This is a genomic window from Microbacterium sp. NPDC097977, assembly GCF_040302605.1.
GTDB lineage: Bacteria > Actinomycetota > Actinomycetes > Actinomycetales > Microbacteriaceae > Microbacterium.
The window spans coordinates 1-57,671 of sequence record NZ_JBEOUR010000007.1; the positions used below are offsets into that span (position 1 = coordinate 1).

The window sequence follows — 57,671 nt, forward strand, 5'->3', positions numbered from 1 at the left end:
GCCCCGTCCATGTGGACGGGGCCCTCTTGCATGCGGGTGGGACCCGGTCAGTCCGGGACGATCATGGGGTGGAAGCCCGCGCGGCGCAGCGTGTCGAGCGTGAGCTCGGAATGCTCCGCGCCGCGGGTCTCGACGCTGAGCTCGAGGATGACGTCGCTGATCTGCAGGCCGTGTCCGTGCCGGGTGTGCATGGCTTCGATGACGTTCGCCCCCGCCTCGGCGATGAGCTCGGACACACGTGCGAGCTGACCGGGGCGGTCGGGAAGCGGGATCCGGATCGTCAGGTAGCGTCCGGACGCCGCCAGACCGTGGGAGACGACTCGCTGGAGCAGGAGCGGATCGATGTTGCCTCCGGACAGCACGGCCATCGTCGTCCCGGTCGCCGACACCTTGCCCGCGAGGATCGCCGCGACGCCGGCCGCGCCCGCGGGCTCGGCGACCACCTTGGACTGCTCCAGGATGATGAGGATCGCTCGGGCGAGGTCGTCGTCCGAGACCGTCACGACCTCGTCGACGAGATCCTTGATGATGTCGAAGGGCACCGCTCCCGGCCGGGCGACGAGGATGCCGTCGGCGATCGTGGGCCGCGTCTCGATGTCGACGGGCTGTCCGGCCAGCAGCGAGGGCGGGACGGCGGCCGCGTTCTCGGCCTGCACGCCGATGATCCGCACCTCTCGTCCGAGTTCGGCGGCCCTGGCCTTCACCGCCGCGGCCACACCGGCGATGAGACCGCCGCCGCCGATGCTGAGCACGATCGTGTCGACCTCGGGTGCGTCGTCGAGCAGCTCGAGTCCGAGCGTGCCCTGGCCGATGACGATGTCGCGGTGATCGAACGGGTGGATGAGCACCGCTCCGGTGCGTTCCGAGAACTCCGCGGCGAGACGCAGGGAGGTCGCGACGGTCTCGCCCTCGAGAACGACCTCGGCGCCGTAGCCGCGCGTCGCGAGCAGCTTGGGCACCGGGACCCCCAGCGGCATGAAGATCGTGGCCGGGATGCCCAGGGCCTGCGCGGCGAGGGCGACGCCCTGCGCGTGGTTGCCGGCGGATGCGGCGACGACCCCGCGCGAGCGCTCGTCCTCGCTCAGGCGCGACAGCCGATAGGCGGCTCCGCGGATCTTGAACGATCCGGTGCGCTGGAGGTTCTCCATCTTGAGCAGTACGGGGGCACCGAGTATGTCCGACAGCGCCCTCGACGGCAGGGTCGGCGTGTGCGTGATCACCTCAGCCAGACTCCGAGCGGCCTCCTCGAACTCGGTCAGGCTGGGGACTGCGTTCATCGATTCCTCCGTGTCCGCTCGCGCGGGACTGTGCTCCAGATCAGGTCGGCGTCGGGTTGGTCCCCCGTGCGCCAGGCGCCGCTGCTCACGGTCACCGCCGCCACATTGACGAACGCGGCGAGCGGCACGGCGAAGAGTGCGCCGGGGATGCCGCCGACCATCGCTCCGCCGGCGACGACGAGCACCACGGCGAGCGGGTGCACCTTCACGGCCGAGCCCATCAGGATCGGCTGCAGGATGTGGCCTTCGAGCTGCTGCACCCCGAGCACGACCGCCAGCATCGCCAGTGCGATCAGCGGACCGTTGTAGACGAGGGCGAGCAGTACCGCGATCGCGCCGGTGACGACGGCACCGACGATCGGGATGAAGGATCCGAGGAAGACCAGGACGGCGACCGGGATCGCCAGCGGCACGCCGAGGAGAGCCGCACCGACCCCGATGCCGACGGCGTCGATCGCCGCCACGAGCAGCTGGGTGCGCGCGTAGTTGATGATGGTCGCGAAGCCGTTGCTGGCCGCGGCGTCGGCCGCCGGCCGGGCCGCGCGCGGGAACAGGCGCAGCGTCCACCGCCAGATGCCGCGTCCGTCGGCGAGCAGGCAGATGAGGATGAACAGCGACAGCACGGCGCCCGTCACCACATGGGCCGCGGTGGTGCCGACGGCGAGGGCCCCGTTCAGGAGCGCCTGGGTCTGCTCGTTGATGATCTGCAGGCCCTGGTCGATGTAGCTCTGGATCTGGGCCTCGCTCAGGTGCAGCGGCCCGTTGAGGAGGAACTGCCGGAACTCCTCGATGGCCTGCGAGCTGCGCTGCTGCACGTCGGGCAGCTGCTCGCGCACCTGCCAGATCACGAGCCACAGCAGCAGCGAGACGATCGCGATCGTGCCGATGAGCGAGACCGCGACGGCGAGCCATCGCGGGAACCGGTGCCGCAGCATCCACTGCAGCGCCGGCCACAGCAGAGCCGTGATCAGGATGCCCACCATGAGCGGGATGACCAGGAGCTTGAGCTCGATGACGAGCCAGATGATGCCGGCGACGGCCGCGGCGATCAGCAGCAGACGCCAGGCGTAGGCCGCGGTGACACGCAGCCCGATCGGCACCGCGGCATCGGCGTCGGTGGTGACCGTGCGCTGCGTGGACACCGCGCGCGGACGGAAGAGATCCCTCAGCCGTGGACGCTGCTCTTCGCTCATCGTCCGATTCTACGGCGCTGTCGCTGCGGGCCACGACGCCCGCCCGGATGTCGGCGCACGGCGTTACGCTGACCACGTGACCGACTCCCTCAGCGCCGCCCAGGCCCGCCGCATCGCGCTGGGTGCGCAGGGGTTCTCCCGGGCGCGCCCGACCACGGTCTCGGCCGCGCACCTGCATCGCACCATGTCCCGGCTCGGCGTGCTGCAGATCGATTCGGTCAACGTCTTCGCGCGGTCGCACTACATGCCGATGTTCTCGCGCCTGGGGGCGTACGACCCCGCGGTGTTCGACCGGGTCTTCCACTCGCGCACGACGCACTACGTGGAGTATCTGGCGCACGAGGCCACCTTCATCCCGATCGAGGACTGGCCGCTGTGGCGATTCCGGATGGAGAGCTTCCGCGAGCGCTGGGCGGCCCCCGACTCCTGGACGAGCACGAACGCGCGCACCCTCGACTGGGTGCGCGACGAGCTGCGAGCGCGGGGTCCGCTGCGCCCCGCCGATCTTCGCGACGACGTGCCGAGGGAGCGCGGCGGCTGGTGGGACTGGGATGACGTCAAGCTGGCCCTCGAGCACCTCTGGCGCACCGGCGACGTGGCGATCAGCGGTCGAAAGGGCTTCGAGCGACGCTACGCGCTCGCTGAGCAGGTGATCCCCGATGCGCTCCGGGATCAGCACGTCACGCGCGACGATGCGATCCGCGAGCTGACCCGCCGGGCCGCCCGTCACTCAGGGGTGGCGACGCAGTCCGATCTCGCGGACTACCACCGGATCCGCGATCGCGCGGCCGTCGCCCGCTCGATCGCCGACCTCGTCGACACGGGCGAGCTGTTGCCGGTCACCGTGCGCGGGTGGGAGCGCAGCGGTCGTCCCCTGCAGGCCTGGCGGCATCGCGACGCGTCTCTGCCTCGTGCGATCGACGCCGCCGCGCTGCTGACGCCGTTCGACCCCGTGGTGTGGTTCCGCGACCGGGCGTTGCGAGCGTTCGAGCTCGACTATCGCATCGAGATCTATGTGCCCGCAGACAGGCGCCGCTACGGGTACTATTCCCTGCCGGTGCTCGTGGGGGACCGCATCGTCGCCAGGGTCGATCTCAAGGCCGATCGCGCGACGTCGACGCTGCAGGTGCAGTCCGCCTGGTGGGAGCCCCAGGCCCGGCCTCACGACGATGCCGACCGGATCGCAGCAGAGCTGCGGCTCGCGGCATCGTGGCAGGGCCTCGAGCACGTGTCGGTCTCGAGGTGGGGCTCCGCGGCCGACGCGGTCCATGCCGCCCTCACCGCCCGCCCCGACGCCTCGGTGCGGCGCCATGTGCACCCCAGAGAGAGCACCCCGTGACCCGACGCGCCGCCTGGTCGCTCGGCGCCGTCGCACTGGCCCTGCTGCTGGCCGGCATCGCCGTCTGGTGGTGGCAGTCGTCGCTCGAGGATCCCGCTCCCCTGGCATCTCGCTCTCCGACATCGGTCGCCACCGACGCTGACGTGCAGCAGCTCGCGCAGCAGCAGCTCGACGATCATCTCGGGAGCTGCATCGCGGATGCCGTCGGCGCAGTGCTCCCCGAGGGCTGCGGCCTGCGCGTTCCGTGGGGCACCGAGTTCGCCGCGGTCGATCGTGTGCGCATGCGGATCGACCGGCTGCCCACGCTAGAGCTGACCGAGGAGGGATTCGTCGCCGAGGACGGCGTTCTCGTGGTCACGGTCACCGGCACGGGGCAGAACGGATCGGCGAGGACCGAGACCTACCGCAGCGACTCGTGGACCGTGCGCGGCGACGTCACACGCGACGGCACGAACGTCGCACTCGACGTCTGGTGACCGAGGTCGACCGTCGCGTCAGAACTGCACGCGCGGCGGCTCAGAGATGGCTCCGCTGTCGGCCACCTCGAAGAACTCGCGCTCGGTGAAGCCCAGTCCCCGGGCGAAGAGATTGTTGGGGAAGACCTTGATCTTCGTGTTCAGCTCGCGGACCCCGCCGTTGTAGAAGCGACGCGCTGCCTGGATCTTGTCTTCGGTGTCGACGAGTGCCTGCTGCACCTGGAGGAAGTTCTGGCTGGCCTGCAGCTGCGGGTACGCCTCGGCGACCGCGAAGAGGCTGCGCAGAGCCTGCTGGAGGTGTCCTTCTGCGATCCCCGCTTCGCCGGGCCCGGCGGCCGACAGCGTCTCGGCTCGCGCCCTCGTGACGTTCTCGAAGACCGCCTTCTCATGCGATGCGTAGCCCTTGACCGTCTCGATGAGGTTGGGTATCAGGTCGGCCCGGCGCTTGAGCTGCACGGTGATTCCGCTCCAGGCTTCGTCCACGCGGATGTTGAGCTGCACGAGCGAGTTGTACGTCGCCCACAGGTAGATCCCGATGAGCAGAATCACACCGACGACGATCAGTACCGGCACGAGCCATTCCATCAGAAGCCCACCCTTCCTCGTGTTTTTCTCATCCTATCGGCGCAGTCTGCGCGTCGACTGGGTGCGGTGCCGTCGTCGACTCCGTGGATCGCTCTCACGCGCCCAGCACGCGATCGAGGTAGCGGTTGGTGAACCTGCGGTCGGGATCGAGACGGTCGCGCAGCGCGGTGAAGTCGTCGAAGCGCGGATAGCGCTCCCGCAGCCCGTCGGCCGTCAGCGTGTGGAGCTTGCCCCAGTGCGGCCGGCCCCCGTGATCGAGCATGATCTGCTCCACAGCCTCGAAGTACTCGGTGGGATCCACCCTCCAGTACCGATGCACGGCGATGTACCCGCTCGCCCTGCCGTACGCGGTCGACAGCCAGCGGTCGTCCTCGGCGGCGAAGCGCACCTCGATCGGGAACTCGATCCGCCATCCGCGCTCGTCGATCAGGGCTCGCACAGCGCGGAAGGCCGCGACGGTGTTCTCGGCGGGCAGCGCGTACTCCATCTCGCGGAACCGCACCGTGCGACTCTGCGTGAGCACGCGGTGCGACAGGTCGGTGTAGCGGCGGTCGCCCGTGAGGGTCACCGCGAGACGGTTGAAGGGTGGGGTGACGGCAGGGGCGAACTGTCCGGCCGCACACACGGCGCGGTAGACGCCGTTCGACAGCAGCGTCTCGTCGATCCAGCGTCCCACCGGCGGGAGCGGCCGACGCCTCGTCGACTCGGGGAGACGCGTCTGCCTCTTCGTGAGTGCCACGTCGGTGTGCGGGAACCAGTAGAACTCGAAATGATCAGAGGCCGCGACGCGCTCCGACACCGTGTCGAGCACCTCGTCCAGCGGCACCGGCTCGTCGACCGCGTCGAGGACGAACGCGGGCACGCACTGCAGCGTCACCTCGACGATGATCCCGAGCGCGCCGAGACCCAGGGCGACCGCGGGCAGCAGCTCCGCATTCCGGTGCTCATCGATGCGCAGGAGCTCGCCGGCCGCCGTCACGAGGGAGACGCCGACGACCTGGGCCGCAAGGCCGCCGAAGCGCGCTCCGGTGCCGTGCGTGCCGGTCGAGATCGCTCCCGAGACCGACTGACGGTCGATGTCGCCGAGGTTCTCCATCGCCAGCCCGAACGGTGCGAGGAGGGCGGGGATGCGGTGCAGCCGGGTGCCGGCGAGCAGGGTGACGCGACCGCTCGCGGCATCAGCCGACACCAGCCCCTGCATGTCGTCGAGTTCGAGCAGCACCCCCGGCGCCACCGCGATGCCGGTGAAGCTGTGACCGGCTCCGACCGCCTTGATCGAGAGGCCGTGTGCGGCCGCCGCGACCACCGCGCGCTGCACGCCCTCGGGCGTCCGAGGACGCTCGACGCGCGACGGCGTGACCTTCACCGACCGCCCCCAGTTCTGCCAGGTGCCGCCGATCCGCGTCACAGGAACGCCTTTCCCTCGCCGCGGTACGTGGGCAGTTCGTCGATGACCTCGTCGCCCGACACGAGGTGGTACCGGTCGGTGCGCTCGGCGGGCTCGCCGCTCTTCGCGTGCCGGAACCACACCCGGTCCCCCACGCCGAGACGTTCGGCGGCGCGACCCTGCAGCGGCGTCTGCACTTCGCCGGCCGCTTCACGCGGGAGGGTGCGCAGACCCTGCGGCCACACGGGCAGCGGCTGCCGCGACGCGACAGCCGGACCGGACGCGATCCATCCCCCGCCCAGGACCGTCGCGATGTCCGCGGCGGGACGCCTGACGACATCGAATGCGAAGGCGGATGCCGGAGCGGGACGGAACGACCGGTAGCCGTCGAAGAGATGACCGCCGAGCAGGCCGCTGCCGGCGCTCGCCTCGGTCAGCGACTCGTCGCTGCCCGAGAACTCGAGCGAGCCCGTGCCGCCGCCGTTGAGGAGCTCCAGCGCGGCGACCTCGGCCACCGCCGCGACGATCGCCGCGCGGCGCTCGCGCAGTTCCGTCCGTGAGCGCGCCTGCACCAGGCGGATCAGCGGCGCGTCGGGCCCCGCGTCGTCGCCCTGGCCGGCGATCTGCGCGTCGTACATCTGCAGACCGACGAGACGGAATCCGGGCCGGGCGACCACGCGCCGCGCGAAGGCCGCGACCTCGCCCGCCGTGAACAGCGCCGAGCGCCGCACCCCGATGTGCCCCAGCAGCGCGGACCGCCAGGACGCATCGACGTCGATCGCCACTCTGATCTCGGGCCGCGAACCGGGAGCCGCCACGCTGTCGATGACGTCGAGGTGGGCGGGGTCGTCGACCATGAGGGTGATCCGGCGCGCGGCATCCTCGTCGGCGAAGAGCTGAGCGAGCCCGGCGCGGTCGACCGTCGGATAGCCGAGCATGATGTCGTCGTGATCGGCGGCGAGCCAGAGCGCCTCGGCGAGCGTGAAGGCGAGGATGCCGTGGTAACCGGGCAGGGCGAGGACGGCGTCCAGCACCGCGCGCACGCGCACGGACTTCGAGGCGACACGGATGGGAAGGCCCCCCGAACGCGCGAGCAGATCCATCGCGTTGAAACGCAGCGCCTCGCGATCGATCACCGCGACCGGCGCGGGCAGGTGTCCTGTCGCGGCGGACAGCCTCGGCCAGTAGCGCGCGGGATCGTCCCACTCGGGGGCGACGGGGTGTCGAGCCTCGATCGGGCTCAGTTCGGCGGTGAGGTCGAGCACTCCCCCACCATACGGCGTGAGGGACCGGGATTCACCCCTCACGGCACCGGGTTTCGGCGCGGGGCACGCCTCTGCTCCCCGATAGGCTGACCAGGGTCACGCCCCCGTAGCCCAATGGCAGAGGCAGGCGACTTAAAATCGCTTCAGTCTGGGTTCGAGTCCCAGCGGGGGCACCCCCGGCATCAGCCCCGTCAGTCCGCCATGCCGTCGATGGCGGCGGCATCCGCCCTCGCGGACCGCGACCGCGGGGTGCGCGCCTCGCGCACCCTCCGGATCACCAGCACGAGCAGCGCCACCGCGATGGCCGTGTAGACGGCGTAGTCGAGGTAGCCGAGATAGTGCTCCAGCCTCTCGTGCTGGGTCCCCAGCGCCGCTCCCACACCGATGAGCATCGCGTTCCACGCCCCGCTGCCGATGATCGTGTAGGCGCTGAACCTGACCAGGCCCATGCGCGACGCCCCCGCGGGGATCGAGATGAGCGAGCGCACGCCCGGGACCATCCGCCCGACCAGGACGGTCCACCCGCCGCTGCGCGCGAACCAGTGGGCACCGCGCTCGAGGTCGGTCCTGCTGACCAGGCGCGTGGCGGCGAGCAGGCGCACCGCGCGCTCCATCCCGATGGCCCTGCCCAGGGCGTACAGAAGCAGGGCGCCGATCCATGACGCGAGCGTGCTCCAGAAGATCAGCCACCCGAGGTGGAGGTCCCCGCTCTGGCTGAGGTAGCCGGCGAACGGCAGGATGACCTCGCTCGGTATCGGGGGGATGAGCACCTCGATGAAAACGAGGACGCCGACGCCGACGTCTCCCAGGGCGGTGAGGATGTCGGCCGCGAACCCGGTCAGACCGGTGAAGCCGTGATCGGCGGTGTTCGCGATGGCAGTGGCGGGGCTCATGACGGGCTCGTCTCTGTCTGTGGCTGTGCGCCCATGCTAGGCGAGGCCGATGCGGCGACCCTGAGCGTTCGGTGCGCAGCTCATCGGCCGAAGAGATCGCGGATGCCGGGGATGCCGAGGTCTCCCAGACGCTCGCCCCACCCGCTCGCGGTCTCGCCCAGGCCCGAGACCGTCTCCCCCGCGGATCCGAGCAGCCCCTCGGCCGCGCCGCCGATCCCTTCGACGTCCACTCCGCCGGCGAGCCCCTCCAGGTCGACGCCCTGCATGAGCGATTCGACGTCGAGCCCCTGCGCCAGCGCGTCGAAGTCGACACCGAGACCCGCGGCCTGCTCGAGCAGCGGGCCGGCCACCGAGCTCAGCACCGCTCCCCCGGCGACGGCTCCGAGGACGCCGACCGCCGCGCCACCGACCGCCGCGCCGCCGACCGCCATGCCGCCGACCCGGCCTGCCCCGCCGCCGGCGCCGCCGCGCACTCGGGAGAGCAGCGACCGCATCCGCCCCGGAGCCGCCGCCTCGGTGCGCCCTGCGGCTCTGGCGAGGTCGTGGGACGATGCCGAGGACGGGCGCTCGCCCGGGGCGAGCTCGGCCTGCATGCGCTCCTGCACCTGCGCGCGCTGCGCCGGTGTGAGGCGATCGAATGCCTCGCGATGCATCTGCTCGATGCGGTGCGGATCGGCGGTCTGCAGGAGATAGTCATAGCGGGCGATCGCCGCACGATCGGCGTCCGAGACCGACGAGGACCCGCGCGCGCCGCGCGGTGCCGGAGCTGCGTATCCTCGCGGCGCCGGAGGCGCATACCCCTGGGCAGCCGGAGGCGCATACCCCTGGGGAGCCGGATGGGCGGACGGCCGGGCCGGAGACCCCGGCGCGGCCTGACCTCCCCGGTCGGCGGAGACGTGCGACTCGATCGCTTTCGCGGCGAGACCGATCAGACGGGAGAACTTTGCCATGGTCGTGGTTCCTTCGGTGGCGAGGGGACAGCCACGGAGTCTCGACGCGGTGAGGCGATGAGGGGATGCCATGGCCGTCCGTGGATACGGACGCCAGGTCTCCTCCACCCCGAGGGGCCGGTGGGCCGGGGCACGACTTCATGCCCGTAATGACGACTCCACCGCAGACGGGAGTACTCCCCTTGCTGATCTCGACGGTAGCGGGGTCACCTATGAATCGTGTGCGAATGCACCACCGGGCGGGAGACGACGAACGGCCCCGGCGCGGAGTCGCGCGGGGCCGTTCGTGCAGACGGATCGACTACTTGGCGGCGGCCTTCTCGGTCACCTCGGCGTGCTCGGCCGGGTCGGTCGTGGCAGGAGCCGGAGCCTTCTCGGCCGGAGCCTTCTTCGCTGCGGCCTTCTTCGCGGCGGGAGCCTTCGCTGCAGGAGCCTTCTCGGCGGCCTTCGGCTCGGCGGCCTTCGCCGCAGGAGCGGCGGGGGCGTCGGCCGCGGGGCGCGGGCGTGCCGCGAACTCCTCGAAGACGTACCGGGGGTTCTGCACGGTCTCGAGGTTCACGAGGTCGCGGCCGAGCCACAGGTTGTTCCACCAGCCCCAGACCACGCGGAACTTGCGCTCCCACGTGGGCATCGCGAGGCCGTGGTAGCCACGGTGCGCGACCCAGGCGACGAAGCCCTTGAGCGCGATCTTGCCGGACTGGAAGACACCGTTGTAGAGGCCGAGACCCGCGACGGCTCCGAGGTTCTTGTGGAAGTACTCCTTGGGATCCTCACCGCGCAGCACGGCGACGAGGTTCTTCGCGAGCAGCTTCGCCTGACGCACGGCGTGCTGGGCGTTGGGGACGCAGAAGCCGCCGACGCCACCACCCGAGAGGTCGGGGACGGCCGACACGTCACCGGCGGCCCAGGCTCCGGGGACGAACGCCTCGGGGGTGCCCACGCGGAGGTCGGCGCGGGTCTGGATGCGACCACGCTCCTCGACCGGCAGGTCACCGCCGCGGACGACGGTCGGGTTTGCCATGACACCGGCGGTCCAGACGATGACATCGGTCGGGATGACCTCACCGGTGGAGAGCTCGACGTTGCCGTCGACGGCACTGGTGAGCTGGGTGTCGAGGTGCACGTTGGCGCCGCGCTTCGCGAGGTCCTTGAGCACCCACTCGCTCGTCTGCAGCGAGACCTCGGGCATGATGCGCCCCATCGCCTCGATCAGGTGGAAGTGCGTGTCCTCGAAGCGCAGCTGCGGGTACTTGCTCACCAGCGACGAGGCGAGCGAGCGCAGCTCGGCGAACACCTCGATGCCGGCGAAGCCGCCGCCGACGACCACGACGGTCAGCAGACGGTCGCGCTCGGGGCCGGCGGGCAGCGAGGACGCCTTGTCGAAGTTCGACATGACGCGGTCGCGGATGGCGACAGCCTCTTCGATGGTCTTCAGCCCGATCGCGTTGTCGGCGATTCCCGGGATCGGGAACGTGCGGGAGACGGCACCCGCCGTGACGACGATCTGGTCGTACGCGAACTCGTACGGCTCACCCAGCGGAGGGGTGATCGTGGCGACCTTGTCGGCGTGGTTGATGTTCGTCACCTTGGCGGTGAGCACGTTCGTGCGCTTCAGGTGGCGACGGTGGGCGACCACCGAGTGGCGGGCCTCGATCGAGCCGGCGGCCACCTCGGGAAGGAAGGGCTGGTACGTCATGTACGGCAGCGGGTCGACCATGGTGACGTCTGCTTCGCCCTTGCGAAGGTGCTTCTCCAGCTTCCACGCCGTGTAGAAGCCGGCGTAGCCTCCACCGACGATCAGAATCTTGGGCACAGTGCTGTTCTGAGGCACAGGGGGACAACTCCTCGGGAGTCAGGAATGTGGCGTGCGAATGCGCGCCGAGCGGATACGCCGGGCAGCTGCGGTGACGCCAAGCGCTATCAGGATACCAGGGACTGTGAGCGCGATGAGCGGCAGGGTACCGTAGCGCAGCGATTCAGCGCTGGGAAGCAGCGGTGAACCCGCCTCTGTCGGCGCATCGGCATCGGGCAGCGGCGGCACCGTCACCGGCGTCGCGGTGGGCACCGGCTGAGGAACGGTCTCGGCCCGGCGATACAGACGGACCCACTCGGCGAGGTCGCCCATGGGGTTCTCGGCGACCGACGGCAGATCGGCGTTCAGGGCCGCCTCCGCGTCGATGAGACCGTAGCCGTACAGGGGATCCGGAGTCTTCGACATCCCCTCGACGGGGATGGCCGTCTTTATGATCCTGTTGATCACGTTGGCCGCATCGAGATCGGGGTGCGCCGACCGGATCAGCGCCGCGATCCCCGCCACGATCGGCGCCGCGCCGCTGGTGCCCCGCCACGAGACCACCGTGCCGTCGGCCGAGACGCCGAGCAGCCCTTCGCTCGGAGCGGCGATGCCGATCGTGATGCCCTGGGTCGACGCCTCGAGGCTGGCGGTCCCGGTCTGATCGACTCCGCCGACGGTGAGCACGCCCGGGATCGTGGCCGGGGCGCCGATGATGTCGGTGCCGCTCCCCCGGTTGCCGGCCGCGACGACCACCACCACATCGTGCTCGAAGGCGTAGAGGAACGCGTCGTCCCAGCTCTTGTCCCAGTCGAGCGTGTTGGTGGTGAAGGAGAGGTTGATGATGTCGGCGCCGTTGTCGACCGCCCAGCGCATCGCCTTGGCGACCTGCTCGGTGAAGGGCACCGCCGCGGCCGCGCCGAAGCCGACCGAGATCGACAGCAGATCGGCCTCGGGGGCGACGCCGATCATCCCCTTGCCGTCGGCGGCACCGCGTCCTGCCGCGAGCGAGGCCACCCATGAACCGTGGTTGCCGTCGATCGCGCCGACGGGGGTGCGGCCGTCCGGCGAGCCGGTGCCCGACACGTCGGTACCGTCGGTGACCGCGCCGTCGAACACCCCCGGGACCTTGCCGATCCCGGTGTCGATGACCGCGATCGTCACGCCGTCGCCGCGAGTGGTCTGCCACGCGTCACGGATGCGGGCGCCGTCGAGCCAGTACTCGGACGCGCGCACCGGATCGGCGGGGTCGTCCGGCACCGGAGGCGGGGTGGCCGCCGCGCCGAGGAGGAGGACGGATGCCACGATCGTCGCGAGCACGACGCCGCTGCGCAGCATCCGACGCGCCGTCATGCGGATGATGCCTCGGCGCCGCGCAGGGCGGCGCCGGGCTCGTCGCACCGGCACCGATCGGGTGACCAGCTGGAGCGTTCGAGCGCCGCGTCACCGATCGGGTTCACGCCGGGACCCGCCGCGAGGGCGTGTCCGGCCAGAGCATGCAGGCATTTGACACGCGTGGGCATGCCACCGGCCGAGATGCCGGAGATCTCGTCGACCTCGCCGAAACCGTTCCGGTCGCGCAGGTACGACCGGTGCGCCTCCAGGTAGGCGGCCGCGACATCCTCGTCATCCGCGAGCAGGGCGGCGAGCTCGGGCATGACCTGCGTCGCCTCGAGCGTCGACATCGCCGCCGTCGCCGCCGGATGCGTCAGGTAGTAGAACGTGGGGAAGGGCGAGCCGTCCGGCAGCCGAGGCGTCGTCGCGACGACCGTCGGGTTGCCGCACACGCAGCGCGCGGCGATGCCCACCACGCCGCGAGCGGTCCTGCCGAGCTGGGCCGAGACCACGGCGAGCTCGGCGGCGGTGGGCGTGGGGAAAGGCGGCGTGGTCACCCGACCAGCGTACGGGAGACGCCAGGGAGCTCGCTCGGAGCCGTGCCGGACGCGCCGCCTGCCCGACGACGGGCGGCCGGGATCAGCGGGTGACCGCCGCCGTGTCGCTCAGGCCGGCGGAGGTGAGCGTGCGCAGCAGCTGCGGCATCCAGTCCGACGGCGTCTCTTCGAGGGTGTCGCTGACGGGACCCTGCTCCTGCGGCAACGCGGCGGGGTCGAGATCGTCGTCGATCAGATAGACGACCTCACCCGGCTTGACGTAGTAGAGGCGCTCGCGCGCCTGGGTGGTGATGTACGCCGGGTCGTTCCAGCGGTCGCGCTCCTTCTGCAGAGCGGTGATCTGATCCTCGGAGACCTGGATGGACTGCTCGAGCGCGGCGATCTTCTGACGCTGATCGATGAACGTCCCCAGCGTCGGCACCAGCACCCATGCTCCCAGCACGACGAGCGAGAGCATGATGACCGAGAACGCGGACAGGCGGATGCCGGAGGCCCACTCCCGCACGTCGACGCTGCGCGCCGTCGTGTCGCGTGCGGCCGACCCGCGCGGCGATCCGGACCGGGTCGCGCGGGGCGCGGAGCTCTTCGCCGCCCCGGCTCGGGACGACCCCGGAGACGCCGAAGGAGGAGCCGGTCGTCGTGCCACGGCTCCTCCTCCGTCGATGCCGCGCAGGCGGCGTGCCTCTGTCTGTGCTGCGTTCAGCCCTGGTAGCGGGGGAACGCCGAACGGCCGGCGAAGACCGCCGCGTCGCCCAGCTCCTCTTCGATGCGCAGAAGCTGATTGTACTTCGCGACGCGCTCGCTGCGAGCAGGCGCACCCGCCTTGATCTGACCCGCGTTCGTGGCGACGACGAGGTCGGCGATCGTGGTGTCCTCGGTCTCACCGGAGCGGTGCGAGAGCATCGCGGTGTAGCCGGAGCGCTGCGCGAGGCTGACCGCGTCGAACGTCTCGGTGAGCGTTCCGATCTGGTTCACCTTGACGAGCAGCGAGTTGGCGACGCCGCGCTTGATGCCGTCGGCGAGACGCGTCGGGTTGGTGACGAACAGGTCGTCGCCGACGAGCTGGACCTGCGAGCCGAGAGCATCGGTGAGCAGCTTCCAGTTGTCCCAGTCGTCTTCGGCCAGAGCATCCTCGATCGTCACGATCGGGAAGTCTGCGACGAGGCCCCGGTAGTACTCGATCAGCTCGGGGCCGCTCCAGTCCTTGTTGTCGAGACGGTAGACGCCGTCCGAGAAGAACTCGGTGGCGGCGACGTCGAGGCCCAGCGCGATGTCGGTGCCCGGCGTGAAGCCGGCCTTCTCGATCGCCTTGACGAGGAAGTCGAGACCCTCGCGGTTGCTGGGCAGGTCGGGGGCGAAGCCGCCCTCGTCGCCGAGTCCGGTCGCGTAGCCGGCGGCCTTCAGCTCGCCGCGCAGCACGTGGTAGGTCTCGACGCCCCAGCGGAGCGCCTCGGAGTAGGTCTCGGCGCCGATCGGCGCGAGGAAGAACTCCTGCATGTCGATGCCGTTGTCGGCATGCTCGCCGCCGTTGATGACGTTGAACAGCGGGACGGGCAGGACGTGCGCGTTGGGTCCGCCGAGGTAGCGGAACAGCGGCAGGTCGGCCGAGTCGGCCGCGGCCTTGGCGACGGCCAGGCTGACGCCGAGGATCGCGTTCGCGCCGGTGCGCTGCTTGTTCTCGGTGCCGTCGGTGTCGATCAGGATCTCGTCGACGATGCGCTGCTCGCTCGCCTCGACACCCTCGAGGGCCGGGCCCAGCTCGTCGATGATGGCATCGACGGCCTTGAGGACGCCCTTCCCGCCGTACCGGCTCTTGTCGCCGTCACGCAGTTCGTACGCCTCGAATGCGCCGGTGGATGCCCCCGACGGGACGGCCGCGCGCTGGACGACACCGTCATCCAGAAGCACCTCCACCTCGACGGTCGGGTTCCCGCGCGAGTCGAGAATCTCGCGTGCGCCTACAGCCTCGATCAGTGCCACTGATGTGCTCCTTGCTCAGAGAAAACGTTGTGTGGAGCGTCGTCGATCCTCGGCCAGTCTAGCCCGCCGCCGCGTCGGCGCCGGGGTCCGAGTCGGAGGGCGACACCACGACGGCGAGCGCGAAGCCGTCCCATCCCTTGACCCCGACGGTCTGCAGGGCGGTGGCGTCGAAGCGGGGGTCCTCTCCCAGCATCCGCAGTCCGTCCCTGGTGCCGATCACCTTCGGATCGGTCGTGTCGTCACGGATGATCTCGCCCTCGCGCCCGATGTTGTCGAGGATCACGACGGTGCCGGGATGCCCGAGGCGCGCCGCCCAGTCGAGGTAGACGGTGTTCGACTCCTTGTCGGCGTCGATGAAGACGAGATCGAATCCGCCGACGAGAGTCGGGAGCACATCCGCGCCGCGCCCGATCCGGATGTCGACCCGGTCGCCGACGCCGGCCGCGTCGAGACTCCCCCGCGCGACGGCCGCATTGCCGGCCTCTGCTTCGATCGTCACGACACGGCCCTCCGCGCCGACCGCGCGTGCCAGCCAGATCGTCGAGTACCCGCCGAGGGTGCCGATCTCGAGCACCCGCCGCGCCCCGCTGATCCGCGCGATCAGGTGGAGCAGCTTGCCCGAGACGGGTGCCACCTCGATCTCGGGCAGTCCGGCCGCGCGCTGCGCCGCCAGAGCCGCCTCGAGATGCGGATCATCCCCGACGAGCAGATCGGCGAGATAGGAGTCGGTCTTCGACCAGGCATCGGCGGTGGCGTCCATCCCCTCAGCAAACCCTCGCGGCGCACGAGGCGTCAAGGGGTGGACGAGTGCTGCGGCTCCCCTGACGCGCGCGGGGCGGAGAGCAGGCGTCCCGGCGCATCCGCCAACTCCGGCTGCTGGCGGAACTGCCCGGTGACGGCGAGGACCCCGATGATGACGGCGGCCACGATCCACCCCGCGACGCCCAGCGGCCCCGCGAGGGCGAGATCGGGCTGCGATGCGGCGACGAGAAGCACGAGCCCGGCCGCCGCGTTGAGCGATCCGTGCGCCAGGACGGCGGGCCAGATCGACGCGGAGCGCAGGCGCAGCCATCCGAACAGGATTCCCCAGGCGACGCAACCGCCGACCATGAAGAGGACGCCCGTGACATCGGTGCGGCCGAAGTTGTAGCCGAGCAGGATGATCGGGCTGTGCCACAGTCCCCAGATCGCCCCGCTGAGGAGCAGCGTGGGCCAGGTGCCGAGCGGGCGCAGCGCCGGCACGAGCCACCCCCGCCAGCCCAGCTCTTCGCCGAAAGCCAGCACGCTGTTGATCAGCGCGGCGAAAGGGATCATCACGATCTGCGAGATCACGAGCAGGCCGATGGGAGGCATCGGGGTGCCCTCGGGAAGAGCTCCGGCGATGGTGGCCGAGAACGCGGCGAACGTCAGGTCGAGGCGGACGAATCCGAGCGCGGCAGCGACGAGGACGCCGAGCGCGACGAGCAACGGGGGCGCGAGCCACCCCAGCACCATCAGCCAGATCACGCGCTTCGCCGGACGCAGCGGCCACATCCCGAGGAATCGCAGCCTCTCGCCGCGCGCGGGGACGCGCATCGTCACGGTCACCACGAGCGCGGCGATCGCGGGGGTGAACATCATCACGGGCAGGATGATGCCGGCGAGCGGCTCGGCGAGTCCGTCGCCCGACCACAGCGGCAGGGCGACGAGCCAGGCGAGGCCGCAGGCGAGGGCGGTGAACACGGCGATGGCGGTGACACGGAGGCGGGTCATGAGTGGTCTCCTCTGATCGGGACGGACGCGGACGATGTCATCGGGGGTCGGCGGAGGCAGCGAGGACGGATGCCGCCGTGGCCGCGTCGTCGACCGTGACGACGAACACGCGGCCGTTCGTGCGGGCGACTTCGAGAGCGTCCCCCGTGCGGAGCACCACTCCGCGGCGCCCGTCCATGCCGAAGCGGTACCCCCATCCCCCGAACTCGGCGAACGGGTCGACCCGCACGGCGCGAACGCTCGCGATCTCCGCAGACGGGATGTCGATCCGCGGCCACCCCATGACGGAACGCACTCGGAGCCCCGCGGCGCTCGCACGGACACGGAAGGTGAGGCTCGTCGACACGAGGACCGCGACGATCAGCGCGACCGCGGCGACGATCCACGCCGCGACGACGTCCTGAGCGAACAGGAGCACGCTCATCGCGATCATGAGGAAGACGGCGGTGCCGAGAACGACCTGGCCGACTCTCGCGACCGTCACCGTCTTCATCCACACCGCGCGCTCGTGATCGGCCAGCGGCAGCGGGGTCGCCGCGTCGCCCGAGGACTCGGGCGACCGCGACACCGCCGGCTGCAGGAACCAGCCGGCCACGGCGAGCCCGATCATCACGACGAGGAGAACCGGGATCCACGGGGTGATGTCGGCGGCATCCGCGGCGTCGGCGAGACCGCGCTGCGCAGCGGTGGTGACGATGGCGAGCACCGCCATCAGGCCCGCCGTGCCGAGGCTCATCGCACCGAGCAGCCGCGCGGTCGCGGACCACTGCGGCTGCGCGATCGGTGCCGCAGCACCCTGCTGGGGGAGCCGGTGGGAGAGCAGTGCGATGAGCGCGAACAGCAGCACCGTCCCACCGCCGAGCCCGATCAGCAGGGCGAGAGGGGTCCAGCTCGGTCCGTAGCCGTCGACCCCGTCGAGTCCCCAGTGGGTCGCCGCCGGATCGGGGACATCGGGCAGCCAGGAGAGCACGACGATGCTCGCGAGCGCGATCAGGGCGAGCGGTAGGACCACCCCCACCCACCAGAAGGCGGTGCGGGCTCTGCGGATCTCAGGGGTCATGCGTCGGTCTCCTTGATGAGGGCGGCCAGGGTTGCGGGAGAGACACCGAGCGCGGCGGCACGAGTGACGAGAGCGGTGATGTCCTGTGAGAGGTCGGCGAGCGGCGCTGCGGATGCCGAGACCACCGCTCCCCTGCCGCGGCGCAGGTCGATCAGACCTTCGTCTCTGAGCTGCTGGTACGCACGGAGCACCGTGTGCAGGTTGATCTCGAGCGCCTCAGCCAGCTCGCGCGCTGCCGGCAGCCGGTCGCCGGGGCCGAGTCGTCCGGTCAGGACATCGGCTCGGACGGACGCCGCGACCTGATCGAAGAGCGGCCGAGAGCTGTCGGCATCGATTCGGATCAGCATCGGCGCCTCAATTTCTATTAGTTATAGGAGAACTATAACAACTTTCCTCGCGTCGAGCCACGTTCGATCAGGGTCGGAGCCAGAAGCACCGTCTCGTGCGAGACCTCCGTGCCCGAGACCAGGGCGAGGACGCGCTCCAGGGCCGCGCGCCCGCTCTCCTCGAACGGCTGGCGCACGGTGGTCAGGTCGAGCCCCGCGGCGAGCTCCCCGTCGTCGTATCCGACCACGGCGAGGGGCGCGACCGGAGGCGAGGAGCGGAGCTCGGCGAGCACCGCCGCCGCATACTGATCATGGTTGGCGACGATCGCGGTCGCGCCCCGGCGGGCGGCTTCCCGCGGGACGTCGACGCCGACCGCACCCGGCCCGTCGAGCGCGATAGACACGACCTCGACGTGGTCCACGAGCCCTTCGACACGCAGCATCCCGGCCGACACGTACGAGGGCGAGCGCTGCGGCTCGTGGACGAAGAGCACCCGTCGGTGACCGAGATGCGCCAGGTGCCGGCCGATCTGGGCGCCGCCGTCACGGTCGTCGACGAGGATCACCGGTCCCCCGGCATCCGCGCGCGAGGGCACGACGTCGACGTAGACGACCGGGATGCGGGCCGCACGGCTCGCGCGGCGTGCGGCCCCGCCCAGCGGCACCCCCATCACGACGAGGCCCGCGACGTCGGCGCGGGTGGGCAGCACATCCAGCAGCGGCTCCTCGGCGGCGGCCGCGGAATCCAGGTCGTAGGGGATGATGTCGACGGCGGCGTCCCTGGCGCGGCGCAGCATGCCGGAGAGCCTGCGCAGGTACGACGGGTAGGTCGTGAAAGGCGCGGCCACCGCGATCCGCGCCGCGCCCACACGCCGCCCCTCGGTCATGCGATAGCCCAGCTCGGTGGCCGCGGCGACGATGCGCTCCCTGGTCTCCTGCCGCACCCGGTGCGGTGCGCTGACCGCGAGCGAGACGGTGGAGATGCTCACTCCCGCGCGCTCCGCGACGTCGTAGATGGTCACTCTGCCCGGTCGCGCTCGCATGTCCGATTCCCCGCTTCATCGAAGTTCTTCGATTGCTCAGACTAGTGCGCAGCCGTCGAAGAAGAGGCGAAGGAGATGCAGATGCCCAGACCGAGGAGTCGCCGATTCCGCCGCCCGTCGCTCGACAGCGCGGTGGCGACGTACGAGAGCCGGGTCGCACCGCTGCTCTCTCCCGAGCCGAAGGACCCCGCCGGCCGCCGACGAGTGGCGAGCGAGAACGACACGCGCGTGAGCGCCGCACTGGGCATCGTCCCCCTCGACACCGCGACGCGCGACGAGCTCGTGCCGGTCGACGGGCACCCCGACGTGCGGGTGCGCGTGTACTGGCCGGACTCCGACCCGACCGCCCGCGGTGCCGACCTGCCGATCCTCGTCTACTTCTACGGCGGCGGATTCACGATCGCCGGGATCGACTGGGTGAGCTGGGACGCCCGATTCCGACAGCGCGCACACGACGCGGGGATCGTGCTCGTCGCGGTCGACTACGCCCACGCCCCCGAGCAGCGCTATCCGACCCAGCCCGAGCAGTGCTGGTCGGCGTTCGAGTGGGTGCGCGCGCACGCGACCGAGCTCGGCGGCTCGCCCTGGCGGATCGCGGTCGGGGGCGCCTCGTCGGGTGGCGACCTCGCCGCGGCCGTGACGCTGATGAACCGTGACAGGGAGAACCATCCGATCGCCCTGCAGATCCTGGAGAACCCGGCGCTGGATCTGACCATCGGGCACGCCGACATGGACGGGATCGCCGCCTCGATGCCCGGCGTGATCGTCCGCACGGCGGGGCGACAGCTGGTGCGGCAGTACCTCGGCGACGATGCGGACACCGCGCGCCTCCCCTACGCCTCTCCGCTCCTCGCGGCCTCCCACGCGGACCTCCCTCCGGCCCTCATCCTCACCTCGGAGCTCGATCCGCTGCGCGGCGACGGCGAGGCGTACGCCCGTGCGCTGTCGGATGCGGGGGTCGCGGTCACCGCTGTGCGTTTCATCGGCCAGACGCACGGATCGCTGGGATGCACCGGTCTCGTCCCCGCAGCGGATGCCGCGCACCGTCTGCTGATCTCCGAACTGCGCACCCTGCACTCGGTGGATGCGCGACGCGAGGAGAGCGCACGATGATCGATCTCGGCGACGACCTCCCCCCGCTCGACGAGCCGGTGCTCGCCTGGCTGCGCCGCACCCTCGAGCTCACGGCCGCACTGCCCGACGCGGGTCCCGCCGGCTCCCCCGCCCGCCGTCGCGCGGCCAGAGAGGTCAGCGACATCCTCGCGGTCGAGTTCACCGATCCCGCCCCCGACGGCGTGCGGGTCGACGACCTGATGGTCGCGGGCGCAGACGGTCCGCTGCGCGCGCGACGCTTCCGGTCGACCGCAGCCGCCGGCCCGCAGCCGACGATGCTGTGGCTGCACGGCGGCGGATGGACCGAAGGCACGATCGACGAGGTGCTCAACGAGCGGATATGCGCCGACCGCGCGCTCCGCTCCGGCGTGCAGCTCATCTCGCTCGATTACCGGCTCGCTCCCGAGCATCCGTTCCCCGCTCCTGTCCTGGATGCGGTCGCCGCGCTGGCCGATCTGCGTGCCCATGCCGAGGAGTGGGGCATCGACCCCCACCGTCTCGGCATCGGAGGGAACTCGGCGGGAGCCACGATCGCCGCCTCCGCCGCACTGCGGGAACGCGACGAGGGGAGGCCGCTGCGCCATCAGGCGCTCGAGGTGCCCCCGACCGCTCTGCGACCGCTGGGAGAGTCGATGGGCCGATACCGCCGCGCGTCGGGGATGGAGGACGCGGAGGGGATCGTCGAGATCTACCGCGCCGGGGCTCCCCTCGCGGAGGCCTCGCCCCTGGACGCCGCGGACCATCGGCACCTCGCTCCCGCCCTGATCCTCGCGGCGGAGCACGACCCGCTGCGCGACGGCGCCATCGCCTACACGCGCACGCTGCAGGCCGCCGGCGTGCCCGTGGTGCTGCGCATCGGGGCGGGCCACGTGCACGGATCCTCCGGGCTCACCGCCCGCTGGCACGGCGCGCGCGTGTGGCGCGACGTGTTCGCCCATGAGGTGGCGTGCGCATACGGCGCCGCCGTGGCGCCCCCGGACGGCGCGTCTCCGCGGTCCCTCACCGAGACCCTCTCCACGATCGAGACACGCACCCCGACACCGACGCTGACACCGACCCCGACCCCGACCCCGACCCCGACCTGGAGACGATGATGTCCGCCCACGCAGTCGAGCCCGTGCTCCCCTCCTCCTCGTCCGCACCTCCACTCGCGTCGGACGCGATCCCCGGCGAGCGCCAGAGTCGCTGGTTCTGGGTCGCGTTCGTCCTCGCCTGGTTCGGCTCGGGCATCGCCCAGGGTGTGGCGAGCGTCGCGATCCCGCAGCTCCTCAAGGAGTGGAACCCCGATCAGGCCACCGGCGATCTCAGCATCGTCCTCACTCTCGGAGGCGCCGCCGTCCTCGTCACGACACCGATCTTCGGCCGGGTCAGCGACCGGTCGATGTCCCGCCTCGGCATCCGTCGTCCCTGGATCCTCTCCGGAGCCGTCATCGCGCTGATCGGCTACGGGATCCAGGCGACCGCGCCGTCGCTGCTGCTGCTCGGCACCGGCACGGTGCTCGTCCTGGTGGGCTGGGGAGCCATCTCGATGACGGTCCACACACTGTTCGCCGATCAGATCAGACGCAGCATCCGCGCGATCATGTCGGCGGTGACGGGCGCCGCCACCGCGCTGGGGATCCTCGGCGGGGTCTCGCTCTCGGGCGTCGTCGCGGCGATAGGGCAGGCGGGGATGTTCCTGATCCCCGGCGGGCTGTCGGCGCTCCTCGCGCTCCTGCTGTTCTTCGCGCTCAAGGACATCCGGCGCACCGCGCCCGCCGCCCCTCTGGACTGGCACGGGGTGCTCGCCACGTTCTGGCTGAGCCCGCGGCGGTACCCCGACTTCGCGTGGGCGTGGATGTGCCGGTTCTTCATGACGGCGTCGATCGTGTCGGTCACCAGCTACCTCTATCTGACGATCTCCGGTCGCTTCGCGATCGACGACCCCGCGGCGATCGCCGCCGTGCAGACGCAGGCCACCGCGGCCTTCACACTCATGAACCTCGTGATGGCGTTCGTCTTCGGGGTGATCTCGGATCGCACGAAACGCCGCAAGCCGTCGGTCGTGATCGGCTCCCTGTCCAGCGCCGCGGGTCTCGTGCTCGCCGTGTCGTTCGGCGACATCGTATGGTTCCTGGTGGGCATCGCGATCGTCGGTGCGGGCCAGGGCGCCTACATCGCCGCCGACGTCGCTCTCATGACCGAGTGCCTGCCCTCGATCGAGGACGCGGGCAAGGATCTCGGCATCGTGGCGCTCGCGTACCTGCTTCCCGGTATCCTCGTGCCCGTGTTCGGTTACTTCGCGACCCGCATCGGCTCTCCCACCGGCGAGAACTTCGCCGCCCTCTACATGGGCGCGGTGGCCATGGCGCTGATCGCGGCGTTCTCCGTCACGCGGGTGAAGGGCGTGCGATGAGCGGCTCCCCGCGGCTGACCCTCACCGCTCGGCGCGAGCACCGGCGCCTGAGCAGGGTCGACGGGATGCCGCCTGTGACGCATCCGACGGTGCGCCGCACTTCGGGCATCCCGGTCGAGGCGGCCGACGGCGTCTCCCTGCTCACCGACCACTGGCACGCCGAGGGCGCGGGCGGCCACACCGTGCTGATCCGCACACCGTACGGGCGCGACGGGATCGCCGGTGTCGCGCGGTTCCTCGCCGAACGCGGACACCACGTCGTGGTGCAGAGCTGCCGGGGCACGTTCGGCTCGGGAGGCGCCTTCGACCCGCTGCACCACGAGGTCGCCGACGGCCAGTCCGCGATGCGCTGGCTGCGCCGACAGCACTGGGCCACGGGCCGCGTGTACTCCTGGGGCGGGAGCTATTTCGGGGTGACGCAGTGGGCGTACTGCGACGGCGACGAGCGACCGGACGCGATGGGGATCGCGATCTCGGCCCGCCGGTTCGATGACGCGATCCTCTATCCCGGCGGTGGATTCTCGATCGACACCCCGCTCACCTGGGCGTACGCGCTCGACATCCAGGAGAGGTCGCTGCCCGCCCGCCTGCGGGCGCTGCTGCTCGCGGCGCCCGCGCTCGATCGCGGCGCACGAGCGGTGCCTCCGACCGAGGCCGTGCGGGTGGCGCGCGGCGCGGACCCCGGCTTCTTCCGCGACTGGGTCGCGCACAGCGATGCCGGAGACCCGTGGTGGCATCCGCTGCACTTCGCCTCGGACATCGAGAGCATCCCGCCCGTGACGCTGATGGCCGGCTGGCAGGACCTTTTCCTCGTCGGCCAGCTCGCCGACCACGCGGCACTGCAGGATGCCGGACGCGCGGTGCGTCTGATCGTCGGGGACTGGGTGCACGGGGCGACCGAGATCACCGACATCGGCGTGCGAGAGGTTCTGGAGGGGTTCGCCGACGCGCGGCCGAGCGGCGTGCGCGTCGAGGTCACGGGCGGTGCCGGGTGGCGCGACCTCGACAGCTGGCCGCCGCCCTCCTCTCCCCTGACGCTGGATCCGACCGCCGCGAACAGGCTGGCTCCGAGCCGGGATTCCGCGACCGCATCCGCTCTCTCGTACCGTTACGACCCCGCCGATCCCACTCCGGCGGCGGGCGGGCGGACCCTGAATCCGTTCCGTGCCGGACGACGCGATCAGCGCGCCCGTGAACGCCGCGACGACGTGCTCGTGTTCACGGGCGATGCCCTCCGCGCCGATCTGGTCGTGATGGGCGCACCCGGGTTCGAGATGTCGTTCACGTCGACGAACCCTCGGGCCGACGTCTTCGTGCGGCTGTGCGAGGTCGACGCCAGAGGCACCTCGCGCACGATCACCGACGGGTATCGACGGCTGCAGCCCGAGGCGAGCGCCGACGGACCCCGCAGGGTGCGCCTCGATCTGGCGCCGATCGCCCACCGCTTCGCCGCGGGATCGCGCCTGCGCCTGCAGGTGTCATCCGGTGCGCATCCGGTGCACCTGCGCAACCCGGGGACGGACGACCCGGTGCGCGATCACTCCCGGCTGGTCCCCAGCACCCAGACGGTGCAGGTCGGCGGATCGACACCCGCCAGGCTCACGCTCCCCGTGGTCGATGGACCAGGACATCCGTCGTTCACCGGCACGTGACACGATGACGGGATGCCCCTCGCCCGCCGCCTGACGCTCGGCGACGCCACCGCCCTCGGACTCGGTTCGATGATCGGCGCCGGCGTCTTCTCGGTCTGGGCTCCGGCGGTCGGAGTCGCCGGCAGCGGCCTGCTCATCGCGCTCGTGATCGCGGCGATCGTGGCCTATTGCAACGCCACCGCGTCGTCGCAGCTCGCCGCCGTGCATCCGGTGGCCGGAGGAACCTACGCGTACGCGCGTGCCGAGATCGGCCCGTGGTGGGGCTTCGTCGCCGGATGGAGCTTCGTGATCGGCAAGATCGCGAGCTGTGCGGCGATGGCCATGACGTTCGCCGCATACGCCGCACCCGACGGCTGGCGGGTTCCGGTCGCCGTGGCCGCGGTGGTCGCGCTCGCGGTCGTCAACTGCCTCGGTGTGACGCGCACGGCTCTCGTCACCCGCATCCTCGTGGTGTGCTCGCTGCTGGGACTGGCCGTCGTCGTCGCGGTCGGGCTCGGAACGGCATCCGCGGCATCCCCCGTTCCGCTGCCCGATGCCACGGCATACGGGGTGCTGCAGGGTGCGGGTCTGCTGTTCTTCGCCTTCGCCGGGTACGCGAGGATCGCCACCCTGGGCGAGGAGGTCGTCGATCCCGCGCGCACGATTCCCCGGGCGATCCTGCTCGCTCTCGGCGGCGCCGTCATCGTCTACCTGCTGGTCGCGGTCACGGTGCTCCTCACCCTCGGCGGCGGGGCGGCGGTGAGCACGGCACCGCTCGCCGACGTCCTCTCCTCCACGGGGTGGGCCGCGCTCACCCCGATCGTCCGGATCACGGCGTCGGCCGCCTCGCTGGGGGCGCTGCTCGCACTCCTCACCGGGATCGGGCGTACGACGCTGGCCATGGCACGGGAGAAGGACCTGCCCTCGTTCTTCGCGAAGGTCGACGAACGCCGGCAGGTGCCCCGACGAGCCGAGATCCTGATCGCCGTCATCGTGGTCGCGATCGTGCTCGTCGCCGATCTCCGCGACGCGATCGGGTTCTCCTCCTTCGGCGTCCTGCTGTACTACCTGATCGCGAACGCCGCGGCCTTCCGTCAGCAGGGCTCCGCGCGCCGTCATCCCCGCGCGCTGCAGGTCGTCGGGGCGCTCGGCTGCCTGCTGCTGGTGAACTCGCTGCCGGTGCTGGCCTCGATCGTCGGGACGGCTGTGGTGCTGATCGGGGTGCTCGCCAGGATGATCCGGCTGCGGCTGACGCGCTGATCAGGAGAGCGGGGGGTGCGTGGGAGGGGCGCGGGGTGTGAGGGGCGCGGGGTGGGAGGGCGCGGAGTGTGAGGCGGCCGAGGCCTGCGGTTCAGCCCACGGTTCGACGACGCGAACGGAGCGCGGCCTCCGCGGCATCGCACGCGGTCGGGAGGAGCGCCTCGGCCGTGCGCCGGTAGCCCAGCGGGCTCGGATGGAAGCGATCCATGCTGAACATCGCGTCCGGATCGTCGAAGAACATCGGACCGACGGCACGACGGAGATCGACCGGACGTGCGCCCGCGGCGAGCGCCGTCTCGCTCTGCGCCTCCGCGAGCCTGCGCGACATGCTGGACACCAGACGGCGCAACGGCTGCGGAACCGGACGCAGCGCACCGAGATCTGGACAGGTCCCGACGACCACCTCGGCGCCGCGCCGACGCAGACGCAGGATCGCGTCGCGCAGGTGCTGCGTCGAGACCGTGACCGGGATCCGGTGCGTGACGTCGTTGCCGCCCACCACGATCACGGCGACGTGCGGTGCGTAGTCCTCCGGCAGGTCGGCGAGCTGGGCAGCCAGGTCGGGCGACTCCGAGCCGACGACCGCGGCCGTGCGCAGGTGCACGGGCCATCCGATCCGTCGAGCCATGCCCTTGGCGAGGCGCCCGCCGAGCGTCTGTTTGCGGCGCTCGGCTCCGAGTCCCGCCGCGAGCGAGTCGCCGAGCACGAGCAGTTCGATCGGCTCGCCGCCGAGTGAGGGACGCCAGACACGGTCGGCATCGATCGACCGTTCGCCGAGCGGCTTGCCGATGCGGCGGCGCGCGATGGCCGCCTGACGGGCGAGCACGACTCGGATGCCGGCGGCCGCCCCCACGGCCGCGACGCCGACCACGACCACGAGATGATGTCCTCTCATGCGCCGATTCGACCCGACCGGCGTGAACACCGCGTGAACGGCATCCGATGTCCGATCCCGGCGTACCGCCTGCAGGACCGCGGCGCGCCTGCAGGACCGATCACCCCCCTCAGCCCCGACATCCGTGCCGCGGCCCTGCATTCGGAACCCGGAACGAGTCCGGGCCCCGATGTCCCGATCTCAGGAGAGGGGCTTGAGCTCCAGCGCCACCGTGCCGGCCGACACCGTGGCGAACTCCGTGTACCCGTCGGCGGCCGAGCGCTCGAGCAGCGCCTTGACGTTCTTCGTCCGTCGCTCCAGGCGCACTCGCGCTCCGGACGCGACGAGCCCCGCCTTGTGCGAGACGAGCTCGGCCACCGGCACGTCGGCGTCATGGATGAGCACGACCGCACGATCACCCGCGTCTCCGCCGACGGTCACCAGATCGACCAGGCGCTCGAAGCCCAGCGAGAAGCCGACGGCGGCGACCTGCTGCCCGAGGAACCGCCCGATCATGCCGTCGTATCGACCGCCGCCGCCCAGCGAGTACGGCACCGAGGGGTGGGCGAGCTCGAAGATGGTGCCCGTGTAGTAGCCCATGCCGCGCACGAGGAACGGATCGAAGACGAGCGGGATGTCGTCGGCACCGCGCCCGGCCGCGACCGCCTCGCCGATCCCGACGAGGTGGCCGACGATCTCGTCCGGTGAGCCGTCGGGCAGCGCCTTGCGGATCTGCCGTTCGCCGAACGGGTTGTACTCCATGGTCTGCGGCCGGCGCAGGAACTCCTCGAACGCGTCGACCGCCGACGCGGCCGCGCCCCGCTCCCGCAGCTCGGCCGCGACGCCGTCGGGTCCGATCTTGTCGAGCTTGTCGATCGTGATGAGGACGCCGGGTCGCTCCTCGGCGGTGAACCCGAAGCTGTCGAGCATCCAGTCCAGCGCCCGACGGTCGTTGATGCGCACGGTCGCGCCCTCCAGCCCGAGCGCGTCGACCGCGTCGAGCGAGGCCACCATCAGCTCGGACTCGGCCCGGGCGGACTCATCGCCGATGATGTCGATGTCGCACTGCACGAACTGGCGGTAGCGGCCCTTCTGGGGGCGCTCCGCGCGCCACACCGGGCCGATCTGGATGGAACGGAAGACACCGGGCAGCTGCCCTCGGTTGCTCGCGTAGAAGCGCGCGAGCGGCACGGTGAGGTCGTAGCGGAGTCCGAGGTCGGCGAGTGCGCCCTGGTCGTCGGCCGCCTCCCTGATCGCCTCGGCGTCGAGCCCGCGGCGCAGCACGTTGAACGCGAGCTTCTCGTTGTCGCCGCCGATCCCGGCGTGCAGTCGCGAGTACTCCTCGAGCGCCGGCGTCTCGATCTCGTCGAAGCCGTGCGACCGGTAGCGGTCGCGGATGACGGAGAGGACGCGCTGACGGCGGGCCTTGTCGGCGGGGAGGATGTCGCGCATGCCGCGCGGCGGGTTCACAGTAGCCACGCCTCCATCTTCCCAGGTCGCCGGGGTGGCCCGTGGCGTCACGGGCGCGATTCGGCCTCGCGGACCTCATCCTCCACACGCCGGAGCCGCTCGCGCAGGGCGCGCTCGGCATCCCACCCCTCCGCCCGGGCGACCGCGACGAGCGCGAGCAGGGCGTCACCCAGCTCGGCCTCCGTCGTCGGCACGGCTCCCGCCGGCGCTGCGCCCGCCGGCGCTGCGCCCGCTTCCGCCGCCGCTGCGACACCTGCGCCCGCGACGTCCACTCCGACCCCCGCCGCCCTGCCTGCCACCTTCTGGGCGAGGGCGAGAGCCGGCATCCCCCGCGGGATGCCGTCGAGCACGCTGCGTCTCGTGCGTTTCTCGGCCGCCTTCGCGGCATTCCAGTGCACGAGCACCTCCTCGGGCGTGGTCGCCGTCTCACCCGCGAAGACGTGCGGATGCCGCCGCACCATCTTCTCGGTCAGGGTCGCGGCGACATCGTCGATGTCGAAGGGGTCGGTCGGGTCCTGCGCGGCGATCGCCGCGTGGAACAGCACCTGCCAGAGCAGATCGCCGAGCTCCTCACGCAGGTCGTCCTTCGTGCCGCTCTCGACGGCGTCGATGACCTCGTGCGACTCCTCGATCAGATACGGGACCAGGTCGCGGTGGGTGATCCGCTGCGACCATACGCAGTGCTCACGCACCTCGCGCATGGTGTCCGCCGCCGCCCTCAGCGGATCCGGATCCTCGTGCTGGGTCGATGCGCGTTCTGTGGACACGGTCACTCCTCGCCTCTGTGCGATGGTCGTCGGTACGAGCGGGCGCGCAGCGACACGATGGCCCCCGACAGCACCAGGGCGAGCAGCGAGCCGACGAGCACGCCGAGGATCGCCTGGTCGCGGACGCCCGCGTCGCTCGTGAAGGCGAGATTGGCGAGCAGCAGCGAGACCGTGAACCCGATGCCGCCCAGGGCTCCGGCCGCCAGGATGTCGCCGAAGGGCAGAGCGGGAGCGGTGCCCCGGGGGCGGATGCGCATCGCGACCCAGCCGAACAGCGTGATGCCGACGATCTTGCCGACGGGAAGGGCAACCACGATGCCCCAGAACGCCGGCGACAGCTCGGAGAGTGCGACGTCGGGGATGACCACGAACGCGGCGACGAAGGCGAAGACCGGCAGGATCACCCCGTTGACCGTGGGTTCGAGGGCATGCCTGGTGCGGGCGGCGGGCACCGGCGACATCACGAGGCCCAGCAGCACGCCCGCGATGGTGGCATGGATGCCGGATGCGGCGACGAGTCCCCACGTCACGACTCCGACCACGACCATCGCGACGGCGATCGCCGTGTGCCCCGTGGCGTGCAGCGCGCGGCTGAGGAGCCAGAACGCCGCCACCGCGATCACGGCGAGGACGAGCAGCGGCCACTGGACGTCGTGCGCGAAGAGCACGGCGATGAAGATGATGCCGATGATGTCGTCGAGGATCGCCAGCGCCAGCAGGAACACCCGCACGGTCGAGGGCAGACCCCGGCCGAACATCGCGAGCACGCCGAGGGCGAAGGCGATGTCGGTCGCGGTGGGGATCGGCCATCCGGTCGCGGTCGCCGAGCCGCCGGCGATGAGCAGGTACACGGCGATCGGCACCAGCACCCCGCCCGCGGCGGCGATCGCCGGCTGCATGGCCTTGCGCGGCGAGTCGAGCTCTCCGTGCGTCAGCTCGTGACGCAGCTCGATGGCGACCACGAGGAAGAACACCGCGAGGAGCCCGTCGGACACCCAGTGCTCGATCGAGAGGTCCAGCGCGGTCCCCGGCACCGCGATGCGGAGATCCAGCACCGCGGCGAGCGCGTCGTGTGCGGGCAGGTTCGCGAGCAGCAGTCCGAGGCCCGCGGCGAGCAGCAGCAGCACGGCGGGAAACTGCTGTCCACGAAGGGGGTTCACGGAGATGCGCATGTCCCCTCCATGGTAGTTCGCCCGGTCTCGCGGACGCCTTGCGAACGCGTCACGGACACCTTGCGAACGCGTCGCGCCGTCATGAGTTCCGAGCGGGCCCGCCACCCGGGCTACTCTCGAAGCGTGACCCCCGAACACAGCTTCCCCGAGCCCACCGACACCTCGGCCATCCGCATCATCGGCCGCTTCGAAGCCGGCCGTGGCATCCCCGACGCGATGCGCTCCGACGTCAGGATGCTCGGCGGCCTCCTCGGCCAGGTACTGCGCGAGGCCGGCGGCGACGACCTCTTCGAGGACGTCGAACGTCTGCGACTCGCGACGATCCAGGCGTACGACGAGGAGACCTCCGACGCGTTCGATCGCGCCGCCGCGATCGCCGAGTCGTTCACGATCTCCCGCGCCGACGAGGTCGCCAGGGCGTTCACGTGCTACTTCCACCTCGTGAACCTCGCCGAGGAGCACCAGCGTGTGCGCGTCCTGCGCGAGCGGGCCGGCCAGCCCGGTCGTGAGGATGCCGCCGACACCGTCGCGTCCGCGTATGCGCGCCTGAAGACCGAGGTGGGCGACGACGAGGCGCGTCGACGCCTCGAGGGTCTGCGCTTCCACCCGGTGTTCACCGCCCACCCGACCGAGGCGCGGCGCCGGGCCGTGTCGTCGAGCATCCGCCGCCTGTCGGAGCTGCTGACGCAGCACGATGCCGCCAGCGACGACGGTGCGGAGCAGCGCCGCGCCCACCGACGCATGCTCGAGGAGATCGACACGCTGTGGCGCACCGCGCCGCTTCGTGCCGAGAAGCCGTCGCCGACCGACGAGGTCCGCACGGTCATGGGCGTCTTCGACGAGACGCTGTTCACGACGGTTCCCCACGTGTACCGGCGCATCGACGATGCGCTGCGCGGAGACGACTCCGGCGCCAGCGCCCCGATCGTGCCCGCGTTCGTCCGGATCGGCTCCTGGGTCGGCGGCGATCGCGACGGCAACCCGTTCGTCACCGCGTCGGTGACGCGCGAGGCGTCGCAGATCGCCTCGGACCACGTGCTCCGCGGTCTCGAGCGTGCGCTCGAGCGCATCGGCCGCACTCTCACCCTCGACGCCGAGGACACCCCGCCGAGTGCGGCCGTCTCGTCGCTGTGGGACGCGTTCGCCGACGCCGAGCCGCGCGTGGCGTCGGAGCTCGGAGCCCGCTCCCCCGGCGAGCCGCACCGCCGGGTGCTGCTCGCTCTCGCGCACCGGGTCTCCGCGACCCGACGGGGCGAGGAGTCCCGGTACGGCCGCCCCGAGGAGCTGCTGGCCGACCTGCGGGCGGTCCAGTCGTCGCTGGCGGATGCCGGAGCGAAGCGCCATGCCTTCGGCGGCGTGCAGCATCTGATCTGGCAGGTGGAGACCTACGGGTTCCATCTCACCGAGCTCGAGGTGCGTCAGCACTCCCAGGTGCACGCGAAGGCTCTCGCCGAGCTCGAGGGCGGCGAGGCGATCAGCGCGCAGACCGAGGAGGTGCTCGAGGTCTTCCGGGCGATCGCCGACATCCAGCGCGACCGCGGTCTTCGTGCCGCCGGCCGCTATGTCGTGTCGTTCACGCAGGCGGCCTCCGACCTCGCGAACGTGCACCGTCTCGCGCGGCACGCCCTCGGCGACGCCGCCCCCGTGCTCGATGTGGTGCCGCTGTTCGAGACCTTCGCCGACCTGCAGGCAGCGCCCGGCATCCTCGCCGAGGCCGTGACGTTCCCGGAGTTCCGGGCACGGATGGCCGACACCGGCAATCGTCTCGAGGTCATGCTCGGGTACTCCGACTCCTCGAAGGACGTCGGCCCGGTCGCCGCCAACCTCGCGCTCTACGAGGCACAGGCGAAGATCGCGCTGTGGGCGCAGGAGTCCGGCATCGAGCTGACCCTGTTCCACGGCCGTGGCGGTGCCCTCGGACGCGGCGGCGGACCCGCGAATTCCGCGATCCTCGCCCAGCCGCCGCACTCGGTCGACGGACGCTTCAAGCTCACGGAGCAGGGCGAGGTCATCTTCGCCCGCTACGGCGAGCCGGCGATCGCGATGCGCCACATCGACCAGGTCGCCGCGGCGACCCTGCTCGCCTCCTCGCCGTCGGTCGAGCAGCGCACGAGCGACGCCGCGGCGCGGTTCGCGGACATCGCCGCGGTCATGGATCGTTCCTCCCGTGAGCGGTTCTTCTCCCTCGTGAAGGCCGAGGGCTTCGCGCCCTGGTTCGCGACGGTCACCCCGATGGAGGAGATCGGCCTGCTCGCGCTGGGGTCGCGCCCCGCTCGTCGCGGCCTCTCGGTCGAGTCGCTCGAAGACCTGCGCGCCATCCCCTGGGTGTTCGCGTGGACGCAGGCGCGCATCAACCTCGCCGGCTGGTTCGGACTCGGCACCGCCCTCGCCGCCGTCGGCGATGAGGCCCGTCTCACCGAGGCCTACCGCGACTGGCCGCTGCTGCACACGATGATCGACAACGTGGCCATGAGCCTCGCGAAGACCGACGAGCGGATCGCCCGTCAGTATCTCGCGCTCGGCGACCGCGACGACCTCGCCCAGCTCGTGCTCGACGAGATGACGCTGACCCGCGAGTGGGTCGTCCGGCTCACCGGTGGCGTCGGACTCCTCGAGAACAAGCCGATCCTGCAGCGCGCCGTGCAGCTGCGCACGCCGTACGTCGACGCCCTGTCGCTCCTGCAGCTGCGGGCTCTGCGGGCGCTGCGCGACCCCGACGCCGCGTCGGGCTCGGGAGCGGACGACGAGCAGAAGCGACTCCTCCTCCTCTCCGTCAGCGGCGTCGCGGCCGGACTCCAGAACACCGGGTGATCCATCCGTCGCACCGTCGACCACGGGTGCGCACGCGTGGTCGACGGTGCTCCTCGGCGTGCCCGCTAGAGTGAAAACGGCCCCCGATCCGGCGAACCTCCCGGCCCGACGCCCCTCTCACGCGACACGATCGCACGTACGTCCTCCCCCGTCAGAAAGACCTTTCGCGTGACCTCTTCGTCTTCCCCTGCCTTCCACCCGCTCGCCGATTCCGTGCAGCCCGTCTTCGACACCGTGCTCGCCCGCAGTCCGCACGAGCCCGAGTTCCAGCAGGCCGTGCACGAGGTGCTCGGCTCGATCGCCCCGGTGCTGGCGACCCACCCCGAGTACATCGACGGCGGCATCCTCGAGCGACTGGTCGAGCCGGAGCGTCAGATCCTGTTCCGGGTGCCGTGGGTCGACGACGCCGGCCGCCTGCGGGTCAACCGCGGCTACCGCATCCAGTTCTCCTCGGTGCTCGGCCCGTACAAGGGCGGACTGCGATTTCACCCGTCCGTGAACCTGTCGATCATCAAGTTCCTCGGGTTCGAGCAGATCTTCAAGAACGCGCTGACCGGTCAGGGCATCGGCGGCGGCAAGGGCGGATCGGACTTCGACCCGCACGGCCGCTCGGACGCGGAGATCATGCGCTTCTGCCAGTCGTTCATGAACGAGCTCTACCGCCACCTCGGCGAGCACACCGACGTGCCGGCGGGCGACATCGGCGTGGGCGGACGCGAGATCGGCTACCTGTTCGGCCAGTACCGCAAGATCACCAACCGTCACGAGTCGGGGATGTTCACCGGCAAGGGCACGGGCTGGGGCGGCGCCGAGGTGCGCACCGAGGCCACCGGCTACGGCGCGGTGTTCTTCGCGCAGGAGATGCTGGGGGTGCACGGCGACTCCCTCGACGGCAAGCGCGTCGGCGTCTCCGGGTCGGGCAACGTCGCGATCTACGCGATCCAGAAGGCGGCGCAGCTGGGAGCCGTGCCGGTGACGGCATCCGACTCCTCCGGCTACGTCGTCGACGACGCGGGCATCGACGTCGACCTGCTCCGCCAGATCAAGGAGGTCGAACGCGCGCGCATCGTGGAGTACGCCGCCCGGCGCCCTGGTGCCCGGTTCGTCGAGGGCGGCAGCGTGTGGGAGGTGCCGGTCGACATCGCGGTGCCCTCGGCGACGCAGAACGAGCTCGATCTCGACCACGCCCGCGCACTGATCGGCAACGGCGTGCGCGCGGTCTCCGAGGGCGCGAACATGCCGTGCCTGCCCGCGGCGATCGACGCCTTCCAGAGCGCCGGGGTGCTCTTCGCTCCCGGCAAGGCCGCGAACGCGGGCGGTGTGGCGACCTCGGCGCTCGAGATGAGCCAGAACGCCTCCCGGCAGCGCTGGAGCTTCGACGCCAGCGAGAACAAGCTGCGCGAGATCATGTCCGACATCCACGCCGCCGCGTTCGATGCCGCCGAACGTCACGACGTCCCCGGCGACTACGTGGCCGGTGCCAACATCGCCGGCTTCGAGCGCGTCGCCGGGGCGATGCTCGCGCAGGGCGTCATCTGATCCCGCGCCGGTCCTCCTCCGACACGCGTCGGAGGAGGACCGGACTCAGCGCTCGTCGACGGGCACTCAGCGCTCGTCGACAGGCACCTTCACGACCTTGTTGTACCCGGTGACCGCCTGGTTCTCATCGAACGCGACGACCTTCCTGCGGAAGCCGCGCGTGATCACGAGCAGGTAGATGAACCCGAGGGCGGTCCAGATCAGTCCGCCGATCAGGGCGTCCTGATGCAGATTGACCCACAGCAGACCGGTGAGCAGCATGCCGATCGCGGGCATCACGATGTAGTTGACGATGTCGGCCGGGGTCTTGCGACGACCCTTGCGGATCGCGAACCACGCGATCACCGAGATGTTCACGAACGTGAAGGCGATCAGGGCGCCGTAGTTGATCCAGGCGGCGATCAGCTCGAGCGTGAAGGGGATCGCCAGAAGCGAGATCGCCCCCACCAGCACGATGTTGAAGGTCGGCGTGTGCGTGCGGGGGTTGATGTAGCCGAACGCCCGCTGTGGCAGCACGTTGTTGCGTCCCATGACCAGCAGCATGCGCGACACCGAGGCGTGCGAGGCGAGCCCCGAGGCGAGGGTCGCGCAGAAGCCGGCGGCCGTCAGCACCGCCATCAGCACGTTGCCGCCCACCAGCTGCCCGATGATCGGCAGCGTCGAGTCCTCGACGAACTGCATGTCGCCACCGGGTGCGAACTCGTTCCAGTCCGGGAAGCGCAGCTGCGAGACGTACGAGGCGACGAGGAAGATGCCGCCGCCGATGATCACCGTCAGCAGGATCGCCTTGGGCATGATCTTCGGGTCTTTCGCCTCCTCGGCGTACATCGTCACCGCGTCGAACCCGATGAAGGAGAAGCAGACGATGGTGGCGCCCATCAGCACCGCTCCCATGGTCACGTCGTCGTGCAGGAACGCGCCGACCGAGAGGATCGTGGCCGCTCCCTCGCCCCGCATCAGCTGCGCGACGACGAGGACGACGAAGACGATCATCACGATGATCGAGAAGACCAGCAGGATCATGTTCAGGTTCGAGGTGCCGCGCATGGTCATGTAGATGATGCTGGTGACGAGGATGCAGTACAGCACGACCCAGATCCAGGCGGGGACGTCGGGGAACATCGCCTCGAGGTAGCTCTTGATGATGAGACAGTTCACCATCGGCAGCAGCACGTAGTCGATCAGAGAGGTCCAGCCGACCATGAACCCGAGGTTCGGGTGGATCGATTCGCGCACGTACGTGTACGCCGACCCGGCGCTCGGGATCGCGCTGGCGATCTTGCCGTAGCTGATGGCCGTGAACACCATCACGACGAGAGCGACCAGGTACGCCGCCGGGACGACGTTCTGGGTGTCGCGTGCCACCATGCCGAACGTGTCGAACACGACGGTGGGCGTCATGTACCCCAGCCCGAGTCCGACGATGGCCCACAGGCCGAGATTGCGTCGGAGTGCTCCCCCGCCCTGCGCGAGCGGCTTGGTCTTCGCGGCCATGTGTACTCCTTCAGGGACGGCGCAGAGGCCGGACTTCGGGTCGTCCGACGTTGAGCATCAGTATGGACCCGGGAGTTTCCTCAGCGGAAGAGGAGATCTGATTCGAAATACGCATTTAACATGACGATTGTGCGCGATATTCGAAGACGCTCGGCGGTCACCATCCCTCGCTGAGCACACGGTCGAGCATGGCGACGGCATGGTCTGCGCTCTCCGCGGTCAGGCACAGCGGAGGCTTGATCTTCAGCACGTTCGACCGCTCGGAGGTCGTCAGGACGATCACGCCGAGTTCGCGCATCCGCTCGCAGATCGCTGCCGCCTCGGCGGCGGCCGGCTCGAGGGTCTCCCGGTCGCGCACGAGCTCGACGCCGAGATACAGGCCGATGCCGTGCACGGGTCCGACCAGCGGATGCCGGTGCGCCAGCCCCCGCAGCGCCTCGGCGAGCCGGGAGCCGACCTCGTGCGCGTTGCGCTGGAGGTCGTCCTCCACCATCGCATCGAGCACGGCGAGGCCGACCCGGCAGCTCAGCGTGCTGCCACCGCCGGATGAGAAGAACTGTCCCTGGTCGCTCAGCGCATCGGCGATCCGCTTCGACGTGATCACACCGCCGATCGGGAACCCGTTACCCATCGGCTTCGCGATCGTCACGATGTCGGGGACGACGCCGGACTGCTCGAAACCCCAGAAACTGGTGCCCATGCGCCCGAAGCCCACCTGCACCTCGTCGGCGATGCAGAGCCCGCCGCGGTCGCGGATCAGGTCGTAGGCCCCGCGCAGGTACCCGTCCGGCAGCACGACGCCGCCGGCGTTGCCCAGCACGGACTCGCAGAGGAATGCCGCGGGGTCCCGGCCCTCGGCGGAGAGGCGGTCGAGATCTGCGGCGAGATCCGCGAGGTAGCGATCGGCGGTGTCCTCGCCGCGGTACGTCCCGCGGAAGCGATTCGGCACGTCCGCGACGTGAACCCAGTCCGGTCGGGTCGACAGCGCGTCCGGGTTGTCGTAGGCGCTGGTCGTCACGGCATCGGTCGCCATCGTCCAGCCGTGATAGGCCTCGCGCAGCGCGACGACCGTACGGCGCCCGGACGCCGCCTGCGCGAGCCGGATGCCGAGGTCCACCGCCTCCGACCCGCTGTTCACCAGCAGCACGGTGTCGAGGCCGCTTCCCTCCGGCATCAGCGCGAGGAGGCGCTCGCTGTACTCGGCGAGATCGCGGAACAGGAATCGGGAGTTCGTCGCGAGCCGCCGCAGCTGGCGAGCGGCCGCATCGGCGACCGCGGGATGGCCGTGACCGAGACCCGCGACGTTGTTCACCATGTCGATGTGGCTGCGACCGGTGGTGTCGACGAGGTGGTGACGCCACCCCCGCTCGATCTGCGGGGGCCGCTCGTAGTAGCGCTCCTGCGCCTCGGCGAAGATGCGCTCGCGTCGCCGCAGCTCATCGCCGGCCTCATCGCGCTGCGCGTGCGAGGGCAGTCCGAGCAGCGGGGCGGGGTCGGCGGTGAACCGGCGCCACGCCGCGACACGCTCCGGAGCGACCCGTCGTGCCGCCGCGGGGTCGGACGGCTGCGGCGGAGCATCCCTCCGCCGCACGCCCACGGTGATCACCCTGTTCTCGAACGAGGCGGCGAGCCGACCGATGCTCTCCCCGGCCTCGACCCCGCCCGTGCGCGACGACTCGAGGTGAGCGCCGCGGAGCTCGATCTCCCAGTCCTCGTCCACGGCGAGGAAGACGGCCTCGTCGGACGTACGCAGGTCGCCGGAGATCGGGGCCAGCAGCCGCACCGAGGGCCCGGGGGCGACGTGCAGCTCGGTCTCGGTCGGCCAGGTCGCCGCGGCATCCGCGCTGTCCACCGCCGTGCGCGTGAGCCGGTACACCCCGTAGGGCATCACCGCGACGCGCACACCGCGCGCATGGGCGTCGTCGATCAGCTGCGCCTCCGCGTCAGGAGCCTGCCAGCGGCCCGCCGCGAGCTCGTCGGACTCGACCCCGGGGTCGACCACGACCACCCGGCCGTCGATGTCGGGAAGCAGCATCGACAGCTCGGGAGCCGGGTGCGCGGGCAGATCGGGACCGGGGGCTCCGAACCCCACCGCGTCCCGCACGATCTCCGTCGCCTCGACGAGGGGAACAGAGGTCGCCGCGTCGAAGATCGCCTGCTCCCCCGCGACGCGCTCGCGCGCATAGTCGTTGTCGCCGTCGATCTCGAGCTGTCTCCATCCGCTGGCGACGAGCAGCGCGGACCGCAGCACGACGAGCGGCCAGAGCGCGAGGGCCTCATCGCCGCTGAGCGGGGCATCGGCGTGGAAGGCGGTGATCGTCTCGAGCGTACGCAGCGGTCGCTCGGGCTCGTGGTGCAGCATCGAGGAGACGCACACCGCCAGTTCGGCCACCCGCCATCCGAGACCGAGGTCGCCCAGATCGAGTACGACGTGCGGATGCAGGCGCGAGTCGTCGCCGCGGCGCCCGGTGACGTTGTCGTCGGTGAGGTCGCCGTGGATCGGCTGCACCGGCAGGCGAGCAGAGACGTGCTCCAGGGCCGCCGTCGCCTCCTCGGCCGCCGTGACCACCGCGGTGCGGAGCGCGGCATCCGAGATCGACGGCGCGAGCCGTCGCACCTGCTCCGCGGCGACGCGCATGTCCCACATCTGCGCGCGGTCGAGGCCGGGATGGTCCAGGGCGGCGAGCGCGGTGACGGATGCCGCCGCGAGCGTGCCGAACTCGGCGAGCACGACAGGCGCGAGATATCCCGCGTCGACGAGCGCCTCTCCGTCGGCGAACTCGCTCCGCCGCACCGCGAAGCCGCGCCAGCGCTGAGTGAGCGCGCCGTCGAGGCCCGGGAGCACGGCGGGGACGGCGACGCCGGCCGCCCGATAGGCGTCGAGCGCCGCGTGCTGGGCGTCACGCGTCTCATCGCCGAACACGGGGTTGTCCACGCGCAGCACACTGCGTGCACCGTCGGGTTCGACGAGGACGAAGTTGCGGTCCTGGTTGCTGCCGAGCTCGGTGGCCGCGGCGGCGATGCCATAGCACTCCCGGGCGATCAGCGCCGCGTCGGCCGCGGTGACATCGGGTCGGACGAGCCCCGTCTCCTCGCTCACCCGAGGCCCGCCGCACGTCCGTCGCCATCGAGGCGCACGTCGCCGGCATGTCGCACGTCGCGGTCGAGGCGCGCGTCGTCGTCGAGGCGCACGTCGCCGGCATGGCGCGCCAGCGAGCTGCCGTAGCGCTCGGTCAGCTGCACCATGAGGTCGGGGGTGTCCCGGTCGACGCCGAACACGTGCCCGGGGAAGTCGAGCTCGGGCTGGGCGGCCGAGATCGCCTCGTCCTGGTCGGGCGAGAGCAGCTGTACCGGATCGCCGACGGCGACCCACCCGATCGGCACGACGGTTCCGGCGGGCAGCACCGCGCGCCGATGCACGATCGCGTTCACCCGCACCTCGCAGCGGTCGCCGACGAGGGCGCCGTTGAAGATGCGGGCTCCGGATGCGAAGAAGACCTGCTCGCCGACCGTCGCGCCCGCGATGCTCGCCAGGGTGCCGATCAGCGTGTGGGGTCCGATGTGCACGGCGTTCGCGGCGGTGGCGCGGATCAGCGCGTTCTCCATCACGATGACGTGCGCCCCGATGGTGATCGGACCGCCCTCGGCGGTGATCACGGCGCCGTGCAGCACCTGGCATCCCGGGCCGATCGTGACGTCGCCGGAGATCACGGCGGTGGGAGCGATGACGGCGGAGTCATGGATCCGGGGCCGAGCCCCGAGGTGCTCGTACAACATGACGCCAGCGTAGTGCGACGGCGTGCACCGCGAGAAGGCCGCGGCAGGAGGTGCCCGGGATCGCTGCTGCTACGCTGACGCCCATGCAATGCCGGTGACTCGATCCTCCCCCTGCCGTCGGGCCGCATCCACGCGCGCCCCGGCACCACGATCGAAAGGCACGCCCATGCACGCACACCCTCTTCCCCTCGCCGGACGCACGGCGCTCGTCACCGGCGTCTCGCGCCGTCGCGGCATCGGATTCGCGACCGCTCGCACTCTCACAGCCCTCGGCGCCAGCGTCTTCCTGCACCACTACCGCCTGCACGACCTCGATCACCCCTGGGGCGGCGACGATCTGGATGCGGTGCGCGACGGCATCCGGGAGTCCCTCGCACCCGGTGCGGTGATGGGCGACCTGCATGCCGACCTGCGCGACGCCGACGCCGTCGAGTCGCTCCTGGACGCGGCCTGCGGTCTGACCGGTCGGCTCGACATCGTCGTCTGCAATCAGGCGCGCAGCGGCGGCGACGGCTCGATCTTCGACATGACGGCCGAGCACCTCGATGCGCACTGGCAGGCCAACGCCCGCGCCAGCCTGCTGCTGACGGCGGGTTTCGCGCGGCGGAAGCGGACCGAGCTGGGCCGCCCGGCGACGGCCGATGCCCGCCCCGGCGACCGGATCGACGCACTCGGCCCGTTCGCGAACCCCACCGGGCACGTGATCTGGATGACCTCGGGCCAGGGACACGGCGCGATGCGCGGAGAGATCGCCTATGCGACCAGCAAGGCCGCCCTCGCGGGGATCACCCGGTCGACGGCCGCCGAGCTGCTCGACGTCGGGATCGTCCTGAACACCGTCAACCCCGGTCCGGTGAACACCGGGTACCTCGACGAGGACACCACCGACCGCGACCTGACCGGGGTCGCCGACTGGATCGCGGGCACCCCGTTCGGCCGGGTCGGGCGCCCCGACGACCCCGCGCAGCTGATCGGGTGGCTCTGCACCGATGCCGGCTCGTGGATCGTCGGACAGGTGCTCACGTCGGACGGCGGCTTCTCGCTCTGACGCCTCGGCCCTCACGAGGGCCCCGGCCGGCCCTCACGAGACCCGGAGGGGCTCCGGAGCAGGCTCGGGGGCGGGCTCGGGGAAGATCGCCGTGAACAGCTGCCCGACCCAGTCGAGGAGCTCGGCATCCTGTAGCGGCTCGAGTCCGACGCCGACCGCGGCGGGCACGGTGGGCATCGGCACGACCAGCGCTTCGCCGCCCGAGACCAGCTTGGCCTTGGGGTACAGGCGCCGCAGACGCATCTGGATCGAATCCTCGAGCCGGGCCGGGGCGATGCGCAGGTTCGATCCCATCACCACGACGTCGGCGAGTCCCGCGCGCGCGGCTCGCCGGCGCAGTCGGGCGACCGCGATGAGTCCCTCGACCTCGGCGGGCGGGGTGCCGTAGCGGTCGGTGAGCTCGTCGATCACGAGGTCGATGGCGTCGTCCTTCGCGGTGGCCGCCGACGCCGCCGACAGCTTCTGATACGCCTCGAGGCGCAGCCGCTCGCTGTCGATGTAGTACTCGGGGATGCGCGCATCCAGGGGGAGCTCGAGCCGCAGCTCCTGACCCGACTCGACGTCCTCGCCGCGGAACGTCGCGACGGCCTCGCCGATCATGCGCAGGTAGAGGTCGAAGCCGACCCCGGCGATGTGACCGGCCTGCTCGCCGCCGAGCAGATTTCCCGCTCCGCGCAGCTCGAGGTCCTTGAGCGCCACCTGCATGCCGGAACCGAGATCGTTGTTCACCGCGATGGTCTGCAGACGATCCGCGGCGGTCTCGCTGAGCGGCTTCATCTCGTCGTACAGGAAGTAGGCGTATGCCCGCTCACGACCGCGACCGACGCGTCCGCGCAGCTGGTGCAGCTGGCTCAGGCCGTACTTGTCGGCGCGGTCGATGATGATGGTGTTCGCGTTCGAGATGTCGAGACCGGTCTCGATGATCGTCGTCGAGACCAGCACGTCGAACTTGCGCTCGTAGTAGTCGTCGACGACCTGCTCGAGCGCGTGCTCGCCCATCTGACCGTGAGCGACCGCGATGCGCGCCTCCGGCACGAGCTCGGCGAGCTGCGCGGCGACGCGCTGGATCGACTGCACGCGGTTGTGCACGAAGAACACCTGCCCCTCGCGGAGGATTTCGCGACGGATCGCCGCGGTGATCTGCTTGTCGCTGCGGGGCCCGACGAACGAGAGGATCGGATGCCGGTCCTCCGGTGGCGTCGCGAGCGTCGACATCTCGCGGATGCCGGTCACCGCCATCTCGAGCGTGCGCGGGATGGGGGTCGCGCTCATGGCGAGGATGTCGACGTTCGTCTTCATCTTCTTTAGCGTGTCCTTGTGCTCGACGCCGAAGCGCTGCTCCTCGTCGATGATCATCAGCCCGAGGTCCTTGAACATGACCTGGTCGGTGAGGATGCGGTGCGTGCCGATCACCATGTCGACCGTGCCGTCGAGCAGGCCGTCGAGGGTCAGCCGCGCCTCCTTGTCGGTCTGGAACCGCGACAGCGGACGCACCTTCACCGGGAACCCTGCGAAGCGCTCGGTGAACGTCTCGAGGTGCTGCTTCACCAGGAGCGTCGTCGGCACGAGCATCGCGACCTGCTTGCCGTCCTGGATCGCCTTGAACGCCGCTCGTACCGCGACCTCGGTCTTGCCGAAGCCGACGTCGCCGGAGAGCAGGCGGTCCATCGGGATCGGGCGCTCCATATCGGCCTTGATCTCATCGATCGTCTGCAGCTGATCCGGGGTCTCGGCGAACGGGAACGCCTCTTCGAGCTCGCGCTGCCAGGGGGTGTCCGGGCCGAACGCGTACCCCTTCGCACTCATGCGGGCCGAGTAGAGCTTGACCAGCTCGACGGCGATGTCGCGCACCGCCTTGCGGGCCTTGCCCTTGGCCTGCGACCAGTCGCTGCCGCCCATCTTGGACAGTGTCGGCCCCTCGCCGCCCACGTACTTCGAGAGCGAATCGAGCTGATCGGTCGGCACGAAGAGCTTGTCGCCCGGGTAGCCGCGCTTCGAGGGGGCGTACTCCAGCACGAGGTAGTCGCGCACCGACTTGGTCGCGTTGCGGCCCCCGGTGGAGACCTCGCGCTGGGTCATCTCGACGAAACGGCCGATGCCGTGCGTGTTGTGGACGACGTAGTCGCCCTGCGTGAGCTGCAGCGGGTCGACGACGTTCTTGCGCCGCGACGCGAGCTTCTTGACGACGCGCTGGTCGCCGCCGATCGTGCGTCCGTAGAACTCGTTGTCGGTGAGGACGGCGAGCTTCGCCTCGGCGATCTGGAAGCCGGCCTCGACAGATCCGCAGACGAGGGTCGCGACGCCGCCATCGGGGGCCGCGATCAGCTCCGCCACGACGCGGGCCGCGACGCCGCGGTCGGACAGCACGTCCCGCGCACGATCGACCAGACCCGTCCCTGTCGCGATGACGACGACGCGCCAGCCCTCCGCGACCTTGGAGTCGACGAACGAGATCGCGCCGTCGACGTTGCCGTGGAACGAGGGGATCACCGTCGCGTCGATCGTCTCGGCGTCTTCGCCGCCCATCGCGAACGGGCTCAGCCGCCACCACACGCCACCGCGGTCGCGGACGACCTCGCGCAGCCGCGCGATGGTGAGGAAGTCCCCGGCGCCGAGGTCGATGGGCGCCGAGGCGCCGGAGGTGGCCGCGCTCCACGCCGCGTCGAGGAACTCGCGGTTGGTCTCACCGAGCGTTATCGCCCTGGCGCTGGAGCGCTCGGGGTCGACGACGGCCGTCGCGCTGCCCTCGGGCAGATATTCGGCGAGCGACTTGAGCGGCCCCGAGACGGCGGGCAGCAGCGACTCCATCCCCTCGACGGGGATGCCCTCGGACATCTTCTCGAGCATGCCGGCGATCGCGGGGAACCCGGCGATCAGCGCGCGGGCGCGATCGCGCACGTCGGGGGTCAGCAGCAGCTCGCGGCTCGGCGGGAGGTCGACGGCCTCGATCGCCCCGGGGAGGGAGCGCTGGTCGGCGACGGAGAACGCTCGGATCTGATCGATCTCGTCACCGAAGAACTCGATGCGGAACGGGTGCTCGGAGATCGCGGGGAAGACGTCGAGGATGCCGCCGCGCACGGCGAACTCGCCACGTCGCGAGACCATGTCGACGCGGGAGTAGGCGCGCTCGACCAGCTGCTCGACGACACGCTCGAGCTCATGGCCGCGTCCGCCCGCCCTGAGGTCGAGCGGGGGGATCTCGCCGAGGTTCCCGGCGATCGGCTGCAGCGCCGCGCGCACCGACGCCACGACGATCAGCGGGTGGTCCCCCGACCAGTCGGCGATGCGACGCAGGGTCTGCAGGCGCTGGCCCACGGTGTCGGGGCTGGGGCTGAGTCGCTCGTGCGGCAGCGTCTCCCACGCCGGGAAGGTGACGACCTCGGCATCGGGGATGTACGCGGCGAGCGCCGCGGCGAGGCTCTCGGCCCGTCGCCCCGTCGGCACGACGGTCAGCAGCGCGGCCGGATGCCCCGCGGCACGCCGCCTGTCGAGCAGCCCCGCGAGCGTCGGCGCGTCGAGCCCGTCGACCAGGCCGAGGTCGGCATCGGTCTGGGCCCACGTCAGGGCGTCACGAAAAAGAGAGGCCTCTTCCAAGGCGCGCAGAATCCCCGGCACAGTCACCGGACAAGCCTAGCCGCGGCCACCGACACGGGGTCCGCAGCTCGGGCAGTCGCCTCTCCCCTCATAGGATGCACGGATGGAACCGGTCATCCTCACCACGGAGCGTCTCGTCCTGCGCACGCCGGACGCGTCCGATGTCGCGGCGATCACGGCAGCGTGCCAGGACCCCGAGATCCCGCGCTGGACGACCGTGCCGAGCCCGTACACGCGGGAGCACGGCGAAGGATATGTCCGCCTGATCGGGGAATGGTGGGCGGACGGCAGTCAGACCATCTGGTGCGCGTACCGCGACGGCGAGTTGGTCGCCTCGATCGGGCTGCACCACATCCACGAGCACCACACCGGCGGGGACGCCGAGCTCGGCTACTGGGTCGCAGCCCCGGCGCGGGGCCACGGCTACCTGGTCGAGGCCGCCCGCGCCGTCATCGACTGGGGATTCGAGGATCTCGGCCTCGCCAGGATCGGGTGGCGCGCCGTCGCCGGCAACATCGCTTCGGCCCGCTCGGCGCGAGCCCTCGGCTTCCGCTACGAGGGCCTGGGGAGGAGCGCTCTCACCAGTGATCGCGGCCGGGACGACGGCTGGTTCGGCGGCCTCCTCGCGACCGACGACCGCACCCCGGTGGAGTGGCCGATCCTCTAGCATCCGCCTGCCCTGGCCGGGTGTCGGCGGTGGGTGGCAGGATGGGCGCATGCCTGAGATGCCGGAAGTCCAGGGCCTGACCTCGTTCCTCGAGGAGCGAGCGGTGGGGCGCACCATCATCCGCACGAGCGTGGGCGCGATCGCCGCCCTCAAGACCTACGACCCGCCGAACACCGCGCTGCACGGCGCGAAGATCACCGGTGTCTCTCGACGGGGCAAGTTCATCGTGCTCTCGTGCGGCACCGACCTGCATCTCGTGTTCCATCTCGCGAAGGCCGGGTGGCTTCGCTGGTATGAGACGCTGCCCACGACGCCGATCAAGCCGGGCAAGTCGCCGATCGCGGTGCGCGTGGCGCTCGACGCCGAGAGCGGTTTCGATCTCACGGAGGCGGGGACCAAGAAGTCCCTCGCTGTATACGTCGTGCGCGACCCCGAGCAGGTTCCCGGCATCGCCCGCCTCGGACCGGATCCTCTGGAGACCGGCTTCACCCGGGAGGCGTTCGGCGGGCTGCTCGACGGTCGTCGGACCCAGATCAAAGGTCTGCTGCGCGACCAGAGCGTGATCGCGGGGATCGGCAACGCGTACTCCGACGAGATCCTGCACGCCGCTCGGATGTCGCCGTATGCGATCGCCGCCACGCTGGGCGACGAGGAGGTCGATCGGCTCTTCACCGCCATGCAGTCCACCCTCACCGAGGCGATCGCCGAGGCGTCGGGCAAGCCGCCGGCCGACCTCAAAGACGCCAAGCGGCGCGGGATGCAGGTGCACGCGCGACGAGGCGAGGCCTGCCCCGTCTGCGGCGACACGGTGCGCAGCGTCTTCTTCGCCGACCGTTCGCTCGAGTACTGCCCGACCTGTCAGACCGGCGGCAAGCCGCTCGCGGATCGTCGGCTGTCTCGACTGCTCAAGTAGCACGCCGACGCGGAATGAAATGCACCAGGACGCGTTGAGTACACTCAGAGCAACAACGTGCTCCGGGGTCGGTGAGAATCCGAACCGGCGGTGACAGTCCGCGAGCGTCTCGGTTCTCCGAGATGCCGATCCGGTGGAATTCCGGGACCGACGGTGGTGCGAGGCCCAGCCTCGCTAGTCCGGAAGGGAGGCAGCACGGTGCGCCGCTGCGCGCACGTTCTGTCTGCCTCTCCCCTCGAGGGAATCCCCGGAGCCTCAGAGAGGACGACGGATGGCAGTGAACGAGACGGAACGCCGGGCGATGACCCGAGCGCTCGAGCTCGCGGCGCTCGGCCCCCGCGGTGTGAACCCGCAGGTGGGCGCGGTCATCCTCTCCCCCGACGGCAGCGTGCTCTCCGAGGGCTGGCATCACGGTGCGGGCACCCCGCACGCCGAGGTCGACGCGCTCTCGAAGCTCGCACCGGGTGCTGCCCGAGGCGCGACCGCGGTGGTCACTCTCGAACCCTGCAACCACACGGGCCGCACCGGGCCGTGCGCGCTCGCCCTCATCGAGGCGGGCGTCGCCCGTGTCGTCTACGCCCTCGACGATCCCGGCGAGGTCTCCGGCGGCGGAGCCGAGCGGCTGCGGGCGGCGGGAGTGAGCGTCGACTCCGGCGAGCAGGCCGAGACCGCGCACGCGATCATCGACGGATGGCTCACGGCCCAGCATCTCGGGCGCCCGCACGTCACCGTGAAGTGGGCGCAGTCGCTCGACGGTCGGGCCGCGGCATCCGACGGCACCAGCCAGTGGATCACCGGTCCTGTCGCCCGCGCCGACGTGCACCGCCGCCGCTCTCTCGCCGACGCGATCGTCGTCGGCACGGGCACCGTGCGCGCCGACGACCCCTCGCTCACGGCACGCGACGGCGAGACGCTGTACGCGCACCAGCCCGTCCCCGTCGTGATCGGCGCGCGCCCCACACCCGACGACGCCGCGATCCGCCGCCATCCGCACCCGCCGATCTTCCACGACACGCACGATCTGTCCGCTGTCCTCGCTGACCTCCACGAGCGCGGGATCCAGAGCGTGTTCGTCGAGGGTGGCCCCACCGTGGCCAGCGCCTTCGTGGCCGCGGGCCTCGCAGACCGCGTGCTCGTCTACCTCGCCCCGGTACTGCTGGGCGGTGATCGGCTCGCCCTCACCGACATCGGCGTCACGTCGATCGGCGGCGCGCACCGGCTGACGATCGACGAGTGGGTGCCGCTGGGCGTCGACCTGCTGGCCGTCGCGCATCCCGAGCTCGACACAGCATCCACGCTCGACACAGCATCCACGCTCGGCACAGCATCCACGCTCGGCACAGCATCCACGCTCGGCACCGAACCACAGACCGAACCGCACACCGATCCGCGCACCGAAGAAGGAGCCGCCTGATGTTCACGGGAATCATCGAGGAGATCGGCGAGATCACGGCGATCGCGCCCGCCGGCGACGGATGGCGCCTGACGGTGCGCGCACCGCGCGCCGCGTCCGACGCCGTTCATGGCGAGTCCATCGCGGTCTCGGGCGTCTGCCTGACCGTCGTGGGTTCGACGCCCGACACCTTCGACGCCGACGTCATGAAGCAGACACTCGACGTCGCGGCCCTCGGTGGAGCGAGCGTGGGCACGCGGGTCAACATCGAGAAGGCCATGCCGGTGGGAGCTCGCCTGGGCGGGCACATCGTGCAGGGACACGTCGACGGAGTCGGCCTCGTCCTCGAGGTCCGGCCCGGCGAGCAGTGGAGCGTTCTGCGCATCGGACTGCCCGACGACCTCGCCCCGCTCGTCGTCGACAAGGGATCGATCTCGATCGACGGCACCTCGCTCACCGTGAGCGCCGTGAGCGCCGCCGACGCGGCAGAGCACTGGCTCGAGGTCTCGCTGATCCCCGAGACCCTCGCCGCCACCACCCTCGGAGTCCGCGCGGTCGGCGACCGCGTGAACCTCGAGACCGACATCCTCGCCCGTCACGTCGAGCGCCTGCTGGCGTTCCGGGCAGCACCGGAAGGAGGCTCACGATGAGCCTTTCCACCATCCCCGAGGCCCTCGAAGCCCTTCGTGCCGGGCGCCCGGTACTCGTCGCGGACGATGAGAATCGCGAGAACGAGGGCGACGTCATCCTCTCCGCCGAGCTCGCGACACCCGAGTGGGTCGCCTGGACGGTGCGCTGGTCGTCGGGGTTCATCTGCGCCCCGATGCCGACGGATCTCGCCGACAGCCTGAACCTCCCGCCCATGGTCGCCGCCTCCGAAGACGCCAGGTCGACCGCGTACACCGTCAGCGTCGACGCCGCAGAGGGTGTGACCACGGGAATCAGCGCCCACGATCGCGCGCACACCCTCAACGTGCTCGCGAACCCGGCCTCGACCGCGACGAGCATCATCCGACCTGGGCATGTGCTGCCGCTGCGCGCCGTCGACGGCGGCGTGCGCGAACGCAGCGGACACACCGAGGCCGCGGTCGACCTGATGAAGCTCGCGGGGCTGCGGCCGGTCGGCGCGATCGCCGAGGTCGTCGCCGAGGACGGCAGCATGATGCGTCTGCCCGGGCTGCTGGAGCTCGGCGAACGCGACGGCGTGCCCGTCATCACGATCGAGCAGCTGATCGCGCACCTCACCGAGAGCGACCCCACCGGCTGGTCCGCCGAGCGCGCGAGCCGTCGCGTCAGCCTGCGTGCGGATGCCACGGTCCCCACCACGCACGGCACCTTCCGCTTCCTCGCCTACAAGGACAGGGTGACCGGCACCGACCACATCGCCGTCGTCTCCGGGGAGCCGGGCGAGACAGCCCTCGTTCGCGTGCACTCGGAGTGCCTGACGGGTGAGGCCTTCGGCTCGCTGAAATGCGAGTGCGGTCCGCAGCTCGACGCCGCACTGGACGCGATCGAGAAGGACGGCGGGATCGTCATCTACATGCGCGGTCACGAGGGCCGCGGGATCGGCCTGATCAACAAGCTGCGCGCGTACAGCCTGCAGGAGGAGGGCCTCGACACCGTCGATGCGAACCTCGCGCTCGGCCTCCCCGCCGATGCGCGCGACTACGCGGCGGCGGCCGGCATCCTCACCGATCTCGGCGTCTCGAGGGTGCGCCTGCTGACCAACAACACCGACAAGGTGAACCAGCTGCGCAGCCTCGGTCTCGATGTCGTCGAGCAGGTGCCGCTGATCGTGGGCGTCGGCCCGAACAACCACCAGTATCTGGAGACCAAGCGTGACCGGATGGGTCACATCATCGGTGAGGCGGAGCTCGCAGAGGCTCTCGCCGACGGACGGAAGGACGAGCAATGAGCGGCGCAGGAGCACCCAGGACCGAGAAGATCGACGGACGCGGACTCAAGGTCGTCATCGTCGCGGGCACATGGCACGACGTGATCACCGACGGGCTGATCGCCGGGGCGCAGCGCGTCCTGGACGAGGCGGATGCGGCATACCGGCTCGTCCGCGTGCCCGGGTCGTTCGAGCTGGCCGTCGCCGCCCAGGCCGCGTTCGCGGGTGGGGCGGATGCCGTCGTCGCCCTCGGAGTGATCATCCGCGGCGGCACCCCGCACTTCGAGTACGTGTCGGCCGCGACCACCGACGGGCTCACCCGGGTGTCGCTCGACACGGGTAAGCCGGTCGGTTTCGGCGTCCTCACCCTCGACGACGAGAAGCAGGGCCTCGACCGCGCCGGGCTCGAGGGCTCGAAGGAGGACAAGGGCGCAGAGGCGGCGGATGCGGCGCTGCGCACGGCTCTCGTGGTGCGCGACCTGCGCGGCTGACCTCCGCCGCGAACGTCGCGATCGCCACGATCTGGCGCTGGGGCGCCCTCTCAGACGACGAGGCGTCGGCGGCTGCGGTCAGCGCGGCGGCGCGGTGCTCTCGCGCACGATGAGCTCGGTGCCCACGAGCGGGGTCTGCGCGCGCGCTTCCCCGTCGAGCTCGGCGAGCAGCGCGTCGACGGCCAGCGCGCCGACCTTCTCGGGGTGCTGCTGCACGGTGGTCAGCGGCGGCCAGAGCTGGGCGGCATCGGGCAGACCGTCGAATCCGACCACGCTGACGTCGCCGGGGATGTCTCGTCCGGCCTCGCGGAACGCCCGGACGACGCCGATCGCCATCTGGTCGTTCGCCGCGAACACGGCGGTGACCCCGTCATCGTCGCGCAGACGGAGCCCCGCCTGATATCCCGACTCCGCCGACCAGTCGCCCTGCAGCGGTTCGGGTGCCACGACGCCGCGTGACTCGAGCGTCTGCGCCCAGGACTCCCGGCGACGTTCGGCGGAGTAGGACTTCGCGGGCCCCGCCACATGCCAGACGGTCGCGTGCCCGAGCTCGAGCAGATGCTCGGTGGCGAGGCGCGCCCCCTGGGCCTGATCGGTGTCGACGAAGGGGTGCGCATCTCCGCGGTTCGAGTCGACCAGCACCACGGGCATCCCGTCGGGGATCTCGACCTCCGCCTCATCGAGCTGGTGGGCCTCGATCACGATGATGATGCCGTCGACAGCGTGCTCCTCCAGCCGGCGGAACGCTCCGGCGACGGTGTCCCTCGCCGTCGACTCGACGGGGATGAGGGTCAGCGCGTAGCCCCGCTGGGATGCGCGCACGGCGATCGCGTCGAGAGTGCGCTGATTGCCGTAGGAGCTGAACGAGAACATGATGACACCGAGGGCCCGGAACCGCCCCGACCTCAGCGCGCGCGCTGCGCTGTTGGGCCGGTAGCCCAGGCGCTGCATGGCGTCTTCGACGCGCTCCCTCGTCGCCGCGCCCACATACCCGCGCGCGTTCACGACACGTGAGACGGTCTGCCCGGAGACTCCGGCTTCGCGCGCGACGTCCTCCATCGACGGATCTCTCCGCCGCTGCGGCGGCTCTGCCGGCTGTTCCGAAGTCACGATCGATCATCCATTCATGTGTTGACGTTGACACACTAGCAGCGCGTCGAATATGTTGACGTTGACACACGGCGCAGTGGGCGCCCGATCCGTAAGAAGGTTCTCGTCGATGACGACACACGACTCCGTCGCCCTGGCGGCTCACGGCACCCGCCGGCGCGACAAGCGCGACTGGAAGGGATGGGCCTTCGTCGGCCCCTTCATGGTCGTCTTCGCCCTGGTGTTCCTCACCCCGCTCGCGTACGCGCTCTACCTGAGCTTCTTCCAGGAGAAGCTCATCGGCGGAACCGCCTTCGTCGGGGTCGACAACTACGTGCGCGCACTCACCGACCCTCAGTTCTGGGAGGCCTTCGGCCGCGTCGTGCTGTTCCTCGTGGTGCAGGTGCCGATCATGCTGGTCCTGGCCCTGGCCGCGGCTCTCGCCCTCGACAGCGCCCGGCTTCGGGGAGCGGCGTTCTTCCGCATCCTGATCTTCCTGCCCTACGCGGTTCCCGCCGTCGTCGCGGTGCTGATGTGGGGATACATCTACGGCGACCAGTTCGGTCTGACCTCGAACGTCAACGACTTCCTCGGCAGCGACCTCATCACCCCGTTCGCCAGGGAGTGGATCCTGGTCTCGATCGGCAACATCGTCACCTGGCAGTTCGTCGGCTACAACATGCTGATCTTCTATTCGTCGCTCAAGACGATCCCGACCGACATGTACGAGGCCGCGTCGCTCGACGGCGCCGGAGCGTGGCGCACGATCTTCTCGATCAAGATCCCGAACGTCCGCGGTGCCCTCGTGATCGCGACGATCTTCTCGGTCATCGGCAGCTTCCAGCTCTTCAACGAGCCCAACATCCTGCGTCCGCTCGCCCCGAACGTGATCACGACGTACTTCACCCCCAACATGTACGCGTACAACCTCTCGTTCGCGGGACAGCAGTTCAATTACGCCGCGACGATCGCCATCATCATGGGCGTCATCACCGCGGTGATCGCCTACGTCGTGCAGCTGCGCGGCTCGAAGTCTGAGGTGCGCTGACATGGCACTCCCCCTCGCCCGCCCTTCGCAGAAGCGCCACGACCTGCTCACCCCGCGCAAGTCCAAGACGCTGCTGATCGTCATGGTCGCCTACGCGCTGTACACGCTCGTGCCGCTCGTGTGGCTGCTGTTCAGCTCGACCAAGACGCAGTCCGGACTGTTCAGCTCGTTCGGCCTGTGGTTCTCCGACGACTTCGCCTTCTTCGACAACCTCGTCGCCACGTTCTCGTACCAGGACGGGATCTTCCTCCGCTGGCTGGGCAACACCCTCCTCTACGTCGTGGTGGGTGCGGGCGGGGCGACCCTGCTCGCGACCATGGCGGGCTACGGACTCGCGAAGTACCGCTTCCCCGGCCGGCGCGCCGTCTTCGCCGTCGTCCTCGGTGCCGTCGCGGTGCCCGGCACCGCCCTCGCCGTGCCGACGTTCCTGCTCTTCAGCGAGCTGGGCCTCACGAACACGCCCTGGGCGGTCATCATCCCGTCTCTCATCAGTCCCTTCGGGCTGTACCTGATCTGGGTCTTCGCCTCGGAATCGGTGCCGACCGAACTGCTCGAGGCCGCCCGTATCGACGGCGCCGGCGAGTTCCGCACGTTCTTCACCATCTCGATGCGGCTCCTCGCTCCCGGCATCGTGACCGTGACCCTGTTCACCGTGGTCGCGACCTGGAACAACTACTTCCTGCCCCTGATCATGCTCTCCGACCCCGCCTGGTATCCCCTCACCGTGGGGCTCAACCAGTGGAGCGCGCAGGCCATCGGCGCAGGTTCCCAGCCGATCTACAACCTCGTGATCATGGGCTCGCTGCTCACGATCGTCCCGATCGTCATCGCCTTCCTGCTGCTGCAGCGTTTCTGGCAGTCAGGTCTCACCGCCGGCAGCGTCAAGCAGTAGCTCCCGGCATCCTCTGCACCGAAGACGTCGGTCCGATGAAGGACCGCACCCCCGAAAGGACACAGCAATGAAGCACCTTCCCTCCCCCGCCGCCCGACGCACCCTCACGGTGCTCGCGGCCGGCACCGTCGCGGCGCTCGCACTGGCGGGATGCAGCGCCGGCGACTCCGGCGGCGGCGGCGCGGCCGGCGACGGCTCGTTCGACTCCGTCGAGGCCGCTCTCGAGAAGGGCGGCGAGATCACGTACTGGTCGTGGACGCCGTCTGCGGAGGCCCAGGTCGAGGCCTTCGAGAAGGAGTACCCGAACGTGAAGGTCAACGTGGTCAACGCGGGCACCAACAAGGACGAGTACACCAAGCTCCAGAACGCGATCAAGGCCGGCTCCGGCGCCCCCGACGTCGTGCAGATCGAGTACTACGCCTTCCCGCAGTTCACTCTCAGCGACGCGTTCGTCGACCTCTCGCAGTACGGCTTCGCCGACTTCGAGGACGACTACACCGCCTCGACATGGAACTCCGTCACCGAGGGCGACGCGATCTACGGCCTGCCGCAGGACTCGGGCCCCATGGCGCTGTTCTACAACAAGGCCGTGTTCGATGCCGCCGGCGTCGCCGTGCCCACCACGTGGGACGAGTACTACGAGGCGGCCAAGACGATCCACGCGGCGAACCCCGACGCGTACATCACCAACGACACCGGCGACGCGGGCTTCGCCACCTCGATGATCTGGCAGGCGGGCGGCGAGCCGTTCGCCACCTCCGGCACTGACGTGACGATCGATCTGCAGGACGACGGATCGAAGAAGTGGACCGAGAACTGGAACCGCCTCGTCGAGGAGGACCTGCTCGCCCCGTACAGCAGCTGGAGCGATGAGTGGTTCCGCGCTCTCGGCGACGGCAGCCTCGCGACCCTCGTGATCGGCGCCTGGATGCCCGGCAACCTCATCACCGGCGCCCCCGACGGAGCCGGCGACTGGCGCGTCGCGCCGATGCCGACCTACGACGGCACCCCGGCGTCCGCCGAGAACGGCGGCGGCGGTCAGGCCGTGACCTCGCAGAGCAAGAACCCCGAGCTCGCTGCGGGCTTCCTGTGGTGGCTGAACAACTCGGAGGACAGCATCTCGACCTTCCTCGAGTCCGGCGGCTTCCCCTCCACCACGGCCGAGCTCTCGAGCGAGGAGTTCCTCGCGGACGCCCCGGAGTACTTCGGCGCTCAGAAGATCAACGAGGTCCTCGCGGCCGCGGCCGATGACGTCGTCGAGGGCTGGAGCTACCTGCCCTACCAGGTCTACGGCAACAGCATCTTCGGAGACACCGTCGGCCAGTCGTACCAGAACGGCACGGACCTGAACGAGGGCCTCACGACCTGGCAGGACGCGCTGGTCGAGTACGGCAACTCGCAGGGCTTCGCCGTCAACAAGTAATCGCACGTCTGGGCCGGACGGGAATCCTCCCGTCCGGCCCACCCATCGAAAGCGCCTCATCGTGACCTCCTTCTCCATCGGCGAGACCGATTTCCTCCGCGCCGGCCTCCCCCACCGGGTGATCTCGGGCGCCATCCACTACTTCCGGGTGCACCCCGACCAGTGGCAGGACCGCATCCGCAAGGCACGCCTGATGGGGCTGAACACGATCGAGACCTACGTCGCCTGGAACGCGCATGAGCCGCGGCGGGGCGAGTGGGATGCCACGGGGTGGAACGACCTCGGTCGATTCCTCGACCTCATCCAGGCCGAGGGCATGGATGCGATCGTCCGACCCGGCCCCTACATCTGCGCCGAATGGCACAACGGCGGGCTTCCGAACTGGCTCACCGCCGGCGAGCGCGAGCTCCGCTCCTCCGAGCCCTCCTACCTGGCCGATGTGAGCGACTACCTGCGCCGCGTCTACGAGATCGTCGCTCCCCGGCAGATCGACCGAGGCGGCTCCGTCGTGCTCGTGCAGATCGAGAACGAATACGGCGCCTACGGCTCCGACAAGGACTACCTCCAGGCGCTCGTCGCGCTGACCCGCGAGGCGGGCATCACCGTCCCGCTCACCACGGTCGACCAGCCCACCGATCAGATGCTCGCCGACGGCAGCCTGCCCGAGCTGCACAAGACCGGCTCGTTCGGTTCACGCAGCGCCGAGCGCCTCGCCACCCTGCGCACGCACCAGCCCACCGGTCCCCTGATGTGCTCCGAGTTCTGGGACGGCTGGTTCGACTGGTGGGGCGGCGTGCACCACACCACCGATGTGGAGGCTGCAGCCTCCGACCTCGACGAACTCCTCGCCGCCGGCGCGTCGGTGAACATCTACATGTTCCACGGCGGCACGAACTTCGGCCTCACCAACGGCGCCAACCACAAGGGCCGCTACCTGCCGATCGTCACCTCGTACGACTACGACGCCCCTCTCGACGAGGCCGGGAATCCGACGGCGAAGTTCTTCGCCTTCCGCGACGTGATCGCCAGATACGCCCCCGTCCCCGACGAGCGACCGCCCGCCGTGACGACCTCGCCGGCGTTCTCCGTGCCGCTCACGCCTGCGGGCGCGTGGACGGATGCTGCGATCGACGCGTCCGTGAGCACCGATTCACCGGCGACCTTCGACGAGCTCGAGCACCTGAGCGCTCTCGTCCGCTACGACGTCGAACTGCCGGGAGGCCGCGGAGGGCTTCTCGTCACCGACGAGGTGCGCGACCTCGCCTGGGTGAGCGTCGACGGCCAGACCGTCGGGACGCTCTCGCGCGCCCGCCACGACCGCGCGCTGCAGGTCCCCGCGGGCCGCACGCTCAGCATCCTCGTCGAAGAGCAGGGTCGCGTGAACTACGACCACCGGCTCGGCGAGCAGAAGGGCCTCATCGGCATCCCCACCATCGACGGCGCGCCCCTGACCGGATGGCGCTCGACACCGCTCGATGTCGCGGAGATCGCCGCGGAGATCGCCGCCCGCGGCGGAGAGCCGTCGGGCGCGCCGTTCGCCGGACCGTCCGCGTGGGTCGCGGACGTCGACCTCGATGCCCCCGCAGACCTCTTCCTCGACACCGCGTCGTGGAGCAAGGGGTACGCGTTCGTCAACGGGTTCTTCCTCGGCCGCTACTGGCGCAACGGTCCGCAGCGCACGCTCTTCGTGCCGGCGCCCGCGACCGTCGCCGGAGCGAACAGGCTCGTCGTCCTCGAACTCGAGCACCTGCTCGCTCCGACCGCGGACTTCGTCTCGGCACTCGCTCTCGGCGACACAGAGGAATAGCGAGCAACAGCGAGGCATGAGCAGCGCACGCAGTACCGTGATGATGTGCCTCGTCGAAGGTTCTCCACGCCTACACCCGCCGCGCGTGCGCGCTATGCCAAGCGACGGCAGCGGCGTCTTGCCCGCGTCGACAACGATCTCACGGACGAGCAGTGGTTCGTCCTGCTCGACGCGTGGGGCCGATGCGCGTACTGCGGAGCAGAAGGTCCCGCGCTGCAACGCGACTGCGTGATGCCGATATCGCGGGGCGGCCGCTACACGGTCGAGAACGTGGTGCCGGCGTGCGGGTCGTGCAACGCGAGCAAGCACAACGACGAGGTCACGTCGTGGATGCGGCGCAAGAAACTCGACGAGCGGGCGTTCCTCACCCGCTACAGCGAGATCCTGGTGGACCTGCGCCAGGCGGAGTGAGCGGCGCTCAGGCGATCGGCACCAGCGTGGCGTCGATCCGTCGGGCGTCGATCGCGACCGTCATCATCGTGCAGACGGGCTGGCGGCGGCGATCCGTCGGCGACCCCGGGTTCAGCAGACGCATGCCCGACGGGGCCACCGTGTCCCACGGGATGTGCGAGTGGCCGAACACGAGCAGATCCGTGCCGGGAAAGGCGGCGTCCATCCGCTCCTCTCGCCGCTGCTTCTGCCCGGTCTCGTGCACCACGGCCATCTCGACGCCCTCGACCGTCAGCCGGGCGATCTCGGGCAGCCGCTCGCGCAGCGCCGGGCCGTCGTTGTTGCCGTGGACGCCCACGAGCCGCCGTGCTCGTGATTCGAGCAGATCCAGAGTCGCGACGTCGATCCAGTCGCCCGCGTGCACGACGATGTCGGCCTCCTCGACCGCCGACAGCACCGCGGCGGGCAGTCTCTTGGCGCGGGCGGGCACATGGGTGTCGGCGATCAGCAGCAGTCTCGTCGTCACGATCTTCTCGCCTCCCGTGGGCGTCGGCATCCGCATTCGACTCTACGCACGCGCTGCGACGGGATGTCATACGCACCCAGCAAACGTTCAGAAAGGCGTAGGATCTCTCGGTGCCCTGGTATACCAGGGCACTCGGATCTAAGGAGCAGCATGAGCACGACCACAGCGCCGGCGAATCCGCGTTCGCGCGTCATCACGGCGAGCCTCGTCGGCACCACGATCGAGTTCTACGACTTCTACGCGTATGCGACGGCGGCGGTGCTCGTCTTCCCGGTGCTCTTCTTCCCCACCGGAAACGACACGACCTCGCTGCTCTCGTCGTTCGCCGTCTTCGGCGCCGCGATGATCGCCCGCCCGATCGGTGCCGTGATCTTCGGACACTTCGGCGACAAGTTCGGCCGCAAGGCGACGCTCGTCGCCTCCCTGCTCACGATGGGCATCGCGACGTTCGTCATCGGCCTGCTGCCCACATTCCAGCAGATCGGCTGGTGGGCGGCACTGCTGCTGCTGCTCCTGCGCCTCGCGCAGGGCTTCGCCCTCGGCGGCGAGTGGTCGGGCGCCGCGCTGGTCGCCACCGAGAACGCCCCCAAGGGCAAGCGCGCCTGGTACGGGACGTTCCCCCAGCTGGGAGCACCGCTCGGCTTCATCATCGCGAACCTGCTCTTCCTCACGATCAACTGGCTGCTGCCGCACTCCGAGAACCCCGCCCTCAAGTCCGAGGCGTTCCTGTCGTGGGGCTGGCGCATCCCGTTCCTGTTCTCCGCCGTGATGGTCATCATCGGACTGTGGGTGCGGCTGAAGCTCGTCGAGTCCGAGACCTTCACGAAGGCCGAGAAGAAGGGCGCGATCCGCAAGCTGCCACTCGCCACCGTCTTCCGTCACCACTGGCGGCAGCTCATCCTCGGCACGTTCATCATGCTGGCGACCTACGTGCTGTTCTACCTGATGACGAACTTCACCCTCGCCTACGGCACCAAGCCCGC

At 70.5% G+C, this 57,671-nt stretch carries 49 protein-coding genes, 1 tRNA gene and 1 riboswitch (1 of these 51 running past the window's edge); of the genes, 23 read left to right on the plus strand and 27 right to left on the minus strand.

The window, feature by feature from the left end; translation table 11 throughout:
* Positions 1-47: 47 nt before the first annotated feature.
* Together ilvA and ABTZ43_RS03080 are read right to left on the minus strand one after the other, a co-directional pair.
* Positions 48-1,277, minus strand: a complete 1,230-nt coding sequence (ilvA, locus tag ABTZ43_RS03075) for a threonine ammonia-lyase (RefSeq protein WP_149423412.1) — start codon at positions 1,275-1,277, stop codon at positions 48-50.
* Positions 1,274-2,470 carry an AI-2E family transporter gene (locus tag ABTZ43_RS03080; RefSeq protein WP_082539328.1) on the minus strand — a complete coding sequence of 399 codons (1,197 nt, stop codon included), beginning with the start codon at positions 2,468-2,470 and terminating at the stop codon, positions 1,274-1,276. The genes ilvA and ABTZ43_RS03080 overlap by 4 nt, the downstream gene beginning before the upstream one ends.
* Positions 2,471-2,546: 76 nt before the next feature.
* Between ABTZ43_RS03080 and ABTZ43_RS03085 the strand changes: the two genes are divergently transcribed.
* Positions 2,547-3,809 (plus strand): winged helix-turn-helix domain-containing protein, encoded by a 1,263-nt coding sequence (locus ABTZ43_RS03085; protein ID WP_350537780.1) that lies wholly within the window; start codon positions 2,547-2,549, stop codon positions 3,807-3,809.
* Positions 3,806-4,285 (plus strand): hypothetical protein, encoded by a 480-nt coding sequence (locus tag ABTZ43_RS03090; protein ID WP_350537781.1) that lies wholly within the window; start codon positions 3,806-3,808, stop codon positions 4,283-4,285. The genes ABTZ43_RS03085 and ABTZ43_RS03090 overlap by 4 nt, the downstream gene beginning before the upstream one ends.
* An 18-nt stretch (positions 4,286-4,303) precedes the next feature.
* On the opposite strand, the gene ABTZ43_RS03095 is transcribed toward ABTZ43_RS03090, so the two are convergent.
* From ABTZ43_RS03095 to ABTZ43_RS03105, 3 genes are all read right to left on the minus strand, one after another.
* Positions 4,304-4,870 carry a LemA family protein gene (locus tag ABTZ43_RS03095; RefSeq protein ID WP_350537782.1) on the minus strand — a complete coding sequence of 189 codons (567 nt, stop codon included), beginning with the start codon at positions 4,868-4,870 and terminating at the stop codon, positions 4,304-4,306.
* Between the two features lie 94 nt (positions 4,871-4,964).
* Positions 4,965-6,278, minus strand: a complete 1,314-nt coding sequence (locus tag ABTZ43_RS03100; protein WP_350537783.1) for a D-arabinono-1,4-lactone oxidase — start codon at positions 6,276-6,278, stop codon at positions 4,965-4,967.
* Positions 6,275-7,522 carry a type III PLP-dependent enzyme domain-containing protein gene (locus tag ABTZ43_RS03105; protein ID WP_056416031.1) on the minus strand — a complete coding sequence of 416 codons (1,248 nt, stop codon included), beginning with the start codon at positions 7,520-7,522 and terminating at the stop codon, positions 6,275-6,277. The genes ABTZ43_RS03100 and ABTZ43_RS03105 overlap by 4 nt, the downstream gene beginning before the upstream one ends.
* Before the next feature lie 100 nt (positions 7,523-7,622).
* On the opposite strand from ABTZ43_RS03105, the gene ABTZ43_RS03110 reads away from it, so the two are divergent.
* Positions 7,623-7,695: transfer RNA gene (locus ABTZ43_RS03110), tRNA-Leu, on the plus strand.
* An 18-nt stretch (positions 7,696-7,713) separates the two neighbouring features.
* Here ABTZ43_RS03110 and ABTZ43_RS03115 read toward each other — a convergent pair.
* From ABTZ43_RS03115 to ABTZ43_RS03170, 12 genes are all read right to left on the minus strand, one after another.
* A complete protein-coding gene (locus ABTZ43_RS03115) occupies positions 7,714-8,415 on the minus strand; it encodes a DedA family protein (RefSeq protein WP_350537784.1) in 702 nt (233 codons plus the stop codon).
* Positions 8,416-8,495: 80 nt separating this feature from the next.
* The gene (locus ABTZ43_RS03120) at positions 8,496-9,365 is read right to left on the minus strand and encodes a cation-transporting ATPase (protein ID WP_350537785.1); all 870 of its coding nucleotides are present in this window, start codon (positions 9,363-9,365) and stop codon (positions 8,496-8,498) included.
* Between the two features lie 301 nt (positions 9,366-9,666).
* Positions 9,667-11,178, minus strand: coding sequence for an NAD(P)/FAD-dependent oxidoreductase (locus tag ABTZ43_RS03125; RefSeq protein ID WP_350537786.1), 1,512 nt, complete (start codon positions 11,176-11,178; stop codon positions 9,667-9,669).
* 39 nt (positions 11,179-11,217) lie between these two features.
* Positions 11,218-12,510, minus strand: a complete 1,293-nt coding sequence (locus ABTZ43_RS03130; protein WP_149423420.1) for a S8 family serine peptidase — start codon at positions 12,508-12,510, stop codon at positions 11,218-11,220.
* Positions 12,507-13,049, minus strand: coding sequence for a DUF501 domain-containing protein (locus ABTZ43_RS03135; protein WP_056415977.1), 543 nt, complete (start codon positions 13,047-13,049; stop codon positions 12,507-12,509). The genes ABTZ43_RS03130 and ABTZ43_RS03135 overlap by 4 nt, the downstream gene beginning before the upstream one ends.
* An 82-nt stretch (positions 13,050-13,131) precedes the next feature.
* Positions 13,132-13,695 (minus strand): FtsB family cell division protein, encoded by a 564-nt coding sequence (locus ABTZ43_RS03140; protein WP_314097496.1) that lies wholly within the window; start codon positions 13,693-13,695, stop codon positions 13,132-13,134.
* Positions 13,696-13,748: 53 nt separating this feature from the next.
* Complete coding sequence (gene eno / locus ABTZ43_RS03145) at positions 13,749-15,029, minus strand: phosphopyruvate hydratase (RefSeq protein WP_045255593.1); 1,281 nt, start codon at positions 15,027-15,029, stop codon at positions 13,749-13,751.
* 58 nt (positions 15,030-15,087) lie between these two features.
* Positions 15,088-15,789 (minus strand): O-methyltransferase, encoded by a 702-nt coding sequence (locus ABTZ43_RS03150; protein ID WP_056415974.1) that lies wholly within the window; start codon positions 15,787-15,789, stop codon positions 15,088-15,090.
* A 32-nt stretch (positions 15,790-15,821) separates the two neighbouring features.
* Positions 15,822-16,781 (minus strand): CPBP family intramembrane glutamic endopeptidase, encoded by a 960-nt coding sequence (locus ABTZ43_RS03155; RefSeq protein WP_350537787.1) that lies wholly within the window; start codon positions 16,779-16,781, stop codon positions 15,822-15,824.
* Between the two features lie 37 nt (positions 16,782-16,818).
* Positions 16,819-17,841: a hypothetical protein gene (locus ABTZ43_RS03160; protein ID WP_350537788.1), complete on the minus strand. Its 1,023-nt coding sequence runs from the start codon at positions 17,839-17,841 to the stop codon at positions 16,819-16,821.
* Positions 17,838-18,188: a GntR family transcriptional regulator gene (locus ABTZ43_RS03165; RefSeq protein WP_056415962.1), complete on the minus strand. Its 351-nt coding sequence runs from the start codon at positions 18,186-18,188 to the stop codon at positions 17,838-17,840. Before ABTZ43_RS03165 ends, ABTZ43_RS03160 begins: the two co-directional genes overlap by 4 nt.
* Before the next feature lie 32 nt (positions 18,189-18,220).
* The gene (locus tag ABTZ43_RS03170) at positions 18,221-19,210 is read right to left on the minus strand and encodes a LacI family DNA-binding transcriptional regulator (RefSeq protein ID WP_350537789.1); all 990 of its coding nucleotides are present in this window, start codon (positions 19,208-19,210) and stop codon (positions 18,221-18,223) included.
* A gap of 81 nt (positions 19,211-19,291) precedes the next feature.
* Here ABTZ43_RS03170 and ABTZ43_RS03175 point away from each other — a divergent pair, with 81 nt between their 5' ends.
* From ABTZ43_RS03175 to ABTZ43_RS03195, 5 genes are read left to right on the plus strand one after another with little or no spacing between them, the layout of a single operon-like run.
* Complete coding sequence (locus tag ABTZ43_RS03175; protein ID WP_350537790.1) at positions 19,292-20,323, plus strand: alpha/beta hydrolase; 1,032 nt, start codon at positions 19,292-19,294, stop codon at positions 20,321-20,323.
* Positions 20,320-21,417 (plus strand): alpha/beta hydrolase, encoded by a 1,098-nt coding sequence (locus ABTZ43_RS03180; protein WP_350537791.1) that lies wholly within the window; start codon positions 20,320-20,322, stop codon positions 21,415-21,417. The genes ABTZ43_RS03175 and ABTZ43_RS03180 overlap by 4 nt, the downstream gene beginning before the upstream one ends.
* Positions 21,417-22,718: an MFS transporter gene (locus tag ABTZ43_RS03185; protein WP_350537792.1), complete on the plus strand. Its 1,302-nt coding sequence runs from the start codon at positions 21,417-21,419 to the stop codon at positions 22,716-22,718. The genes ABTZ43_RS03180 and ABTZ43_RS03185 overlap by 1 nt, the downstream gene beginning before the upstream one ends.
* Positions 22,715-24,370 (plus strand): CocE/NonD family hydrolase, encoded by a 1,656-nt coding sequence (locus tag ABTZ43_RS03190; protein WP_350537793.1) that lies wholly within the window; start codon positions 22,715-22,717, stop codon positions 24,368-24,370. Before ABTZ43_RS03185 ends, ABTZ43_RS03190 begins: the two co-directional genes overlap by 4 nt.
* A 12-nt stretch (positions 24,371-24,382) precedes the next feature.
* Complete coding sequence (locus tag ABTZ43_RS03195; protein ID WP_350537794.1) at positions 24,383-25,609, plus strand: APC family permease; 1,227 nt, start codon at positions 24,383-24,385, stop codon at positions 25,607-25,609.
* A 91-nt stretch (positions 25,610-25,700) separates the two neighbouring features.
* On the opposite strand, the gene ABTZ43_RS03200 is transcribed toward ABTZ43_RS03195, so the two are convergent.
* The 4 genes from ABTZ43_RS03200 to nhaA form a co-directional block, all read right to left on the minus strand.
* A complete protein-coding gene (locus tag ABTZ43_RS03200) occupies positions 25,701-26,504 on the minus strand; it encodes an SGNH/GDSL hydrolase family protein (RefSeq protein ID WP_350537795.1) in 804 nt (267 codons plus the stop codon).
* A gap of 180 nt (positions 26,505-26,684) precedes the next feature.
* Positions 26,685-27,935, minus strand: a complete 1,251-nt coding sequence (locus ABTZ43_RS03205; RefSeq protein ID WP_350537824.1) for a histidine--tRNA ligase — start codon at positions 27,933-27,935, stop codon at positions 26,685-26,687.
* A gap of 65 nt (positions 27,936-28,000) precedes the next feature.
* The gene (locus tag ABTZ43_RS03210; protein WP_350537825.1) at positions 28,001-28,654 is read right to left on the minus strand and encodes a nucleoside triphosphate pyrophosphohydrolase; all 654 of its coding nucleotides are present in this window, start codon (positions 28,652-28,654) and stop codon (positions 28,001-28,003) included.
* A 68-nt stretch (positions 28,655-28,722) separates the two neighbouring features.
* On the minus strand, positions 28,723-29,892 hold the full coding sequence (nhaA, locus tag ABTZ43_RS03215; protein WP_350537796.1) for a Na+/H+ antiporter NhaA: 1,170 nt from the start codon (positions 29,890-29,892) through the stop codon (positions 28,723-28,725).
* A gap of 123 nt (positions 29,893-30,015) precedes the next feature.
* On the opposite strand from nhaA, the gene ABTZ43_RS03220 reads away from it, so the two are divergent.
* Together ABTZ43_RS03220 and gdhA are read left to right on the plus strand one after the other, a co-directional pair.
* On the plus strand, positions 30,016-32,703 hold the full coding sequence (locus ABTZ43_RS03220) for a phosphoenolpyruvate carboxylase (RefSeq protein WP_350537797.1): 2,688 nt from the start codon (positions 30,016-30,018) through the stop codon (positions 32,701-32,703).
* Positions 32,704-32,871: 168 nt separating this feature from the next.
* On the plus strand, positions 32,872-34,242 hold the full coding sequence (gdhA, locus tag ABTZ43_RS03225) for an NADP-specific glutamate dehydrogenase (RefSeq protein ID WP_056415932.1): 1,371 nt from the start codon (positions 32,872-32,874) through the stop codon (positions 34,240-34,242).
* Between the two features lie 66 nt (positions 34,243-34,308).
* Here gdhA and ABTZ43_RS03230 read toward each other — a convergent pair whose 3' ends face one another.
* The 3 genes from ABTZ43_RS03230 to ABTZ43_RS03240 form a co-directional block, all read right to left on the minus strand.
* Positions 34,309-35,736 carry an APC family permease gene (locus tag ABTZ43_RS03230; RefSeq protein ID WP_253385742.1) on the minus strand — a complete coding sequence of 476 codons (1,428 nt, stop codon included), beginning with the start codon at positions 35,734-35,736 and terminating at the stop codon, positions 34,309-34,311.
* Positions 35,737-35,893: 157 nt separating this feature from the next.
* Positions 35,894-38,836, minus strand: a complete 2,943-nt coding sequence (locus ABTZ43_RS03235) for an aminotransferase (protein ID WP_350537798.1) — start codon at positions 38,834-38,836, stop codon at positions 35,894-35,896.
* Positions 38,833-39,513, minus strand: coding sequence for a gamma carbonic anhydrase family protein (locus tag ABTZ43_RS03240; RefSeq protein ID WP_350537799.1), 681 nt, complete (start codon positions 39,511-39,513; stop codon positions 38,833-38,835). The genes ABTZ43_RS03235 and ABTZ43_RS03240 overlap by 4 nt, the downstream gene beginning before the upstream one ends.
* A 166-nt stretch (positions 39,514-39,679) precedes the next feature.
* Here ABTZ43_RS03240 and ABTZ43_RS03245 point away from each other — a divergent pair, with 166 nt between their 5' ends.
* Positions 39,680-40,561: an SDR family oxidoreductase gene (locus tag ABTZ43_RS03245; protein ID WP_350537800.1), complete on the plus strand. Its 882-nt coding sequence runs from the start codon at positions 39,680-39,682 to the stop codon at positions 40,559-40,561.
* Positions 40,562-40,594: 33 nt separating this feature from the next.
* Here the strand turns inward: ABTZ43_RS03245 and mfd are convergent, their stop codons facing one another.
* Complete coding sequence (mfd, locus tag ABTZ43_RS03250) at positions 40,595-44,182, minus strand: transcription-repair coupling factor (protein ID WP_350537801.1); 3,588 nt, start codon at positions 44,180-44,182, stop codon at positions 40,595-40,597.
* A 76-nt stretch (positions 44,183-44,258) separates the two neighbouring features.
* Between mfd and ABTZ43_RS03255 the strand changes: the two genes are divergently transcribed.
* From ABTZ43_RS03255 to ribH, 6 genes are all read left to right on the plus strand, one after another.
* Positions 44,259-44,822 carry a GNAT family N-acetyltransferase gene (locus tag ABTZ43_RS03255; RefSeq protein ID WP_350537802.1) on the plus strand — a complete coding sequence of 188 codons (564 nt, stop codon included), beginning with the start codon at positions 44,259-44,261 and terminating at the stop codon, positions 44,820-44,822.
* Between the two features lie 49 nt (positions 44,823-44,871).
* The gene (locus tag ABTZ43_RS03260; RefSeq protein ID WP_350537803.1) at positions 44,872-45,735 is read left to right on the plus strand and encodes an Fpg/Nei family DNA glycosylase; all 864 of its coding nucleotides are present in this window, start codon (positions 44,872-44,874) and stop codon (positions 45,733-45,735) included.
* A gap of 54 nt (positions 45,736-45,789) precedes the next feature.
* Positions 45,790-45,935: riboswitch (FMN riboswitch) on the plus strand.
* A 71-nt stretch (positions 45,936-46,006) separates the two neighbouring features.
* Positions 46,007-47,149, plus strand: coding sequence for a bifunctional diaminohydroxyphosphoribosylaminopyrimidine deaminase/5-amino-6-(5-phosphoribosylamino)uracil reductase RibD (gene ribD, locus ABTZ43_RS03265; protein WP_350537804.1), 1,143 nt, complete (start codon positions 46,007-46,009; stop codon positions 47,147-47,149).
* Positions 47,149-47,778: a riboflavin synthase gene (locus ABTZ43_RS03270; RefSeq protein ID WP_056415913.1), complete on the plus strand. Its 630-nt coding sequence runs from the start codon at positions 47,149-47,151 to the stop codon at positions 47,776-47,778. The genes ribD and ABTZ43_RS03270 overlap by 1 nt, the downstream gene beginning before the upstream one ends.
* Complete coding sequence (gene ribA / locus ABTZ43_RS03275; protein WP_253385734.1) at positions 47,775-49,043, plus strand: GTP cyclohydrolase II; 1,269 nt, start codon at positions 47,775-47,777, stop codon at positions 49,041-49,043. Before ABTZ43_RS03270 ends, ribA begins: the two co-directional genes overlap by 4 nt.
* Positions 49,040-49,513 carry a 6,7-dimethyl-8-ribityllumazine synthase gene (gene ribH / locus ABTZ43_RS03280; protein WP_350537805.1) on the plus strand — a complete coding sequence of 158 codons (474 nt, stop codon included), beginning with the start codon at positions 49,040-49,042 and terminating at the stop codon, positions 49,511-49,513. The genes ribA and ribH overlap by 4 nt, the downstream gene beginning before the upstream one ends.
* A 78-nt stretch (positions 49,514-49,591) precedes the next feature.
* Here ribH and ABTZ43_RS03285 read toward each other — a convergent pair whose 3' ends face one another.
* Complete coding sequence (locus ABTZ43_RS03285; protein ID WP_253386634.1) at positions 49,592-50,572, minus strand: LacI family DNA-binding transcriptional regulator; 981 nt, start codon at positions 50,570-50,572, stop codon at positions 49,592-49,594.
* 160 nt (positions 50,573-50,732) lie between these two features.
* Here ABTZ43_RS03285 and ABTZ43_RS03290 point away from each other — a divergent pair, with 160 nt between their 5' ends.
* From ABTZ43_RS03290 to ABTZ43_RS03310, 5 genes are all read left to right on the plus strand, one after another.
* Positions 50,733-51,650, plus strand: a complete 918-nt coding sequence (locus ABTZ43_RS03290; protein WP_149423442.1) for a carbohydrate ABC transporter permease — start codon at positions 50,733-50,735, stop codon at positions 51,648-51,650.
* A 1-nt stretch (position 51,651) separates the two neighbouring features.
* Positions 51,652-52,542: a carbohydrate ABC transporter permease gene (locus ABTZ43_RS03295; protein ID WP_056415899.1), complete on the plus strand. Its 891-nt coding sequence runs from the start codon at positions 51,652-51,654 to the stop codon at positions 52,540-52,542.
* 67 nt (positions 52,543-52,609) lie between these two features.
* Positions 52,610-53,965 carry an ABC transporter substrate-binding protein gene (locus ABTZ43_RS03300; protein WP_350537806.1) on the plus strand — a complete coding sequence of 452 codons (1,356 nt, stop codon included), beginning with the start codon at positions 52,610-52,612 and terminating at the stop codon, positions 53,963-53,965.
* Between the two features lie 61 nt (positions 53,966-54,026).
* A complete protein-coding gene (locus ABTZ43_RS03305) occupies positions 54,027-55,772 on the plus strand; it encodes a glycoside hydrolase family 35 protein (RefSeq protein ID WP_350537807.1) in 1,746 nt (581 codons plus the stop codon).
* Positions 55,773-55,817: 45 nt separating this feature from the next.
* Complete coding sequence (locus ABTZ43_RS03310) at positions 55,818-56,183, plus strand: HNH endonuclease (protein ID WP_253385731.1); 366 nt, start codon at positions 55,818-55,820, stop codon at positions 56,181-56,183.
* A 7-nt stretch (positions 56,184-56,190) separates the two neighbouring features.
* On the opposite strand, the gene ABTZ43_RS03315 is transcribed toward ABTZ43_RS03310, so the two are convergent.
* Positions 56,191-56,688 carry a metallophosphoesterase family protein gene (locus ABTZ43_RS03315; RefSeq protein WP_350537826.1) on the minus strand — a complete coding sequence of 166 codons (498 nt, stop codon included), beginning with the start codon at positions 56,686-56,688 and terminating at the stop codon, positions 56,191-56,193.
* Positions 56,689-56,838: 150 nt separating this feature from the next.
* Between ABTZ43_RS03315 and ABTZ43_RS03320 the strand changes: the two genes are divergently transcribed.
* Positions 56,839-57,671: the 5' portion of an MFS transporter gene (locus ABTZ43_RS03320; protein ID WP_350537808.1), read on the plus strand. 625 nt of this gene lie beyond the right edge of the window; 833 of the gene's 1,458 nt are visible here — the first part of the coding sequence; it begins with the start codon at positions 56,839-56,841; its stop codon lies off the right edge, out of view.

Excerpts from the sequence above, each read along its gene's own strand:
- ilvA (WP_149423412.1), bottom strand. The coding sequence starts at position 1,277 with ATGAACGCAGTCCCCAGCCTGACCGAGTTCGAGGAGGCCGCTCGGAGT.
- ABTZ43_RS03080 (WP_082539328.1), bottom strand. The coding sequence starts at position 2,470 with ATGAGCGAAGAGCAGCGTCCACGGCTGAGGGATCTCTTCCGTCCGCGC.
- ABTZ43_RS03095 (WP_350537782.1), bottom strand. The coding sequence starts at position 4,870 with ATGGAATGGCTCGTGCCGGTACTGATCGTCGTCGGTGTGATTCTGCTC.
- ABTZ43_RS03115 (WP_350537784.1), bottom strand. The coding sequence starts at position 8,415 with ATGAGCCCCGCCACTGCCATCGCGAACACCGCCGATCACGGCTTCACC.
- ABTZ43_RS03120 (WP_350537785.1), bottom strand. The coding sequence starts at position 9,365 with ATGGCAAAGTTCTCCCGTCTGATCGGTCTCGCCGCGAAAGCGATCGAG.
- ABTZ43_RS03130 (WP_149423420.1), bottom strand. The coding sequence starts at position 12,510 with ATGACGGCGCGTCGGATGCTGCGCAGCGGCGTCGTGCTCGCGACGATC.
- ABTZ43_RS03150 (WP_056415974.1), bottom strand. The coding sequence starts at position 15,789 with ATGGACGCCACCGCCGATGCCTGGTCGAAGACCGACTCCTATCTCGCC.
- ABTZ43_RS03155 (WP_350537787.1), bottom strand. The coding sequence starts at position 16,781 with ATGACCCGCCTCCGTGTCACCGCCATCGCCGTGTTCACCGCCCTCGCC.
- ABTZ43_RS03160 (WP_350537788.1), bottom strand. The coding sequence starts at position 17,841 with ATGACCCCTGAGATCCGCAGAGCCCGCACCGCCTTCTGGTGGGTGGGG.
- ABTZ43_RS03165 (WP_056415962.1), bottom strand. The coding sequence starts at position 18,188 with ATGCTGATCCGAATCGATGCCGACAGCTCTCGGCCGCTCTTCGATCAG.
- ABTZ43_RS03170 (WP_350537789.1), bottom strand. The coding sequence starts at position 19,210 with ATGCGAGCGCGACCGGGCAGAGTGACCATCTACGACGTCGCGGAGCGC.
- ABTZ43_RS03175 (WP_350537790.1), top strand. The coding sequence starts at position 19,292 with ATGCCCAGACCGAGGAGTCGCCGATTCCGCCGCCCGTCGCTCGACAGC.
- ABTZ43_RS03180 (WP_350537791.1), top strand. The coding sequence starts at position 20,320 with ATGATCGATCTCGGCGACGACCTCCCCCCGCTCGACGAGCCGGTGCTC.
- ABTZ43_RS03185 (WP_350537792.1), top strand. The coding sequence starts at position 21,417 with ATGTCCGCCCACGCAGTCGAGCCCGTGCTCCCCTCCTCCTCGTCCGCA.
- ABTZ43_RS03190 (WP_350537793.1), top strand. The coding sequence starts at position 22,715 with ATGAGCGGCTCCCCGCGGCTGACCCTCACCGCTCGGCGCGAGCACCGG.
- ABTZ43_RS03195 (WP_350537794.1), top strand. The coding sequence starts at position 24,383 with ATGCCCCTCGCCCGCCGCCTGACGCTCGGCGACGCCACCGCCCTCGGA.
- ABTZ43_RS03200 (WP_350537795.1), bottom strand. The coding sequence starts at position 26,504 with ATGAGAGGACATCATCTCGTGGTCGTGGTCGGCGTCGCGGCCGTGGGG.
- ABTZ43_RS03205 (WP_350537824.1), bottom strand. The coding sequence starts at position 27,935 with ATGCGCGACATCCTCCCCGCCGACAAGGCCCGCCGTCAGCGCGTCCTC.
- ABTZ43_RS03210 (WP_350537825.1), bottom strand. The coding sequence starts at position 28,654 with ATGCGCGAGGTGCGTGAGCACTGCGTATGGTCGCAGCGGATCACCCAC.
- nhaA (WP_350537796.1), bottom strand. The coding sequence starts at position 29,892 with ATGCGCATCTCCGTGAACCCCCTTCGTGGACAGCAGTTTCCCGCCGTG.
- ABTZ43_RS03230 (WP_253385742.1), bottom strand. The coding sequence starts at position 35,736 with ATGGCCGCGAAGACCAAGCCGCTCGCGCAGGGCGGGGGAGCACTCCGA.
- ABTZ43_RS03240 (WP_350537799.1), bottom strand. The coding sequence starts at position 39,513 with ATGTTGTACGAGCACCTCGGGGCTCGGCCCCGGATCCATGACTCCGCC.
- ABTZ43_RS03245 (WP_350537800.1), top strand. The coding sequence starts at position 39,680 with ATGCACGCACACCCTCTTCCCCTCGCCGGACGCACGGCGCTCGTCACC.
- ABTZ43_RS03255 (WP_350537802.1), top strand. The coding sequence starts at position 44,259 with ATGGAACCGGTCATCCTCACCACGGAGCGTCTCGTCCTGCGCACGCCG.
- ABTZ43_RS03260 (WP_350537803.1), top strand. The coding sequence starts at position 44,872 with ATGCCTGAGATGCCGGAAGTCCAGGGCCTGACCTCGTTCCTCGAGGAG.
- ribD (WP_350537804.1), top strand. The coding sequence starts at position 46,007 with ATGGCAGTGAACGAGACGGAACGCCGGGCGATGACCCGAGCGCTCGAG.
- ABTZ43_RS03270 (WP_056415913.1), top strand. The coding sequence starts at position 47,149 with ATGTTCACGGGAATCATCGAGGAGATCGGCGAGATCACGGCGATCGCG.
- ribA (WP_253385734.1), top strand. The coding sequence starts at position 47,775 with ATGAGCCTTTCCACCATCCCCGAGGCCCTCGAAGCCCTTCGTGCCGGG.
- ribH (WP_350537805.1), top strand. The coding sequence starts at position 49,040 with ATGAGCGGCGCAGGAGCACCCAGGACCGAGAAGATCGACGGACGCGGA.
- ABTZ43_RS03285 (WP_253386634.1), bottom strand. The coding sequence starts at position 50,572 with ATGGAGGACGTCGCGCGCGAAGCCGGAGTCTCCGGGCAGACCGTCTCA.
- ABTZ43_RS03290 (WP_149423442.1), top strand. The coding sequence starts at position 50,733 with ATGACGACACACGACTCCGTCGCCCTGGCGGCTCACGGCACCCGCCGG.
- ABTZ43_RS03295 (WP_056415899.1), top strand. The coding sequence starts at position 51,652 with ATGGCACTCCCCCTCGCCCGCCCTTCGCAGAAGCGCCACGACCTGCTC.
- ABTZ43_RS03300 (WP_350537806.1), top strand. The coding sequence starts at position 52,610 with ATGAAGCACCTTCCCTCCCCCGCCGCCCGACGCACCCTCACGGTGCTC.